Genomic DNA, 56,254 nt, shown 5'->3' on the forward strand with positions numbered 1-56,254 from the left:
GCGCATCAAGGCTGGAGCGGAGGACACCCAACTTGCTTTTTACGCGGCCTTGTTGAGCCACGACACCCTGCGTGCGGCTTATGTCAATGTAGGCGAGCGCGGCGAGACACAGCTGCACGAACAAGACGAGGTGGTGCACCTGCGCGATGTGCTCATCGAAGGCATCCAGCACGACATGGCCCGCATCGCCGCTGGTGCGCCCCTGCCTGCGCTGGGCGAGGGATCGGTGTGCGAGTTCTGCGCCGTGCGCGGCCTGTGCCGCAAAGACTACTGGGCGGACGCTGAACAGGCGTTGCCCGCGCAAGAGACGCCATGACCGAGAGCCTTTCCCCACCCGCCCAGGCCGCTTACGAACACAACGGCCGCCCCGTATCGCGCGAGGCCTTCTACGCCATCGCCTGCGACCCTGCCCGCAGCGTGGCTGTGGAGGCCTGCGCCGGTGCGGGCAAGACCTGGATGCTGGTCTCGCGCATGCTGCGGGCGCTGCTCGACGGCTGCGCGCCGCACGAGATCCTGGCCATCACCTTCACCAAGAAGGCGGCCGGTGAAATGCGCCAGCGTTTGCAGGAGTGGATGGAGCAGTTCAGCCACAAGCCGGTGGAAGAACTGACGGCCGAGCTGATTGCACGCGGAATCAGCCCCCAGGGCGCGCTGGAAAAGCGCGAGGCGCTACAAAACCTATACCGCCAGCTGCTCACTGCAGGCCGCTCGGTGCAGATCCGCACCTTCCACAGCTGGTTTGCCGCGCTGCTGGGCACGGCGCCGCTGGCGCTGCTGCAACAACAAGGCCTGCCCGCGCACTTTGAGCTGCTCGAAGACGATGCCGAGGCGGTGCGCGAGGTCTGGCCCCCGTTTCTGCAGACCGTGGCCGACAGCGCCAGCCTGCGGGCCGACTACGAAGCCGTGGTGGCCCGCCATGGCCGCTCGCAAACGCACAAGGCCCTGGCAGCGGCGCTGGCAAAGCGGGTGGAGTTCGATCTGGCCGACGAGGCGGGTGTGGTCGACGCCTCGGTGCCGCCGTTCCAGCAGGCCTACCCCGAACTGGCCGCGTTGGCCGAGCCCGCCGATGCTTTGCAGACCGACGCTGCTCTTCAGCGCTGGCGCAGCCGTGCCAGCGCGCTGGGCGCAGAGGCCAACAAGACCCCCCAAAAGGCGGCCGACGCCATCATCGACGCGCTGGGCTGCACCGACCTGAACCAGCGCCTGGACCAATTGCGCCGTGCGATGTTCGTGGCCAAGGAAGACCGCCTCTCCAAGAACCTCGAGAAGTTCCCCGCCGCGCAGGAGGCCGAGCCCGAGCTGCAGCGCCTGCTCACCGCCCGCCGCCAGCAAGAAGCCTGGCAGCACCAGCAGCGCATGGCCCGGCTGGCGCGTTGCCTCATCGCGCAGTTTGTGGCCGTCAAGCAGCAGCACGGCTGGGTGGACATGAACGATGTGGAGCGCACGGCGCTGGTCATGCTGGCCGACCCGGTGCTGTCGGGTTGGGTGCAGGAGCGGCTCGATGCCCGCATTCGCCACCTGCTGGTCGATGAGTTCCAGGACACCAACCCGCTGCAGTGGCAGGCGCTGCACGCCTGGCTGTCGGGCTACGCGGGTTCGGGCGGCGGGTCGGCCGCGCCCAGCGTGTTCATCGTGGGCGACCCCAAGCAGAGCATCTACCGCTTTCGCCGCGCCGAGCCGCAGGTGTTCATCGCCGCGCAGGCTTTTGTGCGTGATGGGCTGGGCGGCGATTTGCTGAGCTGCGACCACACACGCCGCAACGCGCAGGGCGTGATCGGTGCCGTCAACGCCGTGATGGGTGAGGCCCAGGCGCTGCACGAGACCAGCGGATTCCGCGACCACACCACAGAATCCAAGCATCCCGGCCAGTTGCTGCGCCTGCCCGCCATCACCGATGCGGACGGCGACAGCCAAGGCGCAGGCCGCGACGCCCTGGCCTGGCGCGATAGCCTGACCGAACCCCGGCACGAGGCCGAAGAAACCCAGCGCATGCGCGAATGCACCCAGGCCGCCGCCTGGGTGGCCGCGCAGATCGCCAGCGGCACGCCGCCCAAAGAAGTGCTGGTGCTGGCCCGCAAGCGCGACCGCCTGGCCAGCATGCAAGACGCCCTGCGCGCCCTGCACCTGCCCTGTGTGCAGCCCGAAAAAGCCGACCTGTTTGACGCGCCCGAGGTGCAGGACATGGTGGCGCTGCTCGACGTGCTGGTATCGCCCACACACGACCTGTCTTTGGCCCGCGCGCTCAAGTCACCCCTGTTTGGCCTGGGCGACGACGCGCTGGTCGCGCTGGCGTTGTTGCGCCGCCAGCCGGAACACGCGGGCTGTAGCTGGTTTGATTTGCTATTGAAAAGTGAGCTTCTGGCGCATGAATATCAACCGCTTGGAGCCGTTTTGGCCCAATATCAGACGTGGGTGGGTACTTTGCCGCCCCACGACGCGCTGCACACCATTTACGAACAAGGTGACGTGCTGGCCCGCTTTGCTGCCGCAGCTCCTGTATCCCAGCGCCAGTCCGTGCAGGCCAATCTGCGCGCACTGCTGGCGGCATCGCTGCAGCACGACGGGGGGCGCTACCTCACGCCCTATGCCTTTGTGCGGGCCATGAAAAAGGGCGGTGTGCGCGCCCCAGGCCGGGCGGATGCGCAGGCCATCCGCTTGCTGACGGTGCACGGTGCCAAGGGGCTGGAGGCCGATTGCGTGCTGCTGCTCGATACCGACACCCGTCCACAAAAGGCCGAGACCATGGGCGTGCTGGTGGACTGGCCTGGCGAGCAGGCCGTGCCGTCTGCCTTCGTCTTTTTGGCCAGCGAATCGAGCCCGCCACCCAGCGCAGTGGATGCGCTCGCCGCCGAGCAGCAGGCCCGCAGCCGCGAGGAACTGAACATGCTCTACGTGGCCATGACGCGTGCCAAGCATTGCCTGGCCCTGTCATCAGTACAGCCCGGTAACTCGGCCCCCGGCAGTTGGTGGAATCGGCTCGCTCCCTTGGTCACTGAAGTGGACACGCAGGCGTTGGCCCCCGCAGAACATGCCGTGGCGGCCGTAGCGCCCGCGCAGACTTTCACCATCCCCTGCCTGCCCGCGCTGCCCGAGGCGCTGCGAAGCGCGCGCGTGCAAACCGATGCGGGATTGCCGGGCGACAGCCCTGTGGCCATGCCGGGCGACGGAGAGTCCACCCCCTTGTCGCGCCAGGGCGATGCCATGCACCAGCTGCTGGAGCAAGCCGGCGTGGCTGGTGCCCCACTGGCCGACTTGCGCGCCCAGGGTTGGGCTGCCGCGCGCATTGCCCGCCTGGCTCTGGACCACGACATTGCCCCCGCTGCCGCCGAGTTGGCTGCCCGCATGGCGCAGGCCATTCTGGCGGGCGAGGGGGCCTGGGCGTGGGACGCTGCCCTGGTGCAGACCGCCATCAACGAAGCCCCGCTGCACTACCAGGGGCAGAGCCTGCGCATCGACCGCTTGGTGCAGCGCCGCGCGGCACACGCTGGCGATGCAGAGGCCGGCTGGTGGGTGCTGGATTACAAAAGCGCCACCCAACCCCAGCGCCAGCAGGCACTGGTGGCCCAGTTGCAGCGTTACCGCGAAGCCGTACAGGCCCTGATGCCGGGCGAGGTGGTGCGTGCCGCCTTTCTCACGGGCGATGGGCGGTTGGTAATGGTGGGCGATGCGCCGGGCTCAGCAGGGGCATCGGCGGCCCAGGCCCTTGTGGTGGGGCATACTCGCCCGCCCGTTGCCCCCATTGCGCCGGTTGCTCCAGCACAACCAGAGCGCGCGCCCACCGCGCCAGGCCCTGCGGATTCTCCGCAAGGCTCCCTGTTCTGACGTGCCGCCCCCGCAACGCGCTCCTTTATTCAGCAAGGCCCTTACGTGTCCCACCCCCTTCTTCCTTCCGATACATCCCCTGCACTTGCCCAGTCTGCGGAGGCTTTGCAGTGCGACGTGGCCGTCATCGGCGGTGGCCCGGCGGGGCTCATGGCCGCAGAGGTGTTGGCCCAGGCGGGGGTGGCCGTGCACGTGTTTGACGCCATGCCTTCGGTGGGCCGCAAGTTTTTGCTCGCGGGCAAGGGCGGGCTCAACCTCACGCATTCCGAGCCCCACACGCCTTTTGTGAGTCGCTATGCCGGGCGCGAACCACAGATTGAGCCCCTGATTCAGTCTTTTGGCGGCCCTGAGCTGCGCGCTTGGGCGCAGGGGCTGGGGGTGGAGACCTTTGTGGGCACTTCGGGTCGTGTGTTCCCCACCGACATGAAGGCCGCGCCGCTACTGCGCGCCTGGCTGCAGCGCTTGCGCGGGCAGGGAGTACTGTTCCACATGCGCCACCGCTGGATGGGCTGGGCCGAGGAGGGGGTGCTGCGCTTTGCCGCACCGGCAGGCGAGGTGCGGGTGGCCGCCAAGGCGGTGGTGCTGGCGCTGGGCGGCGGCAGCTGGGCACGCCTGGGGTCTGACGGTGCCTGGGTGCCGCTGCTGGCGCAGCGCGGCGTGGTTGTGGCTCCGCTGCGCCCGTCCAACTGCGGCTTTGATGTGCTGCGTGCAGACGCACCTGCGGGCGAGACGCGCCGCGCCTTTCTGCAGGAGCTGCTGGGCCGCACGCCTGCGCCCACCGTGGGCTGGACGCCGCATTTTGCCGGGAAGTTTGTGGGCCAGCCCTTCAAGACCGTGGCGCTCAGCTTTACCGACAGCCGGGGCCACAGCTTCAGCCGCCGGGGCGAGTTCGTGGTCACGGCCACAGGGGTGGAGGGCAGCCTGGTCTATGCCGCCTCGCACCTCCTGCGCGACGAGGTGGAGGCCCATGGCCACGCCACGTTCCACCTCGACCTGCTGCCCGACCATGCGCCTGAGCGCGTGCTGGTGGAAGTGCGCCACCCGCGCAGTTCCCGGTCGCTCTCCAGCCACCTCAAGAGCCGCCTGGGCCTGGATGGCATCAAGGCGGGCATCCTTTATGAACACCTCGGCAAGGAAGGCATGAACGACCCCGTGGCACTGGCCCATGCCATCAAAGCCTTGCCCATCACCGTGGTGGCCACGCGCCCGCTGGACGAGGCCATCAGCACGGCGGGCGGTGTGGCTTTTGAAGCGATGGACGCGCACCTCATGGCGACGGCGTTACCAGGTGTGTTCTGCGCGGGAGAAATGCTGGACTGGGAGGCGCCCACCGGGGGCTATCTGCTGACCGCCAGCATGGCCAGCGGCCGTGTGGCGGGAGAGGGGGCGCTGCGCTGGCTGGGGCAGTCCGCAGGGGCTTGAGCGGCCGCTGAAGCGCACGGCGCGCTGTGGAAATACTGGAGAGAAGGAAGTTTTTGCGCGACCGCCCAAAAAAGAAGAAGTTGACGAGCCTTACCCCCGGCACTGACTCCACAGTTAGGGCTGCTTGGTTCCCCACCTGACCCGGTTGGCCGCTTCACCATGCGAGGAGGCCCGTCACCGCTGATTGTACGTCGGATGGAGGCCCTGATTTTTCAGTGGCTGTTTTGTTTGCCCTGGTGGCGCCAGGGGCGCATGGCCCAGCCCGTAGAATCGACCGCATGTCCTACCTCGTGCTCGCCCGCAAGTACCGTCCCCGCAATTTCACCGAGATGGTGGGGCAGGAACATGTGGTCCAGGCCTTGTCGAATGCGCTGACCCAGCAGCGCCTGCACCACGCCTACCTGTTTACCGGTACGCGCGGCGTGGGCAAGACCACGGTGTCGCGCATCCTGGCCAAGTCGCTCAACTGCCAGGGGGCGGACGGCACTGGCGGCATCACCGCTACGCCCTGCGGCGTGTGCCAGGCCTGCACCGACATCGACAGCGGCCGCTTTGTGGACTACACCGAGCTGGACGCGGCCTCCAATCGGGGCGTGGACGAAGTGCAAAGCCTGCTGGAGCAGGCGGTCTACAAGCCGGTGCAGGGGCGCTTCAAGGTCTTCATGATCGACGAAGTGCACATGCTGACCAACACGGCGTTCAACGCCATGCTCAAGACGCTGGAAGAGCCGCCCGAATACCTCAAGTTTGTGCTTGCCACGACGGACCCTCAGAAGGTGCCGGTCACGGTGCTGAGCCGCTGCCTGCAGTTCAACCTGCGCCCCATGGCGCCTGAAACCGTCCTCTCGCACCTCACGCAGGTGCTGGCGACCGAGAACGTGCCTGCCGAGCCCCAGGCGCTGCGCCTGCTCTCACGCGCTGCGCGGGGCTCCATGCGCGATGCACTGTCGCTGACCGACCAGGCCATTGCCTTCGGCAGTGGTCAGCTGCAGGAAGCCGGTGTGCGCCAGATGCTGGGTGCGGTGGACCGCTCCTATGTGTTCCGGCTCATCGAAGCGCTCGCCCAGGGTGACGGGAAAACCGTGGTGGAGACCTCGGACACGCTGCGCATGAACGGGCTGTCTGCCGCCTCCACGCTCGAAGAGATGAGTGCCGTACTGCAGCGCATGGCCGTGTTCCAGGCCGTGCCCCAGATGGCCGGTGCCGTGGACGCAGACGACCCCGAGGCTGCTGAAACAGCCCGCCTGTCTGCACTGATGCCCGCCGATGAAACGCAGTTGCTCTACAGCCTGTGCCTGCACGGGCGCGGCGAGTTGGGCCTGGCGCCCGACGAGTATGCGGCACTCACCATGGTGCTGCTGCGTCTGCTGGCCTTCAAGCCTGCCAGCGGCATCGGTGAATCGGCTGAAAAAAAAACTCTGACGCGGGCTGAAACGCCCCCCTCAGGCGCTGTTGCATCAACTGCAGCAGCCCCTGCTGCAGTGGTGGCCACGCCAGGGCCTGTGGGGGGGGCAGCGGTGAAGCGCCCCCAGGCCCTGCCTGTACCGTCGGCGCCCGCAGCTCCGGTGCGTGCTGCCCAGCAAGTCCCGTCTGCGGCCCCCGCGCCTGCAGTCCCGGCCCCAGTTCCGGCAGTGGCTGCAGGCACCGCATCTTCTGGCGGCGGAGACCATCCGTCAGAGTCGTTCAACGATTCTGAGCCACCCCCATGGCCAGGTTCTGACGAGCCCGGTACTGTGACCACTGCGGCTGCACCCGCTGCCACGGCGTTGCCGGTACGCACCACCGAGAGGTTTGATCAAAATCCCGGCGTAGCGCAATCATTCAAAGCACAGAATGCTCCTGAATATGTAGCAATCCCGGTGCGTGAGTCCCCGGAGCCCGGCGAACGGTTGCAGCCGCTTCCACTGTCTGCTCCGACCCCGGTATCTGCCCGCTACACCCCCACCGAAGAGGGGGACGTCTGGCATGCCACGGTGCAGCAACTGGTGGCGGCGGAGGCCATCACGGCGCTGGTGCGTGAACTGGCCCTGCAGTCGCAGCTGGTGGCGCGCGACGGTGGTCACTGGCTGTTGCGCGTCGAGCGCGAATCGCTCAACCAGCCCACGGCGCGCGAGCGCCTGCGTGCGGCCCTTGAAGCTGCGGGCCATGCGACCCAGATCAGCGTGGAAGTGGGCGTGGTCATCGACAGCCCCGCCCGTCGCAACGCCGCCGCCGCCGCCGAGCGCCAACGCCGCGCGGAAGAAATCGTGCACAACGATCCCTTCGTGCAATCGCTGATGCGTGACTACGGCGCGAGAATCGTGCCGGGCAGTATCAAACCTGCGTGAGATGAAACACCCCCTGAGTCGCCTTCGGCGCCCTCCCCCTCTCTCGCTTCGCGGGAGGGGAACGCTCCCAGCGCGGCGGGGCGGCCCTTGCGCGGGAGCACTGGTCTGGGCAGCGGCAGTTTCGATGGCCGCTAACGGTGCAAAGCACAATACCGTGAATTTCGGATACTGAATTTCAGTCCCCACGTGGGAATCGATCAACCAGAAAGAAAGCAAAGGAAACCACACCATGTTCAACAAAGGACAACTCGCCGGCCTCATGAAGCAAGCCCAGGCGATGCAGGACAACCTCAAGAAGGCCCAGGACGAACTGGCTTTTATCGAGGTGGAGGGTGAATCGGGCGCGGGTCTGGTGAAGGTGGTCATGACCTGCAAGCACGACGTCAAGCGCATCACCATCGACCCGAGCCTGCTGGCCGAAGACAAGGACATGCTGGAAGACCTGGTGGCGGCTGCGTTCAATGCGGCGGTGCGCAAGGCGGAGGAGACATCTTCGGAGAAGATGGGCAAGCTGACGCAAGGTATGCCAGGCCTCCCCGGCGGCATGAAATTCCCTTTCTGATACTGGCTACCGAGCGGGCCATCTGCGTCGTTGGGCGGTGCTCGCCATCCTCACGTACTTCAAGTACGTTCCGGTGGCTGTGCTCCGTCCGCCTAGCAGCTGATCCCGCTCGCTACGCCCTTGAGGGTGGGGGTAAAGGCAGGGGTGAATTCCCGTTGTTTTCCCACATCCGTTTGGGCTTGGCCTGTTGAGCCTCGCTCCACTGCTTCGTACGACCTTACGCGCCTTATCTCCAGCCTTTCCATGTCCACCACCAACTCCCTCGACGTTCTGATCCAGGCGCTGCGCCGGTTGCCGGGGGTGGGGGTGAAGTCTGCGCAGCGCATGGCGTTTCATCTGTTGCAGCACGATCGCGAAGGGGCGCTGACCCTGTCGCGGGCGCTCTCGGAAGCGGTGGGCACCGTGCACCACTGCGCGCGTTGCCATACGTTCACCGAGGCCGAGGTGTGCAGCACCTGCCTGGACCCTGACCGCGATGCCACGCGGCTGTGTGTGGTCGAAACGCCCGCTGACCAGTCTGCGCTGGAGCGCACGGGGGCCTTCAAGGGGTTGTACTTCGTGTTGATGGGGCGGCTCAGCCCGCTCGATGGTGTCGGTCCCAAGGAGATCGGCCTGCACAAGCTCATGGAGCGCGCCACGGATGGCACCGTTCAGGAGGTGATCCTGGCCACCAACTTCAATGCCGAGGGGGAGGCGACTGCGCATGTGATCAGCGAGGCGCTGAAGAGCCGTGGGTTGCATGTCACGCGGCTCGCGCGCGGCGTGCCTGTCGGCAGTGAGCTGGAGTACGTGGACCTGGGAACGATCGCGCATGCGCTGGTGGATCGCCGGTGACGCCAAGGCGCCTGCCAGCCTGTCGCCCCGACAATGTCTGCGGCTAAAATACTCTCAATTTAATAGCTACCAGCGCTTGTATTTGCTGCGCTGTTGCCCTCAAAAGCCTCGAAAATGAATACCACCTTGCACGTCGCGCGGTTCACCGTGGCCTATTGGTGCGTGCTGTTCGCAGCACTGCTGCCCATCGCTTGTGCCTGGTTGGCCAAAAGTGGCAACTTTGGCAAGTCCCGCAAAGAAGGCGGTTTTGACAACCACGATCCGCGCGGCTGGCTCTCGCGGCAGACTGACTGGCGCGGACGCGCCAACGCAGCGCAGGCCAACAGCTTTGAAGCGCTGCCGTTTTTCATCGGCGCGGTCATCATTGCGCACCTGCTGGGCGCGGGGCAGACGTTGCTGGACCTGCTGGCGTTGTTGTATGTCTTCCTGCGCATCTTCTACGTGATGATGTACGTGGCCGACATGCCGATGGCCCGCAGCGCAGTCTGGGCCGGTGGTTTTCTGGTCAATATTGCCATCCTGTTCATCGGGTACCGTTGAGCGCCCCGGGTGCGCGCCATCCGTCTTGCGGTGTGCTGCGGTTGAAGGCTGTCTATCGCGGTACGTAGTAACCCGCAGGGATTCACCCTGATGCGGTTTCGCCTGTGCTGCGGCACGATTGTTGCAATGCAGCATTGTCTTTTTGCCTGATTCCATGTCTCTGCCTCCACTCACCCGCCGCGCCTTTGGCGCCGTATCTGCCTTGTCGGCGGCTGCGGTGTGGGCGCCTGCCATCCGGGTGCGTGCGCAGACCGATGGTGCTGCTCTCGGGCGAGTGACCGTGGCGGTCGGAGGGCAGGGCGTTCTGTACCACCTGCCGCTGGCGCTGGCCGATGCGCTGGGGTACTTCCGCCAGGAAGGCCTGGACGTGGTGGTGCGGGACTATTCTGCGGGAGCGCTTGCTTGGCAGGCGGTACAGGACGGTGCGGCAGATGTCTGTTCCGGTGCCTTCGAGCACGTGTTGCGTGCGCAGGCGCGAGGTCATGTGTACCGCGCGCTGGTGCTGCAGGGGCGGGCCCCGCAGCTGGCGCTGGGTGTGTCACTGCGGTCGATGCCTGCGTACAAGGACCTGGGCGACCTCGCGGGGCGCAAGGTGGGGGTGTCGTCGGTGGGCTCATCCACCCACCTGGCAGCCAGCCTGATGCTGATGCGTGCGGGCGTGCTGTTGCGCGATGTGGTTTTTGTGGGGGTGGGATCGGGCACCAATGCCATGAATGCGCTGCGTTCCGGCCAGGTGCATGCACTGTGCCATGCCGATCCCATCATGACCTTGCTGGAGCAGAAGGCAGATACCCGCATCGTGGGCGATCTGCGCTCTCTCAAGGCAGCGCAGGACATGTTCAGTGGCACCATGCCCGGCAGTTGCCTGTATGCCCCGCAGGCCTTCATCCAAAAGCAGCCTGCCCAGGCCCAGGCATTGGTCAATGGCGTTGTGCATGCGCTCAAGTGGCTGCAGACGGCAGCACCGGCAGACCTGGTGAAGGCGGTGCCTCCTGCCTACCTGATGGGCGACCGGGGGCTCTATCTGGCGGCGTTCAGCCGGGTGCGCGAGACCTACTCCACCAACGGACTGATGCCGGACGAAGGCCCGGCTACCGCACTGCGGGTGTTGTCGCGCGTGTTGCCCGAACTGGCCGAGGCCAAGGTCGAACTGGCGCGTACGTCCAGCAACGATCTGGTGCGCAAAGCCCGCCAAAAGTACAGCGTCTGACAAGCCGCTGCGGCGGGAGACCCCAAGAGCCTTCTTACCTCTCCTGCGAGACCGTCAACAGGCTCTGAGGGCCCTGGCATCGACTACAGTGTCAGCCGCCTGCCCACCTGCCACTGCACCGCAATCACACCGTGCGATACGCATCGCGCAGGCTACGTACGCAGCAGTTGTGCTGCGCCATTCCCGTGCCATTTTTCAAGGACTATCCACCATGTCGCTGAGCCTCAGCATCGGCCCGCTCGTCTCCCTGATCGCAGGCATCCTCATTCTGGTCATGCCGCGGTTGCTCAGCACCATCGTGGCGCTTTATCTCATCATCATGGGAATCCTGGGGCTGCTGGGAATGCACACGCTCCGGTTCTGATGCATGGGCCCAGCGACCGGCCAAGCAATGCCGGGCTCGCCAGTCCCAGGTGGCTTTGCTGAGGCGTCTGCGGCTCAGCGGCGCTTGACCTTGGAGGGGGATCCGCCACGCCGCGCAGGCGCTGGAGCCTGGCGTTTGCCCGCAGTGGCGGCTGATGCGCGAGCGCTGCCGCCGCTGCTGCGCGCCTGACTCTGGCGCACCGGCAGGTACACCACAATCTGCTGGCCCACCTTGAATGCGGCATTCGCCCGCACATCGTTCCAGTCCGCCACGTTGGCGGCTGCCAACTTGTAGCGCCGCGCAATGCTGGCCACCGTGTCGCCCTTGCCGGCCCGCACCGTGGTGCGGCGGGTGACGATCTCGGGGGTAAGGCTCAGTTGGCCGTTGTCGGCCAAGTGGGACGACACGTCTTGCCGGGTGGTGGTGGAGCGGGGTACCATCAGCGCCGAGCCTGCTTTGATGAGCATGCGCGGCGGGATGTTGTTCATACTGCGCAGATCCGCCTCGCTCATGCCGGCACGTTGTGCCGCCTCGGCCACCGTCATGGTGGTGGGCACAGACCACACGGTCCAGCTCGCGTACTGGCCTTCACGCTTGGCCTCCAGGTTGCGCTGGAAGACCTTGGCGTTGTCCCAGGGCAGCAGGATTTGTGGCGTCCCGGCGGCGAGGATCACGGGTCGCTTGTACGACGGGTTGAGGGCACGGAAGTCTTCCTCGCGAATACCCGCCAGTGTGGCCACCAGCGACACATCGATGTCGTGCGTGATGTCCACGGTCTGGAAGTAGGGGTGGTTCTCGATCAGTGGCAACTCTGTGCGGAAGGCATCGGGGTTGGCCACGATGTTCTTGACCGCCTGCAGCTTGGGCACATACATGCGGGTTTCCGCGGGCATGTTCAGGTCGGTGTAAGTGGTGCCCAGGCCCAGCTTCTGGTTGCGTGCAATGGCCCGGCTTACGCTGCCTTCACCCCAGTTGTAGGCGGCCAGGGCAAGGTGCCAGTCGCCAAACATGCCGTAGAGTTTTTGCAGGTAGTCGAGTGCCGCCCGGGTGGACGCCAGCACGTCGCGACGGTCGTCGCGGAAGGCGTTCTGCTTAAGGTCGAAATAATTGCCCGTAGCGGGCATGAACTGCCACATGCCTGCGGCCTTGGCGCTCGATACTGCTTGGGGGTTGAACGCGCTTTCAATGTAGGGCAGCAGCGCCAGTTCGGTCGGCATCCCCCGGCGTTCCAGCTCTTCAACAATATGGAACAGGTACTTGCTGGAACGCTCTGTCATGCGCTGCATGTAGTCGGGGCGCGTGGCATACCACTGCTCGCGGTCCTGTACCAGCTCATGCTGCAGGTCGGGCATGGCAAAGCCGCGCCGGATGCGGTCCCACAAGTCGGCGGGGGCCGAGAGCGATGCCACCTCGCCACTCGTGGCTTGCGCGGCAGTGATGGGTTTGAGCGGGCCGTTGGGGATGACAGGGGTGTGGGGCGACGCAGGGCCCTTGGTGCTGGTGGTGTTTCCGCTGGCGGACGCCTGGTCGGGCGTCGAGCCCGTAGTGGCGCAGCCTGTCAGCCACAAAAGGCCGGCCAGGCAGGCAATGTGCAAAATTTTCATCGGAACTCGTTTTTCCATTGACGCAGCGCGGCCAGCACCGCTACGGCGTCGTCAAGGGGCACCTGCGCGTCGTAGCCCTGGGCGGCTTGCGCCACCGGGCCCTGCCGCACGCGCAGAAAGGGGTTGATGTCTCGCTCCAGCGCCATGTGCGAAGGCAGTGTGGGCTGGTTCTGCTCCCGCAGGGCTTCGCATTGGCTGCTGTAGTGGAGCAGGGCGGCGTTGCCAGGTTCCACGGCCCGCGCAAACTTCAGGTTAGACAGTGTGTACTCGTGGGTGCAACACACCCGGGTGTTGCCAGGCAGTGCCGCCAGCCGGTCCAGCGAGTCGAGCATTTGCGCAGGTGTGCCTTCAAACAGCCGGCCACAACCGCCTGAGAACAGCGTATCGCCACAAAAAAGCAGGGGCGCTCCGTCCATCTCGCGACAGTAGTAGGCAATGTGGCCCGCCGTGTGCCCTGGCACGTCGATGACTTGGAACTGAAGCCCCAGCGCGTTGACGGTATCGCCTTGCGCCAGCCGCTCCAGCGGCTCGGGCATGCGCTCCCGCGCTGGGCCATACACCCTTGCACCGGTGGCTTGGCGCAGGGCATCGACTCCGCCGACATGATCGGCATGGTGGTGCGTGACTAGAATGGCTTGCAATGACAGGCCCCAGCGGTGCAAGGCCTGCTCCACCGGCGCGGCTTCTCCCGGGTCCACAACGATGGCCTGGCGGCCGTCGTGCAGCATCCAGATGTAGTTGTCGGTAAAGGCGGGCAGCGGTAGCAAGTTCATGAGCGATCAAATTATAGGTTTGCACCACTGGTTCGACTCCCCCCCTGGCCGCTACCTGCTCGCATGGGAGCAGGCACGCTTTGACGAGGCGGTGGCCGATATTTTTGGCTATCACAGTCTCCAGCTCGGCATGCCGCTGCTGGACGGCCTGCGCGCCAACCGCATGCCCCACCAGTGGCTGGCGATGGGGCAGGAGGCCGTGGAGGGCTCCATCGCCTTTGTGGAGACCGGTGATGACGATGGGCCGCTGCAGCGCCGCGCGGTGGACCTGCTCACCGAGCCTGTGGCCTTGCCCTTCCCCGCAGCGAGCCTGGACCTGCTGGTGTTGCCCCACACGCTGGAGTTGAGCATCGACCCCCATGCCGCGCTGCGCGAGGTGGAGCGGGTGCTGGTCCCTGAAGGGCGTGTGGTCATCAGCGGCCTGAACCCCACCAGTCTGTGGGGCCTGCGGCAGCGGCGTGCGCGGCTGTACCAGCGCCTGGGGCGGGGCACGCTGTACCTGCCCGACGTGGGCGAGTTCATCGGCTATCGCCGCCTGCGCGATTGGCTGCGGCTTTTGAACTTCGAGGTCGAATCTGCCCGATTTGGCTGTTATCGTCCAGCGGTGCGCAGCGCGCAGTGGCTGGAGCGTTTTGGCTGGATGGACCCTTTGGGTGAGAAATGGTGGCCCATTCTGGGTGCCGCGTATTTTCTGGTGGCTGTCAAACGGGTGCATGGCATGCGTTTGCTGGAGCCCGCCTGGCGCACCCACCGCCAGCGTGCTGCGGGCACCGTGCCCATCGCCAACCGGGTGTCTCAAAGCGGGGTGAATCCTTCGCGCACTGCGCCCACTGCAGCCCAGCACAAGCCTTGAGCACAGCCTTTCGCGGTTGCCGTGGGCTTCCATGCCCCGTCATGGCAACCATCCACCTCATTGTCAGGAACAGAGTTTGAACCAGGTAGAGATTTACACCGATGGCGCCTGCAAGGGCAATCCGGGCCCCGGCGGGTGGGGCGTGTTGCTGCGCTCTGGCGCGACCGAAAAAGAGCTGTTTGGCGGCGAACTGGGTACCACCAACAACCGCATGGAGCTGATGGCGGTGATCGAGGCGCTGTCGGCCCTCAAGCGCCCCTGTGCCGTGACGCTGTACCTGGACAGCGAGTACGTGCGCAAGGGCATTACCGAGTGGATCCATGGCTGGAAGGCCAAGGGCTGGCGCACGGCCTCCAAGCAGCCGGTCAAGAACGTGGAGCTGTGGCAGCGGCTGGATGCGCTGGTCAGCACCGGCGGCCACCGCATCGAATGGCGCTGGGTGAAAGGGCATTCGGGCGACCCGGGCAATGAGCGGGCCGACGCGCTGGCCAACCGGGGCGTGGACCAGGCCCTGGGCCGCAGGTAGATCCATTGCCAGCTGCTCACCGCATGCAAGCCTCTTCGGAGGCTTTTTTTGTGCCCGCGTCCGATGCGGCCAGTACGGCCATCACGCACCAGCGGCGAATGCTCCGGGATATTGCTGCGGGTGGCTGCGGCTGCACACACCCACTGTTACATTGTGTGACTGCGCATCCCACCTCACTGGATTGATTGACCCATGGCGTCCAAGAGCAAGTACAAGTACCTCGTTTTCGCTGTCATCGGCATCGCTGCCGCATCGGGCGCTGCCTGGTGGCTGCAGAAACCCGTGCAGCCGCAGCAGCGTGCCGAGGCCGGGGCGGGCGGTGCAGGCGCTGGCGCATCGGCTGGTGGCGCTACGCCCGCCGGTGCTGGCCGCCCCGTGGCCGTGGAAACGGTGACCGTGCGGCAGATGGCGCTGCGCGACGATGCCGAAGCCGTGGGAAGCCTGCGGTCGCGCCAGAGCGTGATGCTGCGGCCCGAGGTGGGCGGGCGCGTCACCCAGCTCAACTTCCGTGACGGCCAGCGTGTGCGGCGCGGGCAAGTGCTGGTGCAGCTGGATGACCAGCTGCCGCGTGCGCAGATCCAGCAAAGCCAGGCCGAGTTGTCGATTGCGCGGGCCAACCACAAGCGCAATCAGGAGCTGGTGGCCCAGGGCTTCATCAGCCAGCGTTCGGTGGACGAGAGTGCGGCCAACCTCGAAGTGGCCCAGGCCAAGCTGGCTTTGGCCCAGGCCACGGCCCAGCGCCTGAAGATCCTGGCCCCGTTCGATGGCATCGCAGGCATTCGGGGCGTGAACGTGGGCGACTACCTCAAGGACGGGGCCGATATCGTCAACATCGAAGACCTTGATGCGGTGTATGTCGATTTCCGCCTGCCCGAGCGGTTGCAGGGCAAGGTGCGCCCGGGGCAGACCGCGCAGGTCACGTTTGATGCACTACCGGGCGCGCGTTACGCCGCCGTGGTGCAGGCCATCAGCCCACAGATCGATGCGGATGGGCGGGCCATCGCGGTGCGTGGCTGCATCGACAACCGCCGCCTGCAGCTGCGCCCCGGCATGTTTGCGCGGGTGACGACCGTGTTTTCCGAACGCAGCGACGCGCTTGTGGTGCCCGAGGAGGCCATCGTGCCCGACGGCACCAGCCCCTATGTGCTCAAGGTGGTGGAAGGCAAGGAGCCCAGCAGCAGGGTGACGCGCCGCACGCCGGTCAAGCTGGGCGTCCGTTCACCTGGCTGGGTGGAGGTGGTGGACGGCTTGAGCGCTGGAGACCTTGTGGTCACGGCGGGCCAGCAGCGCATCCGCAAGGACGGCACCGAGGTGCGCGTGGTGGAGCTGGGCAAGCAGGGTAACGGTGGTGCGGCGGCCGCAGCAACGCGGCCGGCTTCGGGCGCTTCAGGTGCTGCGACTGGGGCGGGCCAAAAGGCATCGCCGGTGGCTGATGTGCCTGCGCAGAGCACCTCTGCGGCATCGGCATCTCCATCTCCTGCTGCCGCCCCCTCGGTGGCCCGCGTGATGGCGGCTCGCAGCGAAACCGATCCGCTGCCCGGCCCCAACCCTTGCCAGCTGGCCGGAACCTCCAGCCGGTCCACGCCCACTGGCAGCCGCCCTCCCGTCTGACGGACTGCCTGTCCTTACCCTCTGATGCCTCTGGACTGCCATGCAACTCGCTGAAATCTCCATCCGCCGGCCGGTATTTGCCACCGTGCTGTCACTGCTGGTGCTGTTGATTGGCGCGGTGAGCTTCACGCGCCTGTCGGTGCGCGAATACCCCAAGATCGACGAACCCGTGGTCACCGTCAGCGTGCGGTATGCGGGCGCGTCGGCCGAGGTCATCGAATCGCAGGTGACCAAGCCGCTCGAAGACTCCATCGCCGGTATCGACGCCGTGGATGTGATCACCTCCATCAGCCGGGCCGAGCAAAGCCAGATCAGCGTGCGCTTTCGCCTGGAGAAGGACGCTGACAACGCCGCCGCTGAAGTGCGCGACCGCACCGCCCGTGTGCGCAACCGCCTGCCGCTCGCGGTGGATGAGCCCGTGATTGCCAAGGTAGAGGCCGATGCATCGCCCGTGCTGTGGCTCGCCTTCAGCAGCGATACACGCAGCCCGCTGGAGATCAATGACCTGATCAACCGCATCGTCAAGCCCCGGTTGCAGACGGTGACCGGTGTGGCGGATGTGCCGATTTATGGCGAGCGCAAATACGCCATGCGCGTGTGGCTGGACCCCGAGCGCATGGCCGGCTATCGCTTGACCACGCAGGACGTGGAAGATGCCATCCGCCGCAACAACCTGGAACTGCCGGCAGGCCGCATTGAATCGCAGCAGCGCGAGTTCAGCGTGACGTCCCAGACCGACCTGAAAACCCCGGCGCAGTTTTCCGACATCGTGATCCGCACGGTCAACGGGTTTTCAGTGCGCGTGCGTGATGTGGCCCGGGTTGAAGAAGGCCCTGCCAGCGACCGCAGCCGCGTGCGGCTCAATGGCCGCGATGCGATCTCGGTGGGTGTGATCCGCCAGGCCACGGCCAACCCGCTGGAGCTGTCCAAAGGCGTGCGCGCCATGATCCCCTTGCTCAAGGCCGACCTGCCGCCAGACATCGGCATCGACATTGCCAACGACAACTCGCTGTTCATCGACCGCTCCATCAAGAGCGTGTACTCCACCATCATCGAGGCCGTGGTGCTGGTCGCCCTGGTGATCTTTGTGTTCTTGCGCACGTTCCGTGCGTCCATCATTCCCATCATCACCATCCCGGTCAGCCTGGTGGGCAGTTTTGCGCTGATGTCGCTGGCCGGCTTTTCGATCAACACGCTCACGCTGCTGGCGCTGGTGCTGGCCATTGGCCTGGTGGTGGACGACGCCATCGTGATGCTGGAGAACATCTACCGCCACATCGAAGAGGGGCTCGACCCGTTTTCTGCAGCCATCAAGGGCGCACGCGAAATCGGCTTTGCCATCGTTGCCATGACGCTCACGCTGGTGGCGGTGTATGCGCCACTCGCATTCACACCCGGCCGCACGGGGCGCTTGTTCGTGGAGTTTGCGCTGGCGCTGGCCGGGGCCGTGGTGGTGTCGGGCTTTGTGGCGTTGACGCTCTCGCCCATGATGTGTTCGCTGCTGCTCAAGCACAACCCGAATCCCAATTGGTTTGACCGCTCCATGGAGCGTTGGCTCACCGCACTCTCGGATGCCTATGGCCGCCTGCTGCGCTGGATCGTCACGGCCCGCTGGGGTGGTGCGGGCGCGGGGCGCAGTGGCGTGCGGGGTGCGCTGTTCCAGGCCCGCTGGATCGTGCTGGGCGTTATGGCCCTGAGCGGCGCGGCGCTGGTGCTGGTGTTCCCCAGCATGCGGCAGGAGCTGTCGCCGCTGGAAGACCGGGGCACCATTTTGGCCAGTGTGACCGCGCCCGACGGTGCCACGCTGGACTACACCAACCGCTATGCACTGGAGCTGGAAAAGATCGGCAACACCTACCCCGAATTCGACCGCGTGTTCGCCAACATCGGCAACCCCACGGTGGCGCAAGGCAGCGTGATCTACCGTACCGTCGACTGGGAAAAGCGCGACCGCACCACGCTGGCCCTGGCCAAGGAGCTGCAGCCCAAGGTGGCGGGCCTGCCCGGCGTGAATGCCTTCCTGATCACGCCGCCATCGTTGGGCCAGGGCTTTCGCTCGCGGCCACTCACCTACGTGATCCAGACCTCGGACAGCTACGAAAACCTGAGCAAGGTGGTGGCTGCCTTCATGGCCGAGATTGCGCAGAACCCCGGCATCGTGTCCCCTGACGTGGACCTGCGCCTGAACAAGCCAGAGCTGCGCATCGAGGTCAACCGTGAACGCGCCGCCGACCTGGGCGTGAGCGTGGAAGTGGTGGCCAAGGCCATCGAGACTATGCTGGGCGGCCGCACCGTCACACGTTACAAACGCGATGCCGAGCAGTACGACGTGATCGTGCAGACCGAGCCGCGGGGCCGCACCACGCCCGAGAACATCGACACCATCTATGTGCGCGGCCGCAACGACGCGATGATTCCGCTGACCAGTCTGGTCAACGTGCGCGAAAGCGTGAGCCCGCGCGAGCTGAACCACTTTGGCCAGCGCCGCTCGGCCACCATCACGGCCAACCTGTCGTCCGACTACTCGCTGGGCCAGGCCATCACCTTCATGAACGAGACGGCGGCCAAGGTGCTCAAGCCCGGCTACACCACCGACCTGAACGACACCTCGCGCGAGTTCAAGAACTCGCAAGGCGCGCTGGGCGTGGTGTTTGTGCTGGCGCTGGTGTTCATCTTCCTGGTGCTTGCCGCGCAGTTTGAGAGCTTCATTGACCCGCTGGTCATCATGGTGTCGGTGCCGCTGTCGATGATTGGCGCGCTGCTGGCGCTCAAATGGAGCGGCGGCTCGCTCAACGTGTATTCGCAGATCGGGCTGATCACGCTCGTGGGGCTGATCACCAAACACGGCATCCTGATCGTGGAGTTCACCAACCAGCTGCGCGAAGAGGGCATGGAGATGGTGGACGCGCTGGTCAAGGCCTCGGCCCAGCGACTGCGCCCCATCCTGATGACCACGGGGGCCATGGTGCTGGGCGCCATTCCCCTGGCTTTGGCCACGGGCGCTGGCGCCGAAACGCGCACCCAGATCGGCTGGGTGATTGTGGGTGGCATGTCGCTGGGTACGCTGCTCACCATTTTTGTGGTGCCCACCATGTACACGCTGTTTGCCCGCAAGGCGGTGCCGGGGGCCAACACAGCGGTGGCCGTGGATCAGCCAGCCCACCCGCTGCACCCGCACGACTATGTGGCCAAGTAGCCTTCAGTGGGAGTGCAAAGCGAGCTGCCAAAACAGCAAAAGCAAAGCAAGACTAGAAAGGGCCCGGCAGGGCCCTTTCTGCTTTCTGTTGTGCAGTGCCAGCGTGAGGACGGTCTGGGTCCAGCGGGTTGCAGTGCGGGTGGCTTAGACCAGCACCGCCTGCACCGCGTCTTGCAATTCCTGGCCGCTCTGCGGGCGCACCAGGCGCGCCACTTCCTTGCCGTCCTTCATAAAGACCAGTGTCGGCCACAGCTTCACGCCGAACGTGCGGCCCAGGTGCTGGCCAGGGCCGTCTTCCACCTTGACGTGGGCAATGTCCGCGTGGTCCTTCAGGGCGGCTTCGATCAATGGCTGGGCGCGCTGGCAGTGGCCGCACCAGGGGGTACCGAACTCGACCACCGTGGCGCCGGGCAGGCGGTCCACATCGTCTCGGGATGGGGGTTGTGCAAGGTGTTGGGCGGCGTAGGGCATGGCGCGATTCGTTGTCTGGGATTGTTGTGGAAGGCGGTTTTCAGGTTAATCCGGCGGCAGATGACATGCACCGGCCTGCTGCGCATTACCGTGTCAGATCACGCCCTCAAACACCATCACGTCCACGGCGTCGCCTACCGCCACATTGCCCTGCCCGTGGTGCAACACGATGAGCCCGTTGGCCTGCACCATGGAGCTGAGCACGCCCGAGCCCTGGTTGCCGGTGGTGCGCACCTGCAGCGTGCCGTCGGCGGCGGTGGTGACCAGGCCACGCTGGTATTCGGTGCGGCCGGGCTTCTTGCGCATGGGCTCGGTGCTGATGGCGCGCAGCAGCGGGGGCGCCGCGCGGGTGCTGCCCATCATGCGCAGCAGGGCGGGGCGCACAAAGGCGAGAAAGGTCACCATCACCGCCACGGGGTTGCCGGGCAGCCCGAAGAGCACTGCGCCACCGGGGGCTGTATTGATATCAGTATTGATATCATTTTGATAGCTGTCAGCGCTTGATGCACTAGCGCTTGAGGCCGAAACGGCTTGATTTTCTGCGTTACCGATGCGCCCCACGGCCATGGGGCGGCCGGGGCGCATGGCGATGCGCCAGAAGGCCACGTCGCCCAGCTTTTTCATCATGGTGCGGGTGTGGTCGGCCTCGCCCACACTCACGCCGCCGCTGGTGATGATGGCGTCGGCCTGCTGCGCCGCCTGGCGGAAGGCGGCTTCGAGCAGTGCAGGCTCGTCACGCACCACGCCCAGGTCAATCACCTCCACCCCCATGCGCGTGAGCAGGCCGAACACGGTGTAGCGGTTGCTGTCATACACGGCGCCTTCGCGGGGAGCCTCGCCCAGGCTCAGGATCTCATCGCCGGTGGAGAAGTACGCCACCCGCAGTCGGCGGTACACCGTGACGGTGGGCAGGCCCAGGCTGGCCACCAGGCCCAGGGCGGCGGGCGTCAGCAGCTCGCCACGGGCCAGGGCCACGCGGCCTTCCATGATGTCTTCGCCCTTGAAGCGGCGGTTGTCTCCGGCGCGCAGCACATCGGCTGCGATGGTTAAGTGGCCGTCGGCAGCGGTGGTGGTGAACTCCTGCGGCACCACGGTGTCCAGCCCGGCGGGCATGATGGCGCCGGTCATGATCTTCACGCATTCGCCTGCGGCCACCGTGCCTGCCCAGGCCTTGCCCGCCAGGGCGGTGCCCACCACGCGCAGGGTGAGCGGCTGCCCAGCCACCAGTTGCGCGCCCGCAAAAGCGTAGCCGTCCATGGCCGAGTTGTCGTGGGGCGGCACGCTGACGGGCGAGATCACATCCTGCGCCAGCACGCGGCCCAGCGCGCTGAACAGCGGCAGCACTTCGGTGGCGACAACGGGCTCAACCAGCCGGTCCAGAAACTGGTTCACGTCGGCGGCGCTCAGGGCCTGCGGGTCGTAGCCTTGCAGCTCGGCGGCTATCTGGGCAATGGTTTTCATGGGTGGGATTCGCTTGAAGTCAGTGGGAGAGCAGCCGCACCATGTGCAGCTTATCGTAGCCCACGCCATCCACCACGATGGCGTTGGGCAGCAGGCCCCAGGGGCGGAACCCGGCCTGCTCATACAGGCGCACCACGTGCTGGTTGGACGCGGTGACGGTGAGCACCAGTTGGGTCAGCCCCGGCACCTGGCTGGCGGCCTGCACGCAGGCATCCACCAGCATCCGGCCAACGCCCCGGCGCTGCGCAGCAGGCGACACCATCATGCCCACTACCACCGCGCAGTGGCGCTGTTTGGTGCGTTGCTCGCGCTCGCAGCCCAGGCAGCCAAGCAGCTGGCCCGCCGTGTCGAAGGCGCCCAGGAAAAACTGGCCGGACGCCAGCGCGCCAAACCGCGCCACGTACTCGCTGGCATCGCGGCCCACGGAAGATTCGTAGTCCGAGGTGAAGGCATCCGGCGCTGTGCGCAGTGCCTCGTCCCGCAAAGCCTTGTAGGCCAATGCGTCTGTGGCGACCAGGGGGCGGATCTGCACCGCGCCAGCGTCCACCGGGGGGCGACTGTTCATTGGGGTTGGCGCGCGGGTCAGGCCTGGGGCGCGCTGCTGTTTTCCAGCGCGTGCAGCTCGGCCAGCGTGTTGGCATTGAAAAAGGCCTGGGGGTCATCGCCCGGCTGGTCGAACGGCACGATGGCGCAGCGGTGCTGGCCGGTCCACGCGTCGATCTTGCGGCCACCGGCCTGGGTGAAGGCGACCAGGCTTTCCAGCAGGTCCACGCGCAGCAGGCAGAACACCGGCTGCGGGCGCACGGTGATCTGGCCCTTGCCGTCGTCTTCCGGGGCTGCGGCCATGGCAATGTCGGCGCCCTCGGCGTCTGCCGCTGCCGCCAGGCGCTGGGCGAGGTCCAGCGGAAACAGCGGCGTGTCGCAGGGCACCGTGAGCAGCCAGGGGGTTTCGCAGCGCTCCAGCCCGATCAGAAAGCCTGCCAGGGGCCCCGCGTAGTCGCTCAGCACGTCAGGCCACACCGGCGTGCCAAACGCCTCGTAGGCCGCCAGATTGCGGTTGGCATTGACCATGGTGGCGCCGGTCTGCATCTGTAGCCGCATCAGCGTGTGCAAGGCCAGCGGCAGGCCGCGAAAGTTCTGCAGGCCTTTGTCCACCCCGCCCATGCGGGAGCCGCGGCCCCCTGCGAGGACCAGGCCGGTAATGTCTTGCTGATTGATCAATTGAAATCCTGTGGGCAATGGGTCGTGTGCTGGATAGCCGGCGCTGTGCATGAGCGCAACGCTTTTTCTACAGAGCTGCTAGTGTGCTGTCCCGCAAATAGCTGCACGAAATGAAATCGATGGCATCGCGCCCAGGGCAAGGCGCAAACCGCAGTGATAGCCGTAGCTATCGCGAGGATTTGCAACGCAGCCTTGGGGGTGAGGACGCGATTTCATGTGCAGTTATTTGCGGGACAGCACACTAGCCCCCGATGTAGCTCATCTCAACGCGGCGAGCACCCTGGCCGGTGTCAGCGGGCAGGCTGCTGCGCAACTCGGAGTAGCGGTCGTTGCGCTGCTGCCAGATGGGGGCGATGGCCGAGGCAATCTCTGCATCGCTCGCGCCCCCGCGCAGCAGGCTGCGCAGGTCGTAGCCCTGGCTAGCAAACAGGCACAGGTAGAGCTTGCCTTCGGTGGACAGCCGCGCGCGGTTGCAGTCGTGGCAGAAGGCCTGGGTCACGCTGCTGATCACGCCGACCTCGCCCAGGCTGGGGTCGTGCTGGCCCGCTGCGTTGGCATAACCCCAGCGCTCGGCGGTTTCGCCGGGGCTGCTGGGGTCCAGCTGCACCAGCGGCAGCTCGGCGCGCAGGCGTTCGATGAGTTCGGCAGAGGGCAGCACCTCGTCCATGCGCCAGCCGTTGGTGGCACCCACGTCCATGTATTCGATGAAGCGCAGCGTGGTGCCGGTGCCCCGAAAGTGCCGCGCCATGGGCAAGATCTCGTGGTCGTTGGTGCCGCGCTTGACCACCATGTTGACCTTGATGTGCGACAGCCCCGCCGCATGCGCAGCCTCGATGCCGGCCAGCACATCGGCCACCGGAAAGTCCACATCGTTCATGCGGCGAAAGATCGTGTCGTCCAGGCCGTCCAGGCTCACGGTCACGCGGTTCAGGCCGGCGTCTTTCAGTGCCTGAGCCTTGCGCGCGAGCAGTGACCCGTTGGTGGTGAGCGTGAGGTCGGGCGCCACGCCATCCACGGTGCGCAACTGGGCCAGTTGCGCCACCAGGTCTTCGAGGTTCTTGCGCAGCAGGGGCTCGCCGCCCGTCAGGCGGATCTTGCGCACGCCATGCGCCAGAAACAGCTGCGCCAGCCGCGTGATTTCTTCAAAGCTCAGCAGCGCCCCGTGCGGCAGGTAGGGGTAGTCCTTGTCGAACACTTCCTTGGGCATGCAGTAGTTGCAGCGGAAGTTGCAGCGGTCCGTCACGCTGATGCGCAGGTCGCGCAGCGGGCGGCCCCGCGTGTCGGTGAGTTGGCCCGTGGGGTTCAGCAGCCGCGCTGGTACCGTGGCTGCCAGCGCGGCCAGGCGCTCATCGACCAGCGGAATCACGCGTTCAGACATGGGTGGGCTCGTTCAGCAAGACGGGAGGGCACATGCCCCGCATTTTCTCACTCCAGCCAGCGCACGTTCTGCAGGATCTCGTCGAAGAAGCTGCGCAGCATCAAGGTGCTCATGCTGAAAGGGTCGAAATCCGGGGTGCTGGAGTATTTGAGGAACAGCTGCCGGTTGGCGTCCAACGAGCCCAGAAGCCCCATGGACCAGCTGGTAAACCGGCGGTGAGGGATCTCGCCAAAGTCCAGCACGGCCGTGTCTTTGTGGCGCGTGTCCTTGAGCAGGCGGTGGTACAGCGCGTTGACCGCAGCGCGGTCGCCTTCGAGCTGCTGCAGGAAGATGCCGTTGTTCAGGCACAGCGCGCCGGTGATGCCCGCGCGGGCATTGTTGCGCTGCGACGCGCCCAAGATGTCCTTGATGTCCGCAGGGCCGAGCACACGGGAGGTGCGGCTGGCGTAGGTCAGTTGTATCAACATGTGTGTCTCCTGAACGGCGCAGTGTGTCAGGTTTGTTGCGCATCAGTGGGCTCGCCCGCCAATGACCCTGAAGATGGGTTCTGTGTCTCCGCAGGTGTGGGACCCGCGGATGGGGGATGTTTGATCTGGCGCAGGGCGTCGAAATGCTGCGTTGCAACAATGCGGGCATCCGATTTCAGGGGGTTCCCATGCCAGTTCGCGAGCTATTGAACAGGTTCTCCGCCGACGCCATGCCATGCCAGCGCCGTGTGGCGGTGCAATGGGTGGCGGCGGGCATCCTGCTGCCCACCTGGGCGAGTGTGGCCGTTGGGGCCCAGGCACAGATGGGGTTGTCCGGCGCCATCAACTATGCGGGCTGGTTTCGTGCGTTGTCGCAACGCATGGCCAAGGCCTATTGCCAGCAGTACCTGCAGGTGCTGCCCGGCGCGGCGGTGGATGTGATGGGGCTGGCCCGCAAGATGGCGCAGTCGGGCAGCAACGAGCTGGCCCGGGGCATGCAGACCGGGCGCTGGCCCGCCGATGTGGGGCGCCAGTTGGAAGAAGTGCAAAAGCAGTTTGCGCTGCTCAACCAGCTGACTGCAGCGCCGGCCACCCAGACCGCCCTGGTCGTTACGGCCTCCGAGCAGGCTGACCGCACGCTGTTGGTGGCCCAGGCTGTGACCGAGGCCATCGAGAAGATGGCGCAGGCGCCCAGCGCCCGCTTGGTCAACCTGGCGGGCCGCCAGCGCATGCTGTCGCAGCGCCTGGCCAAGAACTATTTTCTGAATGCGGCCAAGGTGGAGTCGAAGGTGGTGCAGGCGCAACTGGTGGCCGATGCGGCCGACTTCCGGCAGGCGCTGCAGACGCTCAAGGCGGCCCCCGTGTCCACGCCCGCCATCCGCAGCGAGCTGGAGCTGGCCGACTCGCAGTGGCTGTTCTTCGACTCGGCCCTGCGCCGCCCGGCCGATGACGCAGGGCTCAGTGCCGTGGCGACCACCAGCGAACGCCTGCTGGGCGTGATGGACAAGCTCACCAGCCTCTACGAGGCCGCTCTGCGCGAGGTGCTGGGCTGAGCCGCACCGCACGGCTGGGCGCATCCGGTCAGTGGCCGCCACAGGCGGCAGGCAGCGTGAATTCCGCCAAATGGCAATCGCGCCCCACCAGCACCAGCCGTGTATCCAGCGCGTCGAAAAATCCTGGCGGCGGTGGCAGCGGCAAGTGCTGCGCGCGCTTGTGCGCGTCGATGCGGACCGCTGCCAGCTCATAGTCGCGGGCCAGAGCCATCCACAGGCCGTGCGCGCCGGCAGACTGGCGTGCGCCGGTCATGAGGCTGCGGCCAGAGTCCAGCCACCAGCGGTAGATGGCGGTGGCAATGCCCATGCGCCGGTAGCCTTGCGCTACCTTGGTGTGGGGTGCGCGCAGGTGGCGGTCAGTGCGTCGGTCCACCTCCACCAGCCGGTTGAACACGGTGTAGGCCACGATGCGGTTGCGCAGCGGGTCGATGGCGTACACAAAATATTCGCCATCGGCCTCGCGCAGGCGGAACACCAGCCCGCGCAGATGCAGGGGCAGCGGCTGCATCGCATCGCGCGTGCGGTGGTTGGTGCGAATGCGGTCGTACAGCGCATCGAACTCGCGCTGGATGTCGCGGCCCGACAGGTCCACGTCGATGCGCAGTTCGGTCAGCCACTGGGCCCAGCGGCCCCGCAGGCCGGGGCTGGTCGATGCCTTGGTGGTTCCGGTGGTGGTGGCATGGCCAGGCAGGTGCAGGCAAAGTGCGCTGGCCATCATGGCGTGCTCCCCGTGCCCCCGGTCCAGCAGCCGCTCAGCAGGCGTGCTGGTTGTTCGCGGGCGCACACCTGGGCGCTGTGGGGCCAGTCGGGCAAGGGCACGTCCAGGCCCGCATACACGCCGTAGGCGTCGCCTGCGGCAATCGTTTCACCCGCCCAGAGGCTCTCGCCCGCACGGATGGCCCCGCCGGTGTGGATGTGACCACCGGCCCGCACACCCCAGCCCACGTGCAGGTGGCCCTTGCAGTCAACATCGCCCATGGCCCACACGCCCCGGGCGGCCTGCACGGCGGCATCGGCTTGCAGATGCCCGCCCACCTTGATGCCGCCGTCGCAGCCCAGGTCGCCCACCACCCGCAGATCCTGGGCCACCCGGCAGTGGCCACTGACGTGGGCGGCGGCGCCGCAGTCCAGCTCACCGCCCACACGCAGGCTGCCTGTGCACTGCAGCCGCTGCGCCACCGTGAGGGACCAGCCCACGCGCGCATCGCCGTGCAGCCGCGCGCTGCCCTCGCAGCGCACCGCGCCCGCCACGCGCAGGTCTTCGCCCACGCGCAGCGCACCGCCCACCCGCAGGCCGCCCAGCACGCTCAGGCTGCGGCCGGTGCGCAGCACACCCTCCACGTCGGCATGGCCCCGGCAGCGCACGCTGCCCGCAAACACCAGCGCGTCTGCCTCCAGGTGGTCCACCTCCAGCACATCGTTGGTGGGGCCGAACTGGTCCAGCATCCAGCACGCGTCTTCCACGCGGCCTTCGCGCACCAGGTCGTCCAGCAGCGCCTGGTAGTTGCTGGCGCCCTCCTGGCGGCGCAGGTACCAGCGGTAACCGTCGGCACAAGGCCGCTTGGCGCGGATGAAGTGGCGGGTGATGTCGGTGGCGGCAGACGTGTTGGCGATGGCCTCATCGGCGGGCAGGCTGTGCGCAAGGGCGCACGGGGCGAGCGAAATCTCGCCCGAAGGGAACGGGGGCATAGACACTCCTGACGTCCGCGCCCCAGCGGTTGCCAAGGCGCAAGCTGGCGCTGGGCGTGGGGCCCGGCGACAAGAGGTGCGCGAAAAGAATGCGGGGGGAGGGGGTGTCGCCGGGCTCAGGAATCTGCAGCGAGGGTGCAGAGAGCGCGGTCACCGGCCTGGAGCGTGGCCTGCGAGCGCGCGGCACGGCGCAGCGGCGCGGTCGCGCTGGCAGCTGTGGCGGGAGAGTGGCTCGCAAACATCGGCGGCACTATAGGCAGCAGGGCCCGCACCGTCAAATCAATCCGCACTGCCCTAGTGCGGATTGGGCCGCTCTAAAAGGGGCGTGGTGGCTGCTTCAGAGCATGCCGCGACGCCTGTTTGTTTGCTTGCTGACTTAAACGCAGCGCCCGCCATCCACCTCGATGCACACGCCGCTGATGAACGAAGCCTCTTCGCTCGCCAGGTACAGCGCGGCGTTGGCCACGTCCAGCGCGGTGGAGAAGCGGCCCAGCGGAATGGTGGCCAGGAACTTGGCGCGGCGCGCATCGTCTACCGGGCCGCCCGCAAACTCGGCGGCCAGGCCGGTGTCGGGGTTGAACACGGGGTTGATGCAGTTCACGCGGATGTTGTCCGGGCCCAGCTCGGCCGCCATGGACTTGCTGGTGATGATGACGGCGCCCTTGGAGCCGTTGTACCAAGTCAAGCCTGGGCGCGGACGCAGCCCGGCGGTGGAGGCGATGTTGATGATGCTGCCACCACCGGCTTGGCGCAATGCAGGCACGGCGTGGATGGCCGACAGGTAGATGCTCTTCATGTTGATGGCATAGACCTTGTCGAACTCGTCCTCGCTCACTTCGAGCATGGGGCGGTTGCGGTGCGTCCAGCCTGCGTTGTTCACCACCACGTCCAGGCGGCCGTACAGGCGCACGGCTTCGTCGACCATCGCCTTCACTTCGGCGGATTTCGTCACGTCGGCCTTGAAGAACGCGGCGGTGCCGCCGGCGGCCGTGATCTCGGCCACCACACGCTGGCCTCCCACCTCGTTGATGTCGTTGACGATGACCTTGCCGCCTTCAGCGGCCAGGCGCTTGGCGATGCCTTCGCCAATGCCGTTGCCAGCGCCGGTGACGATGATGGATTTGTTCTGCACACGCATGGGTGTCTCCGATGGGTTGTGGTGATATATCAAAATTGATAGCTACCAGCGCATATTCAGCTAGCGCTAGCGCCCGATGGGGCTGAAATTTCAGTGGCCGAAGCTGTATCGGCCGCAGGGGCTGCCGGGGCGGGTGCCTTGGGCTCCCGGCCGTAGAACTGGGGGAAGAATTCCTTCACGCCGTTGCCGTTGAAGTCCCACCCCGTGCACTGGCCCAGGTGGCGCGGCGGCTCGTCGGGGTGGCTGGCAGCAAACACGGCAGGCACCGACTGGAATGCTGCCGTGGCCAGATTGAACAGCAGCTCGCGCAGGTGCGTGCAGCTTTCCACGCCGCCCAGGTGCTTCTGGATGGCCTGGCGCCAGCCGCGTGCCATGCTGCAGCCCACCATGCGCTGCAGCGCGGCCTGGGCCTCGGTGCAGCCCTTGAGCGGGTGCGAATCCATGGACACATCCACCGCCTGCACCACCAGCTGGCGGTTGACGGTCACGCGCAGCCACATGTGGTGGATGGCCTCGCCCGCCAGGCGCGTGCGCGTCGGGTCGCGGTGCGAGGGGGCGTTGTAGGCCTTGCTGTCATGCAGCTCGCCTTCGATGTCCCACAGGCCATCGTCGCGTTCAAAGCCCTGGTAGTTCACCCGGCGGACATGCTTCAGGGTGCGGGGGGCGGGGGGGCTCAGGGGCATGGGGAAGAAAAATCGTCGTACAGAAGCAGCCGAGGTTAGCGGGGCCTGCCCATGCCGTCGTGCGCGGGCGGGACACCTTGTGGTGCTTCAACCGTACTTGATGGCAACGGTCTTCAAGGTGGTGAAGCCGTACAGCGCCTCAAAGCCCTTTTCGCGTCCATAGCCGCTGGATTTGACGCCGCCAAACGGCAGCTCCACACCGCCGGCCGCGCCGTAGTTGTTGATGAACACCTGGCCGCTGTGCACACGCTTGGCCATGCGGAACTGGCGCGCACCATCGCGCGTCCAGATGCCGGCCACCAGGCCGAATTGCGTGGCGTTGGCCAGCTCGACCGCGTGGTCCTCGTCCTGGAAGGCCATGGCCGACAGCACGGGGCCGAAGACTTCTTCCTGCGCCAGGCGGTGGCCCACGGGCACATCGCGCAGCAGGGTGGGGGCCTGGTAGTAGCCAGTCTCGGGGGCTTCGTCCACCACCACGCCCTGGGCCACCATGGGGATGCCGGCCACTTGCGCGTCCGATAAAAAGTCCCACACGCGCTGCTGCTGCGTCTGGCGGATCAGCGGGCCCACATCCAGGTCCATGGCAGCGGGGCCGACGCGCAGCTTTTCAAACGCCTTGCCCAGGCGCTCCAGCAGGGGTTCATAAATCAGCGAGTCGATCAGCACGCGCGAGCCCGCCGAGCAGGTTTGCCCGGCGTTCTGCACGATGGCATTGATGACCACGGGGATGGCGGCGTCCAGGTCGGCGTCGGCAAAGATGATTTGCGGGCTCTTGCCGCCCAGCTCCAGCGTCACGGGGCAGTGGCGTTCGGCAGCCACCTGCTGGATGAGCGTGCCGATCTTGGGGCTGCCGGTGAAGCTGATGTGGTCGATGCCGGGGTGGCGCGCCAGCGCGTCGCCCACCTCGTGGCCGTAGCCGGTGACGATATTCAAAGCTCCGGCTGGGAACCCCACCTCGGCTGCCAGCTGCGCCACGCGGATCAGCGAGAGGCAGGCGTCTTCGGCCGGCTTGACCACGCACACATTGCCCGCCGCCAGTGCGCCGCCCACGCTGCGGCCAAAGATCTGCATGGGGTAGTTCCAGGGGATCACATGGCCCGTGACGCCGTGGGGCTCGCGCCAGGTCAGCACGCTGTAGCCGTCGGGGTAGGGGATGGTCTCGCCGTGGAACTTGTCGCACGCACCAGCGTAGAACTCGAAGTAGCGCGCCAGCGCGATCGCATCGGCGCGTGCCTGCTTGGTGGGCTTGCCGCAGTCGCGCTGCTCCAGCGCCGTCAGCTCGTCGGCATGCTCCAGGATCTTGGCCGAGAGCTTTTGGAGCAGGCGGCCGCGCTCCACCGGGGCCAGCTTCTGCCACACTGCGTGGTAGCACTGGCGGGCTGCATGCACCGCCGCGTCGATGTCGTCGGCGTTGCTGCGCTGGATCTCGTCGAAGGGCTGGCCGTCGGACGGGTCGATCACGGGGATCGTGCGGCCCGAAGACGAGGGCACCGAGGCGTTGGCGATGTAATTCAGTTGCATGGCCGTCATTTTGCCCGGAAATGAAATGTGTGCTTAGTATTTGTGTAAAAACACGCCGATGTGCTAGTGCAATATGCCTTGGTTGCTATCGATTTAATAGTAATCAGGCGCAGGCACCCCGCAGGCCGGCCAGGTCCAGAATCTCCACCTCGCCGCGCTGCACGCGCACCAGGTGGCGCGACTCCAGGTCCTTGAGGATCTGGTTGGTGGTCTGGCGCGAGATCGCCAGCATCAGCGACAGCTGCTCTTGCGAGATCTCGATCACGCGGCGCGACTGCCCCTCGGCCGTCCACTGGCCGTAGCCCTCGGCCATCATCACCAGGCGCCGCGCCAGGCGCTGCGGGGCGGGCAGCAGGGCCAGCTCTTCCATCGCAACAAAGGCCGAGCGCAGCTTGTCGGTCATCAACAAGGCCAGCGCATGCCAGTGCTGCGGGTGGGCCTGCAGCCAGTGCTGCAGCCGCTCGTGCGGGATGTGCACCAGGGTGGTGGGTTCGGTGGCCTGTGCATCGTGGGTGCGGGCCGAGTTGTCAAACACCGAAATCTCGCCAAACCAGTGCGGCGGCTCCAGGCGGATCAGCAGCGCTGCACGCGCCTCGTCGGCCCGCCCCCCGGTGCCCGAGATGCTGACCGCGCCGCGCACCACGGCATACAGGCCACAGGGCGCATCGCCGCGCCGGAACAGCACCTCGCCCGTGGGCAGATGGCGCAACTGCGCCATGGCAATCAGCGGCTGGGAAAAGTCGGGCGGCAGGTGGGCAAACCAGCGGCCAGACTGGAGGACAGGCAGGTAGGCGGAAGGGGTGGACATGGGATGCGATTGAACGGGGCAGGAGGGCGCGGCGGCTTTTTGTCGTCTGCACGACAGACGCTGGCGCGGCCTGAGAGCGAGTATTGATGCTGCGCAAAACACATGCTGGAGACACCCATGAAAACCCTGATCGACCACCTGTCCCAATACGCCGACTACCACCGCGACCCGCGCAACATCCACACCCATTTTGTGGGCGTTCCCATGATCATGTTCGCCGTCGTCATCCTGCTGTCGCGTCCGACCTGGATGGTGGGTGCGCTGCCGCTAAGCCCGGCGCTGCTGGCAGCGCTGGCGGCCAGTGTTTTCTACTTCCGGCTGGACATGCGTTTTGGCCTGGCCATGGCCGCGCTGCTGGCCGCCATGCTGGTGGGCGGGCAATGGGTGGCCGCACAGACCCTGGCCGTCTGGCTGGCCACGGGCATCGGCCTGTTTGCCGTGGGCTGGGTGATCCAGTTCGTGGGCCACTACTACGAAGGCCGCAAGCCCGCTTTTGTGGACGACCTGGTGGGCCTGATCGTGGGCCCGCTGTTTGTGGTGGCCGAGTGGGCGTTTGCACTGGGTCTGCGCAAGGAGGTGCAGGCGGCAGTGGAAGAGCGCAGCGGCCCGGTGCGCTTGCGTACCGGGCAACAGGCTGCTGCCCACCCTCAGTAAGCTCTGCGCTCGCGCTCCGCCGCGTTTGCTGCTTGTGCTGCTTAGGCACCAGGGCGCAAAGTGCTTGAGGGCCTCGCAAGGGCCAGCACGGCCCCTGCGCACACCGCACCCAGCGCCACCAGCGCACACAGGTAAGGCAGCGCGGCGGACAGCGGCGCGCCCAGCTGGTTGAGCCGCAGCGACGCCTGCACGCCCGAGGTGCTGGGCAGCAGCCAGCGCAGCCACTGCAGTGGCTCGGGCAGGGCCTCCACCGGCCACGAGAAGCCCGCGACGAACGCAATGGGCAGTGTGGTGAACAGCAGCACCTGCAGCGCGCGTTCACGGTTGCCAAACCACAGGCCCAGCAAAGCGCCGAGGGCAGCGATGGCCGGGATGTAGCAGGCCAGCAGCGCCAGCGCACCCAGCGGGTTGCCGCCGCGCGGGTAGTCGTGCAGCACAAAGATCCAGCCAAAGTAGAAGAGACCGCTGGCCCAGCCCAGTGTGCACAGCGCGAGCAGGCGGCCCAGCCAGGTGGTGGCGCTTGCACGGTGCTGGCCGCTTTCGACCCAGGTGCCGGTGAGCATCGCAGCGCCCATCAGCAGGGTCTGCTGCAGGATGAGCAGCGCCACAGCAGGCACCACAAAGCTGCCGTAGCCCTCGGTGGGGTTGAACAGCGCCACCATCTGCAGTTGCACCGGCGCGCGGCTGGCGCGGGCCTGTGGGGCGCTCTGGCCGCTGGCCTGCAGCTTGCGGATCTCGACCCCGGCAGACACGGTGCCGACGGCCTCTGCGAAACCGTATTGCACGGCCTTGTTCAGCAGCGCGTAGGCGCCGTTGGCCTCGATGCTGACCACGGCGTTTTCGCCGCGCACCACGTTGCGCTTGAGCCCGGCTGGGATCACCGCGTAGCCTTCGATCTCTCCGCGCCACAGGGCCTCCTGCGCCTCGCGTTCGCTGGCGGCGACAAAACGCACTTCAATGCGGGGGGCGGCGTCGGCAAAGCGGGTGATCTGGCGCGACAGGCTGGAGTGGTCCAAGTCCACGACGGCCACAGGCACGCGAGTCAGCACCTCGTCGGCATAGAACCAGGGGTAGAAAAAGCCGTAGAGCACGGGTGCGCCCACCAACAGCAGCAGCACGCCCTTGTCGCGCACCACGGTGGCCAGCGCTTGCAACCAGGCGCCCAGCAGGCCCTGGCGGGGTGGCGTGGTCACCGGCATGGGTTGTATCGGTGTGTTCATCAGCGGCCTCCCCAGGTGTCTGGGCGTTTGTGGGCCACGGTCAGCGCCGTGGCGCCTACCAGCCACAGCGCGGCAGTGGCGATGGTCAGCGCCACCATCGTCGAGACACTGGTAGCGACCGGCGCCCCCATTTGCAGCTGCTCGATCTGCAGGCGGATGTAGTGGGTGAACGGCATGGCTTCGGCCCACGCACGGGCGCTGCCGGGCATGCCCGCGAGTGGGAAGGCCACGCCGCTGAACGCAAACGCCGGGGCCGCAAAAAAGCCCGCACCCGACAGCGCAGTGCGCAGCGACCGCGTGATGCCTGCCAGCGCAGCGCCTGCGGTGATCGACACCGCCATCAGCAGTGCGAGCGCTGCAGCCACCCACCACAGGTTGCCCGGCGGGTGCCAGCCCCGGCCCCAGGTGATGCCCACCAGCGCCAGCAGGCCCACCAGCGTGAGAGATACCCAGGGCAGGGCCAGCTTGCCCGCCAGCGCGCCCGCAGTGCGCACCCAGCCCCCTGCGCCCAGCCATTCGCCCAGGGTGCGGTCGCGCAGCTCGCGGCCCACCGTCCAGGCACCGGCCGTCATGGCCAGGATGTGCAGCAGGGCGGGGATCAGCGCCGCGCCCAGAAACTGCTCGTAGTTGCTCGACACGTTGAACAGCGCCACCATCTGCGTGTGGATGGGCTCCATGCTCACGTGCACGGCCTGGGCGCTTTCGCCGCGCTTGTTGCGCGCGGCCATCTCAATACCCGCCGACAAGGTGCCCACGGCCGTGCGCACATCGCGCTGCAGCAGGCCCGAGTGGGTAGACATCTGCGCGTTGTGCAGCAGCGTGACCTGCGCGGCGCGGCCTTCCTTCACGGTGCGCGCGAAGTCGCGCGGGATGGAAACCACGGCATACACGTCCACCGCGCGCAGCGCGCGTTCGGCCTCGGCCGCGTTGGTGAAGTGCTGGATGATCTGCACGCCCGGTGTGGCGTCCAGCATGCGCACCAGCTGGCGCGACAGGCTGGAGTGGTCGTCATCCACCACGCCCACCGCCAGGTGGCGCGGCAGGCCGGCCGAGAAGATCCACCACAAGAGCGCCACGCCCAGCAGCGGCACCCAGGTGACCATGGCCAGGTCCCACGGGTCGGCCGCCAGGCGGCGGGCCTCGCGGCGAAGGCTGTTTGCTATTGAATTCATAGCTTTATGCGCATATTGCACTAGCGCTACCGGCACTTTTGACTCAAATCGCTGTGCATCAGGCGCATGTCACTGCACCAGCACCGTCATGCCGGGGCGTGCGCCTTCGATGGGGGCCGCCGGGCGCGCCCGCACTTCGAACGTGCGGGCGTCAAAGCCCTGGCCTGCGCGTGTGGCGCGCCAGGTGGCAAAGTCGGGCAGCGCAGCCGTGTGGTAAACCTTGAACTTCACGGTTTTGCCGCCCAGCGCGGGCAGCGTGGCGTCGAACTCGTTGCCGATGGCAAAGCGCTGCAGGCGGTCTTCGCGCACATTCAGCACCACCCACTGGTCCTTCAGGTCCACCACCGTGACCACGGCCACGCCCTGGGGCGACAGCTCGCCCGTGCGGGCCAGCACCTTGGCCACTTCGCCGGCGACGGGGCTCTTGAGCTCGGTCTCGGCCTGGGCCGCCTGCACCTCCGCCACCACTCCGGCCACCTGGCGCGCCTGGGCGCTGGCGGCGGATCGGTCTTCGCTGCGGGCACCGGCTCGGGCCAGGTCGTACTGCGCCTTGGCCGCAAGCGCCTGGTCGCGCGAGGCCTTGAAGTTGGCCTCGGCCTCGTCGCGTTTTTGCGCCGCCACCAGGCCCTCGCGAGCCAGGCCATCGACGCGCTTGAAGGACGACTCGGCCAGGTCGGCAGCGGCCATAGCGCGCTGCCAGTTCAGGCGGGCCATTTCAATCTCTTGCGGGCGCGCGCCGTGCTGGGCCTTGTCGGCCACGGCCTGGGCAGCCTCTTGGGCGGCGGTGGCCTGCGCCAGCTTGGCTTTCACCTCGGGGCTGTCCATGCGGATCAGCGGGGCGCCCACGGCGATCTGGTCGCCTTCCTTCACCAGGATCTGCGCGATGCGCGCGGTGACCTTGGGGGCGATGTCGGCCTCTTGCGCTTCGATCTGGCCCTGGAACACCTCGGGCGCGGGCTGCGAGGCTTTCCACAGGCCAAAGCCCACAAAGCCTGCCACGGCCACAAAGGCCACCGTGCCAATCACGGCCGCCTTTTTGCTGTTGTTCTTGCTCATGTTCGTTCCACCTTTACTCATTCCACCCGCACCGCATCAGCGCGCGCCATGTATTTGCCAAAGTCTTCCGACAGGCCGCAGGCCTCCAGCAGGTCGGCCAGCGCCTTCACGTAGTCGTGGGCGGCCTGCGCGCGTTCGGTCTGGGCCTTGGCCTGGTTGACCTGGGCGTCGATCAGGTCCAGCGTGGTGCTGGTGCCCGCCTTCAGGCCGGAGATGCGCAGGCGCAGCACTTCGTCGGCCAGCTCCAGACCCGGCTGCAGCGCAAAGTAGGCGCGGCGCGCCTGTTCCAGGGCCAGCCAGCGTTTTTCCACCAGCAGGGCAATGTCGTTCTGCGCCTGCGCGCCGGTGCGCTCAGCCTGCTCGATCTGGCGGTTGGATGACTCGGCCAGCGCGTTGCGGTCGATGGAGTCCCACAGCGTCCAGCGCACGCCCACGCCGGCCACCCAGTCGGCATCGCGGCCGGTCTTGAGCTGGCGCTGGCCAAACGCGAACACCTGGGGCTTGCGCAGTGCCTCCTGGGCGGCGTGCAGTTGCGTGGCTTGTTCTTTCTTGGCGGCCACCTTGTCCAAGCCTGGGTGGTGGGCCAAGGCGGTGTCGATGAAGTGGGGCAGGGGCTCGACCGGCTGGCTCAGCACAAACAGGGGGCTGGTGGGCGTCACAGGGTCGGACGCCTTCAGAGTGCGGGTCAGCGCCGTGGCGGCCAGCTCGGCATCGTCGCGGGCCTTGCGGGCATTGCGTCGGGCCTCTTCCAGTGCGGAGCGGGCCTGCAGGCGTTCGACGCGTGCGATCACGCCAGCGTCCAGCATCTTCTGTGCGGCGGCGTCGTGCTGCTCAATGGTGGCCAGGGCCGATTCGCGCAGCAGGGCAGCGCGCTGCGCCAGCTGGGCGCCAAAGTAGCGCTGCACCAGCAGGGTGGTGGCCTCATGGCCGGTTTTGGCGGCGTCGGCCTGGGCTTCTTGCGCCTGGGCATCCAGCAGGCCCCGGGCCGCATTGCTGGCGCCGCCCATGTAGATCGGCCAGATGGCAGAGACCGAGGCTGTGGTGTCGCTCTTGCTGCGGTTGAGCGTGTAGCTGGACGGCAGATGCGGCAACTGGGCCAGCGAGCCCGCCAGCTGGGGTGGCAGCTGCGACAGCACGCCGGGCAGTGCGCGGTTCAGCGGGTTCAGGTCCACGTCCAGGTTGGCGTTGTAGGTGTAGGCGGCGCCGCTCAGGTTGACCACCGGGCCACCCAGGCGCTGCATGGCGTCGCGGCGCAGCTGGGCGCTTTCGACGGCGCTGCGCGATGCGGCCAGCTGGTCGGAGCGCTGCTGCAGCTGCTGCAGCGCTGCGTCAAACGCCAAAGGGGCGGCGTGGGCCTGCAGGGGCAGCAGGGTCAGGGTGGTAGATGCAAGCAGGCAGAGCAAAGCCGCGCCTGCCCGGCCTGTGTGCCGGGGCGTGGTGGGATGGGTCATGGTGTCAGGTCGTGGTTGTCAGCGCGCACCCACCGGGGTGTAGGCGTTGCTGTGCTCCGCCAGCCAGCGTGCCGACAAGTCGGTGCCGTGCTGGCTGGGGTGAAAGTCGGGGCGCAGGTACTCGCGCCAGGGGCGCCAGGTCTCGCGCACCAGGCCGCCCTTGCCGAACAACGTGCGTGCGGCGCTGGTCCACGTGCTCCATTTCCACAGCGAGCCATCGCGGCGCAGGTTCAGCACCGTCTGGCGCAGCACATCGCCGAGGAACACCACCGTGATGCGGCGGAACCAGGTGATGCGCCACTCGTGGTTGCCGCCCAGTGCCTGGTAAAGGTCGAAGGCCGTGTTCTTGTGCTCGGACTCTTCGGCGCAGTGCCATTGCCACATCGTGGCCAGGCGCGGCTCGGCGCCCTGCAGCACCTCGGGGTGGGCAAGCAGCCATTCGGCGAGCAGGTCGGTGAAGTGCTCGTTGGCAGCGGTCACAGCCAGCGGATGGCGCGGGTCGGCGCCCGCAAACAGCTTCATGCGCTCTTGCGCACGCGGGGCCCATTCATTGGCGAGGCCCTGCTGGTCCAGGTGGCCGTTGAACAGCGCGTGGATGCGGCGGTGTGTGGCCTCCTGCCCGATGAAGCCACGCACTTCGTCGGCAAACTGCGCTTGCTTGTCGGGGGGCAGGGCCTTGTGGCCGTCACGCACGGCGTCGATAAAGAACTGCTCGCCCACCGGAAAGCTCATCGACAGCGCGTTGAACAGCGCAGAGCGAAACGCGTCGCCACCACACCAGTGGCGCGCAAACGGCGTCTCCAGGTCGATCAGCAGGCGGCGGACAACGAGTTCGGTCATGAAGAAAGCTCCTGGCGCAAGGGGGCCGCGCGGTGGTGCATGGATTTGGTACTTTGTAGTACCGGTGGATTTGTATGATGCAGATCAACTATGGTACTGTCAAGTACCTCGTCGAATATTCTGCATTGCGATCAGCCTCCATGAGTGACGTCACCGCCCCAATTGCTGCGCCCGCTGCGGGCACCGAACACCGCGCCCGCCTGCTGGAGGGCATGGCGCGCGCCGTGGCCGCCAAGGGCTATGCCGACACCACCATTGCCGACATCGTGCGCGAAGCCAGCGTGTCGCGCCGCACCTTTTATGAAAATTTTGCCGACAAGGCCGAGTGCCTGACCGCGCTGTACGAGGCGGCCAGTGGCAACGCGATTGCGGTGCTGCGCGCTGCCATCGATCCGCACAGCGACTGGGAAGCCCAGGTGGAGCAGGCCATGGCGGCGTACTTTGGCGTGTTGGCGCGCAACCCCGTGCTGCTGCGCACCTTATTCATCGACATCCTGGGCCTGGGCCCGACGGGCCTGGCCGCGCGCCGCCGCGCCAACCAGCAACTGGCCGACCTGATGCTGGACGTGGTGAATAACCGCCCGGGTGAGCGCAAACGCAAGACGCCCCTGCAGCCCATGATGGCCATGGCCGTGGTGGGGGGTATCAACGAGATGGTGCTGCACTCTATCGAGCAGGACCGGGCCGGGCAGCTGCAAGAGCTGGTGGAGCCCGCGGCAACTTTGTTGCGGGCGGCGATCTCGGCCGAGTTCTGATCGTTGTGTGGGAGACCGTACCGCGATCGGTGCAGTCAGCGCCTCACACCTCGTTGGCAATCTCGATCAGGTTTTCGTCCGGGTCGTAGATGTAGACCGAGCGCAGCCGGTGGCGGGCGCCCGTTGCTCCCACCGGGCCTTGCACTATGGGGACGCCTTCGGCCTGCAGGTGGGCGATGACGTCGTCGAGCGGCATCTGGGTGAGAAAGCACAGGTCGCCGGAGCCCGCCGTCGCGTGGCGCACATTGGGGTCCACCACCGTGCCCACTTCGTGCAGGTTGATCTTTTGCGCGCCGAAGTGCAGCGCGTACCGCTGGGGCTTGAACTCCCGCGCGGTCATGCCCAGCACACGCTCATAAAACGCAATGGTTTTGTCGATGCTGGCGACGGTGAGCACGATGTGGTCGATGGATTCCAGAACAATGGGCATGGTGTAGGGCGGGAGGATCAGGCGAGAGAAGTATGGCGCGCCAGTGTGGCGGGCTGCAGCCAGCGCTTGTTGGCCGTAAACACCACCGTGAGCAGCAGCCCGGCCAGCAGGGCCATGAACCAGTGCAGGGGCGACAGCGGCACAAACCTGAAAGCGTTGGCCAGCCACGGCACGGTGGTGATGGCCATCAGCGCGGCCAGCGTGCCGCCCGCCACCCACAGGCTGACCGGGGTGAGTCCCGCCCACAGGCTGCGCCACACCGCCTGGCTGCTGCGGCTGGGCAGGATGAGCGCGGCGTTGGCGGCCACCAGCACCACAAACGCGGCCGTGCTGGCGGTGGCGGCATGTGCGGGCTGGCGCAGCAGCCAGGCATACAGGCCTACCACGGCAGCGGTCACCACGCTGCCCTGCAGCACGCTCAGCAGGATGTGGCGGGTGGACAGCAGGGGTTCGTCGGCCGCGCGCGGCGGCTGCTGCATGAGGTCGGCAGCACCTTCTTCGGCCTCGAACACGATGGAGCAGGCCGGGTCGATGACCAGCTCCAGAAACGCGATGTGCAGCGGCGCCAGCACCAGCGGCAGCCCGAACAGCACCGGCAGCAGCGCCAGCCCAATGATGGGCACGTGCACCGCCAGCGTGTAGACCATGGCCTGGCGCAGGTTGGCAAAGGTCTGCCGGCCCCGGTGAATCGCCAGCACGATGGCCGCGAAGTCGTCGTGCAGCAGCACCAGGGCAGCGGCCTCGCGCGCCACATCGGTGCCGCGCTGGCCCATGGCGATGCCAATGTGGGCTGCCTTGAGGGCGGGGGCGTCGTTCACGCCGTCACCGGTCATGGCCACCACCTCGCCCTGGGCCTTGAGGGCTTCCACCAGCGCGAGCTTCTGGTGTGGCTTGATGCGCGCAAACACGCTGACCTGCCGAACCTGGTCGGCCAGCGCCTGGGGCGGCATGCGGACCAGCTCGTCGCCGGTGATCACGCGGTCGTTGGCGATGCCCGCCTGGGCTGCAATGGCGCGTGCGGTGCGGGGGTGGTCGCCAGTGATCATCACCACGCGAATGCCCGCCTGGCGGCACTGTGCAACGGCCTGGGGCACCTCGGGGCGCAGCGGGTCGGCCAGGGCCACCAGGCCCAGCCATTCAAAGTCAAAGTCGTGCTGGGCGTTGGGCCAGGTGTCTTGCGTGTGGTGCCGGGCTTTGGCCACGCCCAGCACCCGAAGGCCCTGATCGGCCAGCCGAGCGGCCTGGGCGCTGACGGCGGCGCGCTCGGCGTCGGGCAGGTGGCAGAGGTCGGCCACGGCTTCGGGTGCGCCCTTGGTGGCTACGGTGTCGTGCGCGGAGGTGCCATCGCGCCACAGGTGGCTCATGGCCAGCAGCTGTGGCGACAGCTCGTACTCGCGCGCCAGCGACCATGCGGGGTGCAGGTGCTCGGTGTCCACCAGGTGGTCCGCCGCCATGCGATGAAAGGCCTGCTCCATGGGGTCGTGCGGTTCTATCTCGCTGGCCAGCACGGCGTATTCGAGCAGTTCGTGGAAGGCATCGGGCAGCGCGCTGCCATCCGCCGCGGCTGGCAGGTGTTGCACATCCAGCTCCTTGCCCGCAATGCAGAGCGCCGCCACCGCCATGCGGTTTTGGGTGAGCGTGCCGGTCTTGTCCACGCACAGCACGGTGGTCTGGCCCAGTGTCTCGATGGCGTTGAGCCGCCGCGTGAGCACCTGCTGCGCCGCCAGCCGCCGCGCGGCCAGGGCCAGGAAGATGATCATGATCACGGGCAGTTCTTGCGGTAGCACCCCCATGGCCAGAGTGATGCCCGCCAGCACGGCCTGCAGCCAGTCGCCGCGCAGCGCCCAGAACAGGGCCACCAGCAGCGCGCACAGCGACAGGCCAATGACCACCAGCTTGCGGGTGAGCCGCGCCATTTCTTCGCGCAGCGGCGAGGCCTGCAAGGCAATGGTGTCGAGCGACTGGCCGATGCGGCCCAGCTCGGTGTGGCGGCCCACGGCGGTCACCTTCAGCAGGCCCTGGCCGCTGACCACCAGCGTGCCCGCAAACACCTTGTCGGCAGGTTGTTTGGCCACAGGCTCCGACTCGCCGGTCAGCATCGACTCGTTGGCGGCCAGTTCGTGGGCCTGCAGCAGCGTTCCGTCGGCCGGGATGCGGTCTCCCTCGGCAATCATCAGCAGGTCTTCGCGCACCACGTCGCGGCCGGCAATGTGCACCATGGTGCCGCCGCGCAACGCCAGGGCCCGGGGGCTGGAGAGGTCGCGCAGGGTGTTGAGCGCGTTGTCGGTGCGGCGCTCCTGCAGCACCGTGATCGCCATGATGATGACCACGAAGCCCAGCAAGATCAGCGCCTCGTGCGCGTCGCCCATGGCGAGGTAAATGGCGCCTGCGCCCAGCAGCAGCAAGAACATGGGCTCGCGCACCACGTCCCAGGCCATGTCGCGCAGCGTGCGGCGCTGGCTGATGCCCAGTTCGTTGGGTCCTTCTTCACGCAGGCGTTGGGCGGCCAGTGCCGGGTCGAGGCCAGTGGGGGGGGCGGGAGTGGGCATGTGGGGCGTAAGGCTGCGTTGCAAGGAGGGTCGCAGCGGTGTAAGAGTTATACCGCGCGCTGGTGTCAGCCGCACTGACGGAGCGCAGTGCGCCGCATTCCATCCGCCTTTTTCACACCTCGCACATCACAAAGTCTGCCTTGCCGACATTGCATTCGTGGCAGCGCCAGTCGTCGGGCACGTTGGCCCAGAGGGTGCCGGGCGCGATACCGTGGTCGGGCAGGCCCGCAGCCTCGTCGTAGACCCAGCCGCAGACAGCACACATGTAGATTTTCATAGGGCGGTTCCTTCGTGTTCGGTGGCTCTGCATCAGTCGTCATCGTGGTGCCGTTGGCGTTCGGTCGATGTGCCGTTGGCAACCCAGCCGCTGGGCGACTGTTGCCACTGCCAGGCGCCAAAGGCCAGGGTTGCGATCAGCAGCAGGGCTGCGAGCCAGGTGCGGTTCTTCGGAACCAGGTCGGGTCCCTTGCCCTCCACCCGGCCCGTGAGCATGGGCAGGGCCTGGTTCTTGCGGCGCAGCACGCTCAAGCCGGCAATCAGCGCGATGTGCGCCAACACCACAAACAGAAGGGCGTTGCCGAAGAACTCGTGCACTTCTTCCACCGCTTCTCCCATCCAGTTGCCACCCAGCGCAGCGCCCCAGTCGTTGTACGTGGCATATCCGCTGAGGGTGAGGGGCGCTACCAGCGCCAGCAGCAACACGATGGCCAACGCCATCAGCAGGTTCTGGCCCTGGCGCCAGTTGATCTGCGTGACCGATGGGGCCTGGGGCAATGTGCGCAGCCATGCGGGCGTCCCCGCCAGCTTGCGCCACAGCAGGCCCAGGCCCGAGGTGCGCGGCCCGAAGATGCCGTACAGCAGTCGAAAGCCCAGCAGCCCCGCCATGGCGTAGCCCAGCGTGACGTGCAGCAGCCGCCAGTGTTCGCCGTCGGCCGTGGCGTAGGCCCCCGCAAAGCAAAGTGCAAACAGCCAGTGGAACATGCGCGAGGGCGCATCGGTCACCCGGCGACTGAGGGCCTTTGTGGGGGCGGGTTGCGCCGAGGCATCGGCGGGATGGAGGGTAGGTGTGTTGTTCATCGTATGTTCCTTGACCGGATACAGATCAGATTCAATGCAGATCGAGAGCGGCGAACAGGGCTCAGCGAAGCGGTTCTGGCTAGGCGCTGTGTCGCAGGCAGTACGGTTAGTACGACAAGACACAGCAACGACGCCAGAAGAGTTCTGTTCACCGCTCTCAGTCGTTCCAGGCGCGGCGAGAGCGGACATCGAGCCCCGCCGGCATGCGCAGGTTGTGTTCGTCAAACTGCCCCTGGTCTGCGCCTGTGTGGCAGGCCGCACAGTTGGCAGCGCTTTTCACGCTGGCGAGCTTCCAGGTGGTGGGTTCGATCTTTCGGTGCTTGCGTTCAAACCAGGCCGAGCGGGTGATACGGTCCTCGGGTGGCTCTTCGTTCACCCGCTTGTAGGTGCCTGCGTGGGCCTGCAGCCACTGGTTGAGTTGGCGTACGGTGGCAGCGTCCAGCGATGCGTCGGTGCCGTAGTGCCTGTCCAGGCCCGTCATCACGCGGTTCCAGGATGCTGCGGGCAGCAGGCCAGGCGGGTAGGCGGTGTGGCAAGCGGCGCATTCCTGTGTGTAGGCACTGGGCACGTTGCGCGGCATGGCGCGCCCACTGTCTGCATGGGCGCTGGAGAGTGACAGCAGGGTCAGTGCGCACACAGCGGCGGCCAGGGCTGCAGGGCGTAATAGGGCTGGTTTTTGCATGGTGTCGGTCTCAGGGCTTGAGGGCGTTGAGGTAGGCCAGCACGTCGGCTTTTTCCACCGCTGTGCATTCACGGCTCACCACGTCGTTGCAGTTGCGGCGGAACCACTTGTCCACCTTGGCGGTGTCGGTGAATGCCTTGGGGTTGAAGGCCGGAGCCAGGGGCGCAATCGACTTGCCGGTGCTGGCGTGTTTGCCCTGTGCGGTGGGCGGTGTGCCGTGGCAGGATGCGCAAGACCATTCGCCACCATGGCGTGCGTTGAAGAACACCTTGCCTTTTTCGGCATTGCCTGGGCTGCCGGCCTGTGCGCTCCAGTGGGCGAGCTGCTGGGCAGCGGTTGTGTCAGCGGCGTGGCTGATGCTGGTGGCTGCTAGTGCACAGAGCGCCGCCAGAGTCAGGGTGCGAAGGGAAGTCATGCTGTGGTCCTTGGGGGGTTCATCGCTTGTGCAGCCATTGTTGAAATCCCCGCCTGAACGGCGCGTGAAAGGGCTGTTCATCGGCCGTTCAGATATCGCGCGGGACAATGCGACCATGCCTTTATCCTTCCACTCTGCTTGTGCGGGCTGCCATGTCCGGCGCATTTGCTTGGCGGCGTGTGTGCTGTGGGCTGCCGCGCTGGCCGTGCCGTCCGCGTGGGCCAGCGGCAAGGAAGACCACGACCGCGCCCGGCAGGCCGTGCAGGCGGGCCAGGTGCTGCCACTGCCCGTCGTGCTCGATCGCCTGCAGCGCGAGGTGCCTGGTCAGGTGCTGGAAGTGGAGCTGGAGCAGGAGCGCGAGCGCTGGATCTACGAGATCAAGCTGCTGACGCCTGCCGGGCAGTTGACCAAGGTCAAGCTCGATGCGCGCACGGCGGAGGTGCTGCGTGTGCGATCCCGAGAATCGCGCGAAGATCAGCAGCGAAGCCGTGACAATCGCTGATACCCTTCCGACCATGACACCTCCATGCGCATCCTGCTGGTAGAAGACGACACGCTGCTGCGCGCCCAGTTGCGCAATGCCCTGCACGGCGCGGGCTACACGGTGGACGAGGCAGACAACGGGCGCGACGCGCAGTTTCTGGGCGACACCGAGGCAGTGGATGCCGTGGTGCTGGACCTGGGCCTGCCGGTGGTGGACGGGCTCACGGTGCTCAAGCGGTGGCGGGCCGAGGGGCGCAACATGCCGGTGCTGATCCTCACCGCGCGCGACAACTGGCACGAAAAAGTCGCAGGCATCGATGCCGGCGCCGACGACTACCTGACCAAGCCCTTTCACCTCGAAGAACTGCTGGCGCGCCTTCGCGCACTCATCCGCCGCGCTAGCGGGCAAGCGTCGGCCGTGCTGCAGTGTGGAGACTGGTCGCTGGACACACGCAGTGGCCGCGTGACCTGTGCGGGCCAGCCGGTGACGTTGACAGCGCATGAGTACAAGGTGCTCGACTACCTCATGCACCGGCCTGGCGTGCTGGTGTCACGCGCGGAGCTGACCGAACACATCTATGCGCAGGACTTTGATCGGGACTCCAACACCATCGAGGTCTTTGTGGGGCGCTTGCGCAAGAAGATGTTGCCTCCTGCGGCTTCGTCGGCTGCCCCGGTGGATTCGGCCCGCATCGAAACCGTGCGTGGCATGGGCTACCGCCTGGTGCCGCCATGAGCGCGCAGGCTGTGCCACCTGCGCCGCCCGAGCACTGGTCCCGGTCGTTGCGGGTGCGGCTGCTGGCCGTCACGCTGGCGGGGGCGGCCGTGGCCATGGCGCTGGCTGGGCTGGTGCTGAGCGGATTATTCCGCGAGCATGTGCAGCAGCAGTTTCAGGCTGCGCTGCAGCTGCAGCTGGACCAGATCACGGCGCGCCTGGAGTTTGACGCCCAGGGGCAGCCGGTGATTGCTGCCGAGGCGCTGTCGGACCCGCGCTGGCTCAAGCCTTACTCCGGCCTGTATTGGCAGGTGGATGCCATGGCGCCTGACGGGCGCGAGCGGGCAGGGGTGTTGCGCTCGCGCTCGTTGTGGGACACCAGCCTGGCGCTACAGGTGGATGCGTTGGCCGATGGCACCGTGCATGTGCACGAGATGACAGGCCCGCAGGGCGTGCCTTTGCTGGTGCTGGAGCGCACGGTGCGCGCCGAGGGCGTGCATGCAGCGCGCTGGCGCTTGATTGTGGCCGCCGACCTGCAGGCCACGGAGGCAGCCACGGCCCGGTTCACTGGCGTGCTGGGGCTGTCGCTGGCGGTGTTGCTATTGCTGCTGGTCGCCGCCGCCTGGGCGCAGGTGGCGGTGGGGCTTAAGCCCCTGCAGGCGCTACAGCGCGCGGTGCAGGATGTGCAAGAAGCGCGGGCTTCGCAATTGCAAGGCAGCTTCCCTGCGGAAGTGCAGCCGCTGGTCGACGACTTTAACGCCGTGCTGCGCCGACATGGCGAGGTGGTGGAGCGGGCACGCACCCAGGCGGGCAACCTGGCCCATGCGCTCAAGACGCCCCTCACGGTGCTGGAGAACGCGGCCCGCACACGACCGCCCACTGATCACCCGCAGCTGGCGGCGCTGGTGCGAGAGCAGGTGGTGGTGGCCCGCAGGCACATCGACTGGCACCTGGCGCGGTCGCGGGTGTCGGCATCTGCGCGCTTGCCCGGGCAGCGCACGCCGCTGCAGCCGGTAGTGGATGGGCTGGTGCGCGTGATGAACAAAGTGCATGCGGACCGGTTGGTCGATATCAGTGTCGAGCCGTCAGCAGTGCCGCTTTTCTTTGCGGGCGAGGCGCAGGACCTGCAGGAAATGCTGGGCAACCTGCTGGACAACGCCTGCAAGTGGGCGCAGGCTGCGGTGCGGCTGCAGATGCAACTGTTGCCCGCCGGATCGGGCGCTGCGCAGCCCCAACTGGTGGTTGCGGTGGAAGACGACGGCCCCGGCATTGACGCGGCGCAACGTGATCAGGCGCTGGAACGCGGCGTGCGCCTGGATGAAACCGTGCCCGGCACGGGACTGGGCCTGGCCATCGTGCAGGACCTGGCAGCTTTGTATGGGGGGCGGCTGGATCTGGAGCCCGCAGGCCTTGGCGGCTTGCGGGCGACGCTCACCCTGCCTGCTGCGAGCGCTCACTGAGCCGCAGCGGCTGCTCGACACGCCAAAAAAGGTCCTGCTGGGCGGGGCGCCTAGAGAAAAACCGCCAAAGCGGAAACCCATTAAAAAAGCCCGCCAAAGCGGGCTAAGGCCCTGACAAATTCCCCTGAATTCTGCAAAGCCTTGGAGTGATGGAGACAGGGTATCACCGTCTGCCGTGTTTGACCACTTTTGTTGTGCAAGCGGCCTTCAGTGCCTGCTTTCCACGCTGTTTTGCATGGCTGTCTGAGCGACGGCGTCCAGGGCGTTGTCCACCACGGTGTGCTCGGCCAGCACCTGCATCGCTCCCTGTTGCAGTAGCCGGTCCAGCAGCCGCAGGGTCATCGATTGGGTGCGGCCAGCGGCGCTGGTAAAGAGGAACAGGTTGCCGTGCGAGCCGATCCAGGACAGCTGTGTGCGCTCCCACTGGCCCGCCACCTGCAGATTGACCCAGGTGCCCACCGTGATGGTGGCGGCGGGCAGCGGCAGGGGCGCAGCGCTGCTGGGAGCAGCCTCGGGGGCCGTGTCTGCGCCCTCGCTCTCGGGCGATTGCGAGATATCGATGTAGCCGGACTCCCTCGCTTCGGAGGGCGCAACCCAGGGGTCGTCGTCATCAAGGGGCGCCGGTTGTTGCGGCTCTGCCGTGGGCGTTGCAAAAGTCGCTGCGGCTGCAGGGGCTGGCGCAGCCACCCTGGGCCCGGGTTTGAAGGCCTGCTGGTGCAGTTGCATCAGCAGCTCAAAAACAGCCTCTGTGCGGTCTGTTGGGTAGTCGATGGACGCCAGACCTTCGCGCAATTTGGCCAGCAGCTTGGGCAGCAGGCGAGCCAGCTGGCCCGTGTTGGCGCGCGTCAGTTCGGGTTGTACGCTCCAGATCAGCGCGTCCACCAATTCCTGGTAGCGGCCCGGGTCGGTCGTGCCTGATTTGTCCGAAAGACGCGCCTCCGCCATGACCTGGGCCCATGCGCCCAGCAAAAAGCGCGAGATGGCGTCCGGCACCTTGCCAATGTCGGGCAGCAGCCAGATCTCGCGCGATATCTGTGCGGCCAGCAGATGGCGCTGCTCTGCGTGCTGCAGGGCCTCGATGGCGCGCAAGCGCTCCTGCTTGAGCGCCTGGTCCTTCTCGGCCCATTTGGTGTGCAGTTGCTGCAGCACTTGTTCAAAGTCATCAGCGCTGTCGATGGTGGCGGTGGCCAGCGGGCCTGCGATGTGCATGAGCGAGCGCATGAAGCTCTGAAAACCAGGGGCTTCGGGGCTGTTGAAGGCCTGGCTGCGGTCGGTGATGTCCTGCAGCAGGCGGCGCGCGGCATGCTCCTTGTGGCTGAAAAAGCGAGGGTCGGCCAATGCCAGCTGCATCAGCGCAGGCTCCAGCGCGCGGATGAACTGTTGCACCGGCCACAGCAGCCGGGTGTCGCGCGCGATGTTGTCCACCATCAGCGCCACCACCTCCATGCTCAAGGCCTGGCCCAGGCCCTGCGCCTGTGCCCGCTGCGCGGCAGCAGGGCTGCCGTCTGCATCGTTGCCGGCTGGCGCGCGTGGCGTACCCAGGCGCTCCATCATCTGGCCGACCTGGTTCATCTCTTGCAGCGCCTCAAACGCTGCGGGCACCGTCATCGCGAAATCCGTGGCCGGTGGGTCGATCTGCGGCAAGCCTTGTGACGGGTGTTCAAACTCCCGGTCAAACCGGGCTGCGAAAGATTCCTGGGGGTTGTCGCCGCTGGCGTGCATGTCCGCAGGGGCGGGTGCGTCATTGAACTCGCCCAGCAGCAGGCGGCGCAGGCGGTCCAGCGTCAGCAACGGGTCGCCCGTGCTGGTGGACGACACGTACAAGTCGTTGTCGGCTGCAAAACCGGGGGACGCCCCGGCGTCGGCCGGCGCCACATAGACCACTTCGCCCGTGGCCTGCCGCATGGCGTAGCCCACAGGCTTCACACCACTTTGCTTGAGCTGGTCGATTTGCGCGAGGTACAGGCTGCGCAGCTCGGCGCCCAATGCCTGTGCCATCAGCCCCACCCAGTCGTGGCGCACCTGGGGTGTGACCTGCATTTGCGACACCACGGACTGCAGAGCCTGCAAGAACACGTCGGGGCGCAGCGGGTTGTGCTCCGGCTGCACCCGGGACAGCCCCTGGGCCGCGCACACCAACGCGTCCAGGTCCGCCAGCGGACCTTCCACTGCAGAGATCAGTACCTGACGGGCACGTGCGCGCTCCACGCTGTCGTTGATCTGCGCCTCGTCCATCAGTTCGAGGTCGTCAAAGTGCACGGTGAACAGTGACCGCGTGGGCTTGTCGTCGCCCTGTGCCGTGTCCTGGTCCAGCGCCTTGCGCAGTGCGTCGGGGTAGCGATCTGCCATCACCGATGCCAGCCGCACCAGTTGCTGCCGTGCCTCCTGCATCGCATGGTGCTCGCCGGGGGTGCGGGCACTGTCCAGGCGCGCTTGCAGGGACACGCGCGTGGCCTCAATGACGCGCTCCACCACAGGCCGGGCCTGGGCCAGCGCGATCTGGACGATGCGCTGCTGGGGCGCAGCGGGGCTGTCGGTCGGGGCCGGGGCGGGCAGGGTGGTGTGTGTCAAGGCCATCTTCAGTGGAACGCGATACCAGTGGCTGCTGCAGTGGATGCGATGTTACGCGTCAAAAAGGGGCCAGAGGCCCCTTTTTGACGATGGTGGGACGGTTTTACCCGCCGTGGAACTTGACCACCAGCGGCACGATGAGCAGTGCCACGATGTTGATGATCTTGATCAGCGGGTTGATGGCCGGGCCGGCCGTGTCCTTGTAGGGGTCGCCCACGGTGTCACCGGTCACGGCGGCCTTGTGCGCCTCGCTGCCCTTGCCGCCGTGGTGGCCGTCTTCGATGTACTTCTTGGCGTTGTCCCACGCGCCACCGCCCGTGCACATGCTGATTGCGACAAACAGACCTGTGACGATGGTGCCCATGAGCAAGCCGCCCAGCGCCTTGGGCCCCAGCAGCAGGCCCACCACAATGGGAACCACCACCGGCAGCAGGCTGGGGATCACCATTTCCTTGATGGCGGCGGTGGTCAGCATGTCCACGGCCTTGCCGTATTCGGGCTTGCCCGTACCGTCCATGATGCCCTTGATGGTGCTGAACTGGCGGCGCACCTCCACCACCACAGCGCCTGCGGCCCGGCCTACAGCCTCCATGGCCATGGCGCCGAACAGGTAGGGAATCAGCCCGCCGATGAACAGGCCCACAATGACCAGCGGGTCCGACAGATCAAAGGTGATGGCCTTGCCATAGCTCTCCAGCTTGTGGGTGTAGTCGGCAAACAGCACCAGTGCAGCCAGGCCGGCAGAGCCGATGGCGTAGCCCTTGGTCACAGCCTTGGTGGTGTTGCCCACGGCGTCCAGCGGGTCGGTGATGTCGCGCACGCTGCTGGGCAGCTCGGCCATTTCGGCAATGCCACCCGCGTTGTCGGTGATGGGACCATACGCATCCAGCGCCACCACAATGCCCGCCATGCTCAGCATCGATGTGGCTGCCACCGCAATGCCGTACAGGCCAGCCAGGCCGTAGGACACGATGATGGCCGTGCACACAAACACCACCGGCCAGGCCGTGGAACGCATCGAAACGCCCAGGCCCGCAATGATGTTGGTGCCGTGGCCGGTGGTGGACGCCTGGGCAATGTGCTGCACGGGCGAGTACTGCGTGCCGGTGTAGAACTCGGTGATCCAGACCAGCGCGGCCGTCAATACGAGGCCGGTGGCGCAGGCGCCAAACAGCCGCAGCTGGGTGCCCGTGGCCGTGACCGCGTTGTCCGGCATGATCCACAGCGTGACGAAGTAGAAAGCGATGAGCGACAGCACGCCCGCGATCGCCAGACCCTTGTACAGCGCGGGCATCACGTTCTTCATGCCGGGCGTTGCCTTGACGAAGAAGCAGCCAATGATGGATGCGACGATGGACACCGCCCCCAGCGCAAGCGGGTACACCACCGCATTGACCTGGGCCGTGGCCACCATCAGGGCGCCCAGCACCATGGTGGCGATCAGTGTCACCGCGTAGGTCTCGAACAGGTCGGCCGCCATGCCGGCGCAGTCGCCCACGTTGTCGCCCACGTTGTCGGCGATCACGGCCGGGTTGCGCGGGTCATCCTCGGGGATGCCTGCCTCCACCTTGCCCACCAGGTCGGCGCCCACGTCCGCGCCCTTGGTGAAGATGCCACCGCCCAGGCGCGCAAAGATCGAGATCAGCGACGAGCCGAACGCAAAGCCGATCAGCGGGTTGAGCAGCGTGGCCAGATGGGTGGTGGGCGTGTGGTTGCCGTTGCCCGCCAGGAACCAGTAAAAGCCCGTGACACCCAGCAGACCCAGCCCCACCACCAGCATGCCGGTGATGGCACCGCCACGGAACGCGACATCGAGCGCCGGGCCAATGCCTTGAGTGGCCGCCTGCGCGGTGCGCACATTGGCGCGCACCGAGACATTCATGCCGATGAAGCCGCAGGCGCCCGAGAGCACGGCGCCCACCACAAAGCCGACCGCCGTGGTGCCGTCCAGAAACACGCCGATGAGCACCGCCAGCACCACGCCCACGATGGCAATGGTCTTGTACTGGCGGGCCAGGTAGGCGGCGGCACCGGCCTGGATGGCGGCGGCAATCTCCTGCATGCGGGCGTTGCCCGGGTCTTTGGAAAGGATCCAGCCCCGGGCCCAGATGCCGTAGGCCACCGCAATGAGCCCGCAAACGAGGGCGAGGATGAGAGGGGATGTCAGTGCTGAACTTGCAGCCATTCAATTCTCCTTGGTGTGTTGCACGGAGGGGGACCAACGCATCGGTGGCTTCCCCGCTGCGTTGCTTCCTCGTGCTACCCATGCGTTTCGCGCAGGAGCCGATTGGCCAACAGGCCCAATTTACAGGCAAACGCCGGTTTGCAAGCGGGCAGAAAGGGGCGTGCGCCTAAAATCAGGGTTAATCCCGACGCTTCGTTGCGCTGCATCAGTGCCGAAGGCCTCGCGGGTTATCGTCAACAAACCACTATCCAAAGACATGTCCCTCAACAACGTCCCCCCAGGCAAGAACGTTCCTGACAGCTTCAACGTCGTCATCGAGATTCCGATGAACGCCGATCCGATCAAGTACGAAGTGGACAAGGAATCGGGCGCCATTTTTGTGGACCGTTTCATGACCACCGCCATGCACTACCCCACCAACTACGGGTATGTGCCGCAGACGCTGTCGGGTGATGGCGACCCGGTCGATGTGCTGGTGATCACGCCTTATCCGCTGTTCCCCGGCGTGGTCGTGCCCTGCCGCCCCCTGGGCATCTTGATGATGGAAGACGAGGCCGGTGTGGATGGCAAGGTGATTGCTGTGCCCACGTCCAAGATCCTGCCCATGTATGACCACTGGAAGACCATCGACGATGTGAACGCCATGCGCCGCAACGCCATCGCCCACTTCTTTGAGCACTACAAGGACCTGGAAAAGGGCAAGTGGGTCAAGGTGCTGGGCTGGGAAGGCATCGACGCCGCGAAGAAGGAAATCACCGACGGCATCGACAGCTACAAGAAGTCGCAGGCCTGATAGCCCTTTGGGCGATTTCTGCCCGTAGCGCTAGTGCAATATGCACTGGATGCTATCAAAATAAAAGCACGCCATCCACCTCGGGTGGCGTGTTTTTTTGTGGGTGGCACTCTGCCAGGGTAGGGAAAAGCCGCGCCATGTGCGGCTGGGCGCGCTGATAGACTGCATTTTGTTACATGGCTACGGCTGTCCCGGCGTTTCGAGGTACTTTGAGGTGATTCATGAAAATTTCTGATCTGCGCATTGGCGTCAAGCTGGCGGCGGGTTTCCTTGCGGTGGTGTTGCTGACCGCCTTGCTCGGCGCCATTGCGCTGGTGCAAATGTCCCGCATCCACGCCAACGCTGAGGAGATCGCCACCAATCTGCTGCCCAGCGTCACGCAAACGGGCGAGCTGCGCGTGCTGCTCAACCGCATGCGCCGTGCAGAGGCGGGCATGGTCACGGCGCGCAGCGCGGCCGAGGTCAAGGCGTTTGCCGAGCAGGTGGCGCAGCGCCACAAGGACCTGACCCGTGTGGAGGCGATCTACGAGCCGCTCATCGACATGCCCAAGGAGCGCGAGGTTTTCCAGGCCTACAAGGCGCGCAAGGCGGCCTATGTGGCGTTGCAGGACAAGCTGGCGGACATTGCCAAGGGCGTGGACTTCAGCACTGCCGAGACCATGGAACTCACGGCAGATGCGTTGAGCATGCTGTATGCGGGCGAATCGGAGTCAGCCTTTGTGGCCACCGCCGAGACCCTGGGCGAGCTGCAAAAGATCAATGCGGACGCTGCATTGAAGGCCAATGAGGAAGCGATGACAGTGTTCAATGCGGCACGCATCTGGGTGCTGGGCACCCTCGCGCTGTGCGTGGCGTTGGCGGCCGTACTGGGTGTGGCCATCACCCGCGCCGTTACGCGCCCCGCCCATCACGCCGTATTGGCCGCCCGCGCGATTGCCGATGGCGACCTGGCGACCGAGGTGCCCCCCGGCGGCAAGGATGAAATGGGCCAGCTGCTGAATGCGCTGGGCGACATGCGGGCCAACCTGGCGCGTGTGGTGTCGGGCGTGCGCAGCAACGCCGAAGGCGTAGCGTCAGCGAGCGCACAGATCGCCTCAGGCAACAACGACCTGAGCGCGCGCACGGAACAGCAGGCCTCGGCCCTGGAAGAAACAGCCGCCTCGATGGAAGAGCTGGGCTCGACCGTGCGCCAGAACGCCGACAACGCGCGAGCCGCCAACCAGCTGGCCGTGAGCGCCAGCACCGTGGCCGTGCAAGGCGGAGACGTGGTGGCCGAAGTGGTCGAGACCATGAAAGGCATCAACGCCAGCAGCAACAAGATCGCAGACATCATCAGCGTCATCGACGGCATCGCCTTCCAGACCAACATCCTGGCGCTCAACGCAGCCGTGGAAGCCGCCCGCGCCGGCGAACAAGGCCGGGGCTTTGCCGTGGTGGCCGGAGAAGTACGCAACCTGGCAGGACGCAGCGCAGAAGCCGCCAAGGAAATCAAAGCCCTCATCACCGCCAGCGTGGAACGCGTGGAACAAGGCACCGCCCTGGTCGACAAGGCCGGAGCCACCATGACTGAAGTTGTCAGCGCCATCCGGCGCGTGACCGACATCATGGGAGAGATCAGCGCCGCCAGCAGCGAACAAAGCGCAGGTGTCGGCCAGGTCGGCGAAGCCGTCACCCAGATGGACCAGGCCACCCAGCAAAACGCCGCCCTGGTGGAAGAAATGGCCGCGGCCGCCAGCGCACTGAACGCCCAGGCCGGAGAACTGGTCAACGCCGTGGCCGTGTTCAAGCTCGACGCCAGCAGCACGAACAGCAGCTACAGCCAGAACCGCCACACGGCAGCCCCCACCCGCACCCCCATTGCAGCGCCCAGCTACAAAGCCGCGGCCCGCAGCACCAGCCTGGGCAAAAGCGCCAAGACCGGCAGCAAACCCGCCGCCAGCCTGGCGGCGCCCAAGGCCAGCAGCCCGGCAGCCTCACCCGCCGCCAAGCCCGCAGCGCCCAGCCCGGCCCCGGCACCCAAGGCTGCGGGAAGCGACGACGACTGGGAGAGCTTCTGAGAAGGGCCAGACAGGCCCCTGGGTGAAGAAATCAGGTCAAAACGGCTGCAAGCGCAGGTGGAAAATGCGTTGACAGCTATCAAAAGCAAAGCAAGAAAGCACGCAGAGGGGGCTACCTTCTGCGTGCTTTTTTGTGGGCGAGCGCTTCGCGTCGGCGTAGTCGGGTGCGCTGCTGCACGTGCCGGTCAGCGGTGCGGGTTGGGATACACCAGATGCAGCCCTGGCAGCTGGGGGCGCTGGAACGGCTGCCACACCACGCCTGGCCCGTGCGGCTGGCCCAGACGGTCGGCCACGGCCCACCAGGCACTGGGGTTCAGGCCGATGCCAAAGTGGCTAGCCACCACCTCGATGTTCTCGGTGTGGGGGTTGTGGTCGGCGGGCGCCTGGATGCTGCCGCGCCATGCCACCACGCCATCGGTGCGGGAGTAGATGCTGGTGGTGGGCACCGGGGGTGCTTCGGGCAGGTTGTAGTTCTCGGTTTCGCGCTCGATGCTGCGGCCGCTGGCGAACTGGTAAATGCGCCATGCGTTGGTGGACGTGTGGGGCCCGGCAAAGGGTGTGCCCAGGGTCACCACGCAGCGCACCAGGTCGGGCATTTCCTTGGCCAGCTCGCGGGCGTAGATGCCGCCCAGGCTCCAGCCCACCAGGCTCACCTTGTTGCCGCTGGCATCCACCGCTTGCTGCAGCTGGGCCTTGGCGTTCTCCAGTACGCCATCGCGCGGCCCCAGGTTCAGGCCCTGGCCCCAGCCCAGCGGGTTGTAGTTGCGCGATTCGAGGTAGCGGCGCAGGGGCAGGGTGGTGGCGTCGCCAGCTGTCAGGCCCGGAAACACGATGACCGTGTGGCCATCGCCCAGTGGAGCGCGCTGCAGAACGGGCCATGCGGGCAGCACGGCGCCAAATTCCCAGGGGGCCCGCAGCTCCAGCGCCAGCAAGGGGAGGCTGGGCGGTGGCATGTGGTCAGGGGCAGCGGATTTGCGGTCGGAGAAGAGAGGCATCAAGTCGTCGTTCCAAAACGGGCGCCTGCCGGGCAAGGCAGGCGGGTCGTGCGACGGTAGCAGTTTTTGCGCACCAAGGCGGGGCGCGAAATGGAGCAAGCTCTCCAATTGCCCCCGCCCGGGCCGGGGGAGTCCCCTTCGGATTGCGGGGGGGATTGCCCGCGAATGTCACATTTTGCAACCGTGCGCTGCTATGCTTTGGATAGCTTTTGCGTTCGTCGCGTTCTGGCGCTGTTCGCAACCCTCCCGTTCCAACCGCCTGAAAGCCCGCGCCATGACCGCTATTGCCGACGCCGCTGCGCCTGCCGCCACCCACTCTGCGCATCGCGCGCTGGCCCCAAGCCCCACCGCAGCCCCTCGTGAATTCCTGACCTTCCGCCTGGGGGCGGAGGAGTACGGCATTGACATCCTGCGCGTGCAGGAGATCCGCTCATACGAGAGACCCACGCGCCTGGCGCAATCGCCCGACTTCATCAAGGGCGTGATCGATCTTCGCGGCCGCATCGTGCCCATCCTGGATCTGCGGGTGAAGCTGCAATGCCCTGAAGCCAGCTACACCGACTTCACCGTGGTGATCATTCTGGACATCGGCTCTACCGTGATTGGCGCGGTGGTGGATGCGGTGGCGGACGTGGTCTCGCTCACTCCCGACCTCATCAAGCCCACGCCCCAGTTCGAGCGGCAGGGCCATGTGGACCCCGCCTTTGTCACTGGCATTGCCAGCCTGGGCGAGCGCATGCTGATCGTGATGGACATCGAGGCCCTGCTCAGCAGTGACGAAATTGGGCTGGTGAGATCGGCCGTCCACAGTTAACGTAGCAACCCACTACACAAGATCAACACAGAGGAGAAAAAGGATGAATCAGCTCAAGATTTCAACCCGGCTGGCTGTGGCATTCGCCGTCATGGTGCTTCTTTTGGTCGCTCTAGGCGGGGTGACCCTGTTGCGTTCATCAAACCAGCGCGCGGCGCTCAACGATGTGATTGATGTCCGGATTCCTGTACTCAAGGCCCTGGCAGCCTTGGATGACGGAGTGAACGAACAAGCCATTCAGCTACGCAACTTGGTGATTTTCACTGCGGAACCCATTGTGAAATCCGCGACAAGCCGGTTGGCGGAAGCATCTGCGATGGTGGAGGCGCAGTACAAAGCCATAGGAC

51 protein-coding genes and 1 other RNA gene (2 of these 52 only partly in view) are annotated in these 56,254 nt (G+C 66.4%); 23 read left to right on the top strand and 29 right to left on the bottom strand.

Features of this window, described 5'->3' with window-relative positions; genetic code table 11:
- The 3 genes from N4G42_RS09685 to N4G42_RS09695 all read left to right on the top strand — a co-directional run.
- Positions 1-316: the end of a PD-(D/E)XK nuclease family protein gene (locus N4G42_RS09685; RefSeq protein WP_260666990.1), read on the top strand. 2,303 nt of this gene lie to the left of the window's left edge; 316 of the gene's 2,619 nt are visible here — the last part of the coding sequence; its start codon lies beyond the left edge, outside the window; its stop codon occupies positions 314-316.
- Complete coding sequence (locus N4G42_RS09690) at positions 313-3,822, top strand: exodeoxyribonuclease V subunit beta (RefSeq protein WP_260666991.1); 3,510 nt, start codon at positions 313-315, stop codon at positions 3,820-3,822. The genes N4G42_RS09685 and N4G42_RS09690 overlap by 4 nt, the downstream gene beginning before the upstream one ends.
- 105 nt (positions 3,823-3,927) lie before the next feature.
- A complete protein-coding gene (locus N4G42_RS09695) occupies positions 3,928-5,244 on the top strand; it encodes a TIGR03862 family flavoprotein (protein WP_260667109.1) in 1,317 nt (438 codons plus the stop codon).
- Positions 5,245-5,323: 79 nt separating this feature from the next.
- On the opposite strand, the gene ffs is transcribed toward N4G42_RS09695, so the two are convergent.
- An RNA gene (gene ffs, locus N4G42_RS09700) (signal recognition particle sRNA small type) lies at positions 5,324-5,420 on the bottom strand.
- Positions 5,421-5,522: 102 nt separating this feature from the next.
- Between ffs and dnaX the strand changes: the two genes are divergently transcribed.
- From dnaX to N4G42_RS09730, 6 genes are all read left to right on the top strand, one after another.
- Positions 5,523-7,571 (top strand): DNA polymerase III subunit gamma/tau, encoded by a 2,049-nt coding sequence (gene dnaX / locus N4G42_RS09705; RefSeq protein ID WP_260666992.1) that lies wholly within the window; start codon positions 5,523-5,525, stop codon positions 7,569-7,571.
- A gap of 229 nt (positions 7,572-7,800) precedes the next feature.
- Entirely contained in the window at positions 7,801-8,133 is a 333-nt protein-coding gene (locus N4G42_RS09710) for a YbaB/EbfC family nucleoid-associated protein (protein ID WP_055398201.1), read from the top strand.
- A 243-nt stretch (positions 8,134-8,376) separates the two neighbouring features.
- Positions 8,377-8,967, top strand: coding sequence for a recombination mediator RecR (gene recR / locus N4G42_RS09715; protein ID WP_056743565.1), 591 nt, complete (start codon positions 8,377-8,379; stop codon positions 8,965-8,967).
- 114 nt (positions 8,968-9,081) lie between these two features.
- Positions 9,082-9,507: an MAPEG family protein gene (locus N4G42_RS09720; protein WP_056743563.1), complete on the top strand. Its 426-nt coding sequence runs from the start codon at positions 9,082-9,084 to the stop codon at positions 9,505-9,507.
- A 154-nt stretch (positions 9,508-9,661) separates the two neighbouring features.
- Positions 9,662-10,717, top strand: coding sequence for an ABC transporter substrate-binding protein (locus N4G42_RS09725; RefSeq protein WP_260666993.1), 1,056 nt, complete (start codon positions 9,662-9,664; stop codon positions 10,715-10,717).
- A 211-nt stretch (positions 10,718-10,928) separates the two neighbouring features.
- Positions 10,929-11,081 (top strand): DUF3096 domain-containing protein, encoded by a 153-nt coding sequence (locus N4G42_RS09730; protein ID WP_015013605.1) that lies wholly within the window; start codon positions 10,929-10,931, stop codon positions 11,079-11,081.
- A 74-nt stretch (positions 11,082-11,155) separates the two neighbouring features.
- On the opposite strand, the gene N4G42_RS09735 is transcribed toward N4G42_RS09730, so the two are convergent.
- Positions 11,156-12,685, bottom strand: coding sequence for a transglycosylase SLT domain-containing protein (locus N4G42_RS09735; protein ID WP_146872356.1), 1,530 nt, complete (start codon positions 12,683-12,685; stop codon positions 11,156-11,158).
- Positions 12,682-13,458, bottom strand: coding sequence for a hydroxyacylglutathione hydrolase (gene gloB / locus N4G42_RS09740; protein ID WP_260666994.1), 777 nt, complete (start codon positions 13,456-13,458; stop codon positions 12,682-12,684). Before gloB ends, N4G42_RS09735 begins: the two co-directional genes overlap by 4 nt.
- Between gloB and N4G42_RS09745 the strand changes: the two genes are divergently transcribed.
- The 4 genes from N4G42_RS09745 to N4G42_RS09760 all read left to right on the top strand — a co-directional run bounded on the left by N4G42_RS09745 (position 13,457) and on the right by N4G42_RS09760 (position 19,644).
- Positions 13,457-14,311 (top strand): class I SAM-dependent methyltransferase, encoded by an 855-nt coding sequence (locus N4G42_RS09745; RefSeq protein ID WP_260666995.1) that lies wholly within the window; start codon positions 13,457-13,459, stop codon positions 14,309-14,311. The genes gloB and N4G42_RS09745 overlap by 2 nt on opposite strands.
- 76 nt (positions 14,312-14,387) lie before the next feature.
- Positions 14,388-14,837 (top strand): ribonuclease HI, encoded by a 450-nt coding sequence (gene rnhA, locus N4G42_RS09750; RefSeq protein WP_015013609.1) that lies wholly within the window; start codon positions 14,388-14,390, stop codon positions 14,835-14,837.
- Positions 14,838-15,029: 192 nt separating this feature from the next.
- On the top strand, positions 15,030-16,448 hold the full coding sequence (locus tag N4G42_RS09755) for an efflux RND transporter periplasmic adaptor subunit (protein WP_260666996.1): 1,419 nt from the start codon (positions 15,030-15,032) through the stop codon (positions 16,446-16,448).
- Between the two features lie 40 nt (positions 16,449-16,488).
- On the top strand, positions 16,489-19,644 hold the full coding sequence (locus N4G42_RS09760) for an efflux RND transporter permease subunit (RefSeq protein WP_260666997.1): 3,156 nt from the start codon (positions 16,489-16,491) through the stop codon (positions 19,642-19,644).
- Between the two features lie 144 nt (positions 19,645-19,788).
- Here the strand turns inward: N4G42_RS09760 and N4G42_RS09765 are convergent, their stop codons facing one another.
- The 6 genes from N4G42_RS09765 to N4G42_RS09790 form a co-directional block, all read right to left on the bottom strand.
- On the bottom strand, positions 19,789-20,115 hold the full coding sequence (locus tag N4G42_RS09765; protein ID WP_260666998.1) for a thioredoxin family protein: 327 nt from the start codon (positions 20,113-20,115) through the stop codon (positions 19,789-19,791).
- A 93-nt stretch (positions 20,116-20,208) separates the two neighbouring features.
- The gene (locus N4G42_RS09770; protein ID WP_260666999.1) at positions 20,209-21,576 is read right to left on the bottom strand and encodes a molybdopterin molybdotransferase MoeA; all 1,368 of its coding nucleotides are present in this window, start codon (positions 21,574-21,576) and stop codon (positions 20,209-20,211) included.
- A gap of 19 nt (positions 21,577-21,595) precedes the next feature.
- Complete coding sequence (locus N4G42_RS09775; protein WP_260667000.1) at positions 21,596-22,141, bottom strand: GNAT family N-acetyltransferase; 546 nt, start codon at positions 22,139-22,141, stop codon at positions 21,596-21,598.
- A gap of 17 nt (positions 22,142-22,158) precedes the next feature.
- Positions 22,159-22,797: a molybdenum cofactor guanylyltransferase MobA gene (gene mobA / locus N4G42_RS09780; protein ID WP_260667001.1), complete on the bottom strand. Its 639-nt coding sequence runs from the start codon at positions 22,795-22,797 to the stop codon at positions 22,159-22,161.
- 241 nt (positions 22,798-23,038) lie between these two features.
- Positions 23,039-24,175 (bottom strand): GTP 3',8-cyclase MoaA, encoded by a 1,137-nt coding sequence (gene moaA, locus N4G42_RS09785; RefSeq protein WP_260667002.1) that lies wholly within the window; start codon positions 24,173-24,175, stop codon positions 23,039-23,041.
- Positions 24,176-24,222: 47 nt separating this feature from the next.
- Complete coding sequence (locus tag N4G42_RS09790) at positions 24,223-24,642, bottom strand: BLUF domain-containing protein (RefSeq protein ID WP_260667003.1); 420 nt, start codon at positions 24,640-24,642, stop codon at positions 24,223-24,225.
- A gap of 188 nt (positions 24,643-24,830) precedes the next feature.
- On the opposite strand from N4G42_RS09790, the gene N4G42_RS09795 reads away from it, so the two are divergent.
- Entirely contained in the window at positions 24,831-25,694 is an 864-nt protein-coding gene (locus N4G42_RS09795; RefSeq protein WP_260667004.1) for a type IV pili methyl-accepting chemotaxis transducer N-terminal domain-containing protein, read from the top strand.
- 28 nt (positions 25,695-25,722) lie between these two features.
- Here N4G42_RS09795 and N4G42_RS09800 read toward each other — a convergent pair whose 3' ends face one another.
- The 6 genes from N4G42_RS09800 to N4G42_RS09825 form a co-directional block, all read right to left on the bottom strand.
- The gene (locus N4G42_RS09800) at positions 25,723-26,409 is read right to left on the bottom strand and encodes a hypothetical protein (protein ID WP_260667005.1); all 687 of its coding nucleotides are present in this window, start codon (positions 26,407-26,409) and stop codon (positions 25,723-25,725) included.
- Positions 26,409-27,383: a hypothetical protein gene (locus tag N4G42_RS09805; protein WP_260667006.1), complete on the bottom strand. Its 975-nt coding sequence runs from the start codon at positions 27,381-27,383 to the stop codon at positions 26,409-26,411. The genes N4G42_RS09800 and N4G42_RS09805 overlap by 1 nt, the downstream gene beginning before the upstream one ends.
- A 376-nt stretch (positions 27,384-27,759) precedes the next feature.
- On the bottom strand, positions 27,760-28,521 hold the full coding sequence (locus N4G42_RS09810) for an SDR family oxidoreductase (RefSeq protein ID WP_056067300.1): 762 nt from the start codon (positions 28,519-28,521) through the stop codon (positions 27,760-27,762).
- Positions 28,522-28,577: 56 nt separating this feature from the next.
- Entirely contained in the window at positions 28,578-29,204 is a 627-nt protein-coding gene (locus N4G42_RS09815; protein WP_260667007.1) for a DUF2889 domain-containing protein, read from the bottom strand.
- An 87-nt stretch (positions 29,205-29,291) separates the two neighbouring features.
- The gene (locus N4G42_RS09820) at positions 29,292-30,725 is read right to left on the bottom strand and encodes an aldehyde dehydrogenase family protein (RefSeq protein WP_056067777.1); all 1,434 of its coding nucleotides are present in this window, start codon (positions 30,723-30,725) and stop codon (positions 29,292-29,294) included.
- A gap of 103 nt (positions 30,726-30,828) precedes the next feature.
- A complete protein-coding gene (locus N4G42_RS09825) occupies positions 30,829-31,533 on the bottom strand; it encodes a Crp/Fnr family transcriptional regulator (RefSeq protein ID WP_056743535.1) in 705 nt (234 codons plus the stop codon).
- 117 nt (positions 31,534-31,650) lie between these two features.
- Between N4G42_RS09825 and N4G42_RS09830 the strand changes: the two genes are divergently transcribed.
- Positions 31,651-32,187, top strand: a complete 537-nt coding sequence (locus N4G42_RS09830) for a DUF962 domain-containing protein (protein ID WP_260667008.1) — start codon at positions 31,651-31,653, stop codon at positions 32,185-32,187.
- Positions 32,188-32,228: 41 nt separating this feature from the next.
- Here N4G42_RS09830 and N4G42_RS09835 read toward each other — a convergent pair whose 3' ends face one another.
- The 5 genes from N4G42_RS09835 to N4G42_RS09855 all read right to left on the bottom strand — a co-directional run bounded on the left by N4G42_RS09835 (position 32,229) and on the right by N4G42_RS09855 (position 37,926).
- Entirely contained in the window at positions 32,229-33,407 is a 1,179-nt protein-coding gene (locus N4G42_RS09835; protein ID WP_260667009.1) for an ABC transporter permease, read from the bottom strand.
- A complete protein-coding gene (locus N4G42_RS09840; RefSeq protein ID WP_260667010.1) occupies positions 33,407-34,579 on the bottom strand; it encodes an ABC transporter permease in 1,173 nt (390 codons plus the stop codon). The genes N4G42_RS09835 and N4G42_RS09840 overlap by 1 nt, the downstream gene beginning before the upstream one ends.
- A gap of 69 nt (positions 34,580-34,648) precedes the next feature.
- A complete protein-coding gene (locus N4G42_RS09845) occupies positions 34,649-35,635 on the bottom strand; it encodes an HlyD family secretion protein (RefSeq protein WP_260667011.1) in 987 nt (328 codons plus the stop codon).
- Between the two features lie 17 nt (positions 35,636-35,652).
- On the bottom strand, positions 35,653-37,086 hold the full coding sequence (locus tag N4G42_RS09850; protein ID WP_260667012.1) for a TolC family protein: 1,434 nt from the start codon (positions 37,084-37,086) through the stop codon (positions 35,653-35,655).
- Positions 37,087-37,104: 18 nt separating this feature from the next.
- Entirely contained in the window at positions 37,105-37,926 is an 822-nt protein-coding gene (locus N4G42_RS09855) for a metal-dependent hydrolase (RefSeq protein WP_260667013.1), read from the bottom strand.
- A 140-nt stretch (positions 37,927-38,066) separates the two neighbouring features.
- On the opposite strand from N4G42_RS09855, the gene N4G42_RS09860 reads away from it, so the two are divergent.
- Positions 38,067-38,681, top strand: coding sequence for a TetR/AcrR family transcriptional regulator (locus N4G42_RS09860; RefSeq protein WP_260667014.1), 615 nt, complete (start codon positions 38,067-38,069; stop codon positions 38,679-38,681).
- A gap of 43 nt (positions 38,682-38,724) precedes the next feature.
- On the opposite strand, the gene N4G42_RS09865 is transcribed toward N4G42_RS09860, so the two are convergent.
- The 6 genes from N4G42_RS09865 to N4G42_RS09890 all read right to left on the bottom strand — a co-directional run bounded on the left by N4G42_RS09865 (position 38,725) and on the right by N4G42_RS09890 (position 43,834).
- Positions 38,725-39,111, bottom strand: a complete 387-nt coding sequence (locus N4G42_RS09865; RefSeq protein ID WP_260667015.1) for a VOC family protein — start codon at positions 39,109-39,111, stop codon at positions 38,725-38,727.
- Between the two features lie 17 nt (positions 39,112-39,128).
- Positions 39,129-41,660 carry a cation-translocating P-type ATPase gene (locus N4G42_RS09870; RefSeq protein WP_260667016.1) on the bottom strand — a complete coding sequence of 844 codons (2,532 nt, stop codon included), beginning with the start codon at positions 41,658-41,660 and terminating at the stop codon, positions 39,129-39,131.
- A gap of 112 nt (positions 41,661-41,772) precedes the next feature.
- A complete protein-coding gene (locus N4G42_RS09875; RefSeq protein WP_260667017.1) occupies positions 41,773-41,937 on the bottom strand; it encodes a rubredoxin in 165 nt (54 codons plus the stop codon).
- 32 nt (positions 41,938-41,969) lie between these two features.
- Positions 41,970-42,737 (bottom strand): cytochrome b/b6 domain-containing protein, encoded by a 768-nt coding sequence (locus N4G42_RS09880; RefSeq protein WP_260667018.1) that lies wholly within the window; start codon positions 42,735-42,737, stop codon positions 41,970-41,972.
- Between the two features lie 157 nt (positions 42,738-42,894).
- Positions 42,895-43,419, bottom strand: coding sequence for a diheme cytochrome c (locus N4G42_RS09885; RefSeq protein ID WP_260667019.1), 525 nt, complete (start codon positions 43,417-43,419; stop codon positions 42,895-42,897).
- A gap of 10 nt (positions 43,420-43,429) precedes the next feature.
- Positions 43,430-43,834, bottom strand: coding sequence for a DUF1924 domain-containing protein (locus tag N4G42_RS09890; RefSeq protein ID WP_260667020.1), 405 nt, complete (start codon positions 43,832-43,834; stop codon positions 43,430-43,432).
- Positions 43,835-43,949: 115 nt separating this feature from the next.
- Here N4G42_RS09890 and N4G42_RS09895 point away from each other — a divergent pair, with 115 nt between their 5' ends.
- Genes N4G42_RS09895 through N4G42_RS09905 form a run of 3 tightly spaced genes read left to right on the top strand, consistent with a single transcriptional unit; the run spans position 43,950 to position 46,492 of the window.
- Positions 43,950-44,336, top strand: coding sequence for a PepSY domain-containing protein (locus tag N4G42_RS09895; protein WP_260667021.1), 387 nt, complete (start codon positions 43,950-43,952; stop codon positions 44,334-44,336).
- A 24-nt stretch (positions 44,337-44,360) separates the two neighbouring features.
- Positions 44,361-45,053, top strand: a complete 693-nt coding sequence (locus tag N4G42_RS09900) for a response regulator transcription factor (protein ID WP_260667022.1) — start codon at positions 44,361-44,363, stop codon at positions 45,051-45,053.
- Entirely contained in the window at positions 45,050-46,492 is a 1,443-nt protein-coding gene (locus N4G42_RS09905) for a sensor histidine kinase (protein ID WP_260667023.1), read from the top strand. The genes N4G42_RS09900 and N4G42_RS09905 overlap by 4 nt, the downstream gene beginning before the upstream one ends.
- Positions 46,493-46,699: 207 nt before the next feature.
- On the opposite strand, the gene N4G42_RS09910 is transcribed toward N4G42_RS09905, so the two are convergent.
- Positions 46,700-49,069, bottom strand: coding sequence for a DUF1631 domain-containing protein (locus N4G42_RS09910; RefSeq protein WP_260667024.1), 2,370 nt, complete (start codon positions 49,067-49,069; stop codon positions 46,700-46,702).
- A gap of 97 nt (positions 49,070-49,166) precedes the next feature.
- On the bottom strand, positions 49,167-51,248 hold the full coding sequence (locus N4G42_RS09915) for a sodium-translocating pyrophosphatase (protein WP_056067326.1): 2,082 nt from the start codon (positions 51,246-51,248) through the stop codon (positions 49,167-49,169).
- A 256-nt stretch (positions 51,249-51,504) separates the two neighbouring features.
- On the opposite strand from N4G42_RS09915, the gene ppa reads away from it, so the two are divergent.
- Positions 51,505-52,041 (top strand): inorganic diphosphatase, encoded by a 537-nt coding sequence (gene ppa / locus N4G42_RS09920; protein WP_056067328.1) that lies wholly within the window; start codon positions 51,505-51,507, stop codon positions 52,039-52,041.
- Positions 52,042-52,262: 221 nt separating this feature from the next.
- A complete protein-coding gene (locus N4G42_RS09925) occupies positions 52,263-54,098 on the top strand; it encodes a methyl-accepting chemotaxis protein (protein WP_260667025.1) in 1,836 nt (611 codons plus the stop codon).
- Between the two features lie 185 nt (positions 54,099-54,283).
- Here the strand turns inward: N4G42_RS09925 and N4G42_RS09930 are convergent, their stop codons facing one another.
- Entirely contained in the window at positions 54,284-55,093 is an 810-nt protein-coding gene (locus N4G42_RS09930) for a triacylglycerol lipase (RefSeq protein WP_260667026.1), read from the bottom strand.
- A gap of 274 nt (positions 55,094-55,367) precedes the next feature.
- Here N4G42_RS09930 and N4G42_RS09935 point away from each other — a divergent pair, with 274 nt between their 5' ends.
- On the top strand, positions 55,368-55,907 hold the full coding sequence (locus tag N4G42_RS09935) for a chemotaxis protein CheW (protein ID WP_260667027.1): 540 nt from the start codon (positions 55,368-55,370) through the stop codon (positions 55,905-55,907).
- 43 nt (positions 55,908-55,950) lie between these two features.
- On the top strand, positions 55,951-56,254 hold the start of the coding sequence (locus tag N4G42_RS09940; protein ID WP_260667028.1) for a methyl-accepting chemotaxis protein. 1,499 nt of this gene lie beyond the right edge of the window; the window shows 304 of its 1,803 coding nt (coding positions 1-304); its start codon is at positions 55,951-55,953; its stop codon lies beyond the right edge, outside the window.

Source organism: Acidovorax sp. K2F (genome assembly GCF_025246485.1).
Classification (GTDB): Bacteria; Pseudomonadota; Gammaproteobacteria; order Burkholderiales; family Burkholderiaceae_C; genus Acidovorax; species Acidovorax delafieldii.

Bases quoted from the DNA above. Each gene is read 5' to 3' on its own strand.
- N4G42_RS09690 (WP_260666991.1), top strand. From the start codon at position 313: ATGACCGAGAGCCTTTCCCCACCCGCCCAGGCCGCTTACGAACACAAC.
- dnaX (WP_260666992.1), top strand. From the start codon at position 5,523: ATGTCCTACCTCGTGCTCGCCCGCAAGTACCGTCCCCGCAATTTCACC.
- N4G42_RS09710 (WP_055398201.1), top strand. From the start codon at position 7,801: ATGTTCAACAAAGGACAACTCGCCGGCCTCATGAAGCAAGCCCAGGCG.
- recR (WP_056743565.1), top strand. From the start codon at position 8,377: ATGTCCACCACCAACTCCCTCGACGTTCTGATCCAGGCGCTGCGCCGG.
- N4G42_RS09720 (WP_056743563.1), top strand. From the start codon at position 9,082: ATGAATACCACCTTGCACGTCGCGCGGTTCACCGTGGCCTATTGGTGC.
- N4G42_RS09725 (WP_260666993.1), top strand. From the start codon at position 9,662: ATGTCTCTGCCTCCACTCACCCGCCGCGCCTTTGGCGCCGTATCTGCC.
- N4G42_RS09730 (WP_015013605.1), top strand. From the start codon at position 10,929: ATGTCGCTGAGCCTCAGCATCGGCCCGCTCGTCTCCCTGATCGCAGGC.
- N4G42_RS09735 (WP_146872356.1), bottom strand. From the start codon at position 12,685: ATGAAAATTTTGCACATTGCCTGCCTGGCCGGCCTTTTGTGGCTGACA.
- N4G42_RS09745 (WP_260666995.1), top strand. From the start codon at position 13,457: ATGAGCGATCAAATTATAGGTTTGCACCACTGGTTCGACTCCCCCCCT.
- gloB (WP_260666994.1), bottom strand. From the start codon at position 13,458: ATGAACTTGCTACCGCTGCCCGCCTTTACCGACAACTACATCTGGATG.
- N4G42_RS09755 (WP_260666996.1), top strand. From the start codon at position 15,030: ATGGCGTCCAAGAGCAAGTACAAGTACCTCGTTTTCGCTGTCATCGGC.
- N4G42_RS09760 (WP_260666997.1), top strand. From the start codon at position 16,489: ATGCAACTCGCTGAAATCTCCATCCGCCGGCCGGTATTTGCCACCGTG.
- N4G42_RS09765 (WP_260666998.1), bottom strand. From the start codon at position 20,115: ATGCCCTACGCCGCCCAACACCTTGCACAACCCCCATCCCGAGACGAT.
- N4G42_RS09770 (WP_260666999.1), bottom strand. From the start codon at position 21,576: ATGAAAACCATTGCCCAGATAGCCGCCGAGCTGCAAGGCTACGACCCG.
- N4G42_RS09775 (WP_260667000.1), bottom strand. From the start codon at position 22,141: ATGAACAGTCGCCCCCCGGTGGACGCTGGCGCGGTGCAGATCCGCCCC.
- moaA (WP_260667002.1), bottom strand. From the start codon at position 24,175: ATGTCTGAACGCGTGATTCCGCTGGTCGATGAGCGCCTGGCCGCGCTG.
- N4G42_RS09790 (WP_260667003.1), bottom strand. From the start codon at position 24,642: ATGTTGATACAACTGACCTACGCCAGCCGCACCTCCCGTGTGCTCGGC.
- N4G42_RS09795 (WP_260667004.1), top strand. From the start codon at position 24,831: ATGCCAGTTCGCGAGCTATTGAACAGGTTCTCCGCCGACGCCATGCCA.
- N4G42_RS09800 (WP_260667005.1), bottom strand. From the start codon at position 26,409: ATGGCCAGCGCACTTTGCCTGCACCTGCCTGGCCATGCCACCACCACC.
- N4G42_RS09805 (WP_260667006.1), bottom strand. From the start codon at position 27,383: ATGCCCCCGTTCCCTTCGGGCGAGATTTCGCTCGCCCCGTGCGCCCTT.
- N4G42_RS09810 (WP_056067300.1), bottom strand. From the start codon at position 28,521: ATGCGTGTGCAGAACAAATCCATCATCGTCACCGGCGCTGGCAACGGC.
- N4G42_RS09815 (WP_260667007.1), bottom strand. From the start codon at position 29,204: ATGCCCCTGAGCCCCCCCGCCCCCCGCACCCTGAAGCATGTCCGCCGG.
- N4G42_RS09820 (WP_056067777.1), bottom strand. From the start codon at position 30,725: ATGCAACTGAATTACATCGCCAACGCCTCGGTGCCCTCGTCTTCGGGC.
- N4G42_RS09825 (WP_056743535.1), bottom strand. From the start codon at position 31,533: ATGTCCACCCCTTCCGCCTACCTGCCTGTCCTCCAGTCTGGCCGCTGG.
- N4G42_RS09830 (WP_260667008.1), top strand. From the start codon at position 31,651: ATGAAAACCCTGATCGACCACCTGTCCCAATACGCCGACTACCACCGC.
- N4G42_RS09835 (WP_260667009.1), bottom strand. From the start codon at position 33,407: ATGAACACACCGATACAACCCATGCCGGTGACCACGCCACCCCGCCAG.
- N4G42_RS09840 (WP_260667010.1), bottom strand. From the start codon at position 34,579: ATGAATTCAATAGCAAACAGCCTTCGCCGCGAGGCCCGCCGCCTGGCG.
- N4G42_RS09845 (WP_260667011.1), bottom strand. From the start codon at position 35,635: ATGAGCAAGAACAACAGCAAAAAGGCGGCCGTGATTGGCACGGTGGCC.
- N4G42_RS09850 (WP_260667012.1), bottom strand. From the start codon at position 37,086: ATGACCCATCCCACCACGCCCCGGCACACAGGCCGGGCAGGCGCGGCT.
- N4G42_RS09855 (WP_260667013.1), bottom strand. From the start codon at position 37,926: ATGACCGAACTCGTTGTCCGCCGCCTGCTGATCGACCTGGAGACGCCG.
- N4G42_RS09860 (WP_260667014.1), top strand. From the start codon at position 38,067: ATGAGTGACGTCACCGCCCCAATTGCTGCGCCCGCTGCGGGCACCGAA.
- N4G42_RS09865 (WP_260667015.1), bottom strand. From the start codon at position 39,111: ATGCCCATTGTTCTGGAATCCATCGACCACATCGTGCTCACCGTCGCC.
- N4G42_RS09870 (WP_260667016.1), bottom strand. From the start codon at position 41,660: ATGCCCACTCCCGCCCCCCCCACTGGCCTCGACCCGGCACTGGCCGCC.
- N4G42_RS09875 (WP_260667017.1), bottom strand. From the start codon at position 41,937: ATGAAAATCTACATGTGTGCTGTCTGCGGCTGGGTCTACGACGAGGCT.
- N4G42_RS09880 (WP_260667018.1), bottom strand. From the start codon at position 42,737: ATGAACAACACACCTACCCTCCATCCCGCCGATGCCTCGGCGCAACCC.
- N4G42_RS09885 (WP_260667019.1), bottom strand. From the start codon at position 43,419: ATGCAAAAACCAGCCCTATTACGCCCTGCAGCCCTGGCCGCCGCTGTG.
- N4G42_RS09890 (WP_260667020.1), bottom strand. From the start codon at position 43,834: ATGACTTCCCTTCGCACCCTGACTCTGGCGGCGCTCTGTGCACTAGCA.
- N4G42_RS09895 (WP_260667021.1), top strand. From the start codon at position 43,950: ATGCCTTTATCCTTCCACTCTGCTTGTGCGGGCTGCCATGTCCGGCGC.
- N4G42_RS09900 (WP_260667022.1), top strand. From the start codon at position 44,361: ATGCGCATCCTGCTGGTAGAAGACGACACGCTGCTGCGCGCCCAGTTG.
- N4G42_RS09905 (WP_260667023.1), top strand. From the start codon at position 45,050: ATGAGCGCGCAGGCTGTGCCACCTGCGCCGCCCGAGCACTGGTCCCGG.
- N4G42_RS09910 (WP_260667024.1), bottom strand. From the start codon at position 49,069: ATGGCCTTGACACACACCACCCTGCCCGCCCCGGCCCCGACCGACAGC.
- N4G42_RS09915 (WP_056067326.1), bottom strand. From the start codon at position 51,248: ATGGCTGCAAGTTCAGCACTGACATCCCCTCTCATCCTCGCCCTCGTT.
- ppa (WP_056067328.1), top strand. From the start codon at position 51,505: ATGTCCCTCAACAACGTCCCCCCAGGCAAGAACGTTCCTGACAGCTTC.
- N4G42_RS09925 (WP_260667025.1), top strand. From the start codon at position 52,263: ATGAAAATTTCTGATCTGCGCATTGGCGTCAAGCTGGCGGCGGGTTTC.
- N4G42_RS09930 (WP_260667026.1), bottom strand. From the start codon at position 55,093: ATGCCTCTCTTCTCCGACCGCAAATCCGCTGCCCCTGACCACATGCCA.
- N4G42_RS09935 (WP_260667027.1), top strand. From the start codon at position 55,368: ATGACCGCTATTGCCGACGCCGCTGCGCCTGCCGCCACCCACTCTGCG.